Below are 54477 nucleotides of genomic sequence, written 5' to 3'. Positions count from 1 at the left end.
TTGCCTGAAATTCACTCCTTTAATCAACATCTATAAAAATGGATAGGCAAAAGCTTACAAGATGCAGTACATGCATTATTGTTGACCAATGGATAGCTGTGTTTCAGAGCATTATCACTGCGTAGCATTATCATGGGTGGCATTATCATGGGTGGCATAGTAATTTTTTATCACAGCGGAAAATTATCATGGGTGGCATAATAATTTATCGATAGGCAAAGGCTTACAAGATGCAGTACATGCCTTGTTGTTGACCAATGGATAGCTGTGTTTCAGAACATTATCACTGCGTAGCATTATCATGGGTGGCATAGTAATTTTTAGCATTTTAGAATTAATACTGAAAATTTTTGTATGTTTTGATCTACAGCGGACATGGTTGTATTACATGACTTCTTGCAGCTCGTCCACTTTGTGTAAAGCAGACTATAATGTCAGGTTTTTTTACAGCATATAATACATTGCACTGCAAATATGTTCATTCAGACTATAAATATGTATATTTCCAAATCTAACATTAGATTTTTCTCTGTATTTTGAGTCTTTCATTAGCCAGTGTCCATTTTTTTTACACTTATTATTTCAAAATTAATATCATTTTAAGTTACACATTTTAATTGCCTTTTATTCATACCATTAGGCTTTACCAATTATGAATGGCGCAAAAAATGCCTATAACCGTGCGGATGAGGATGTGTTAAATAGCTTCCTATCTCCCGTTAACTATTCGTGAGTTTTAGTTAAGTTGTATCGGGTACTTGCAACTATAAAGGAGTTAATTATGAAAATTTTAACATTGGCAGTAGTGTTCGTATTATTAGCTTTCAATTCTAATGCTACCAAGTACAAGTTCATTGCAACAGATAGTAGTATTGAGACAGAAATGTGTGTGATTGCTGGCAATAATAATAAAGATGGATTAAAAAAAGCACTGAGATTGGGTATGAAGGGTTCTGCGATTAATTCAAAACGCTTTACTGTTAATTCTGTTACTTGTAATGATATGGTAATGGCGCATTTTGCCCATAAATATGATGCGTTAGATACCTTTTCGTATTTAAACCATTTCACCTCCAAAAAAGATAAAATACCTACCACAAGTGTTGAAATAAAAGATATCGCAGCCGTTTTCAATCAAAAAAATGAAGAGACTAAGATCATTTATGTCGGCTCGGCTAAATAAATTGCATACTGAAATTCAGAGCTAAACTTTTATAACTTACTATAAAGTTTAGCTCTTCATTCAATAAGTTAATGTGACGTTTAGCATACAAATGTCTGCTTCTTACCATTGGATATAAAATACTGAAATATCTAACTGTCAGTTTTCTTCCCCCAAAGCTGACCAGTAATTAGAAGCTATTTAATAATCCAGAATGACTATTTTGTAGCAGAAGTTAGCGTCTATATATGGAATGCCAACTAAAACTATCAACTTGCAGCCGCCATAAGTTTTGTTTTCATTATATAATTTCATTTTGTTTTTTATACCCTGAGATCAGTCTCAAAAATGATTTTAGGCACGTCCACTATACCAATGATTATTTAATTAACTATTTGCCTGCTTAAGACAACTAGCGGGTGTTAAGGTAACCTCAACAAACATTAAAATTTCAAAAATTTACTTCTTCTTTGCGCACGCAGAAGACGTTAACACCGTCATTTCAGGATCTGTTTCGAATGATTATTAAGGTTCACTTATGCCAGTTGAGGTCAGCTTCCAACTTTATTTGGAGTGTTTCTAGTACTTGATAAATAAAAACTTACTGCCTCATTTTTTTCTATCTTTATTCACCAAAGCCCATTTTTGCTCAATGATATAAGTAAACTTGCATGGGATTTTTTTTCGATCTTTATTTACCTTCTTCAGATACTAATAAAATTAAATCGTTGCAGACCAAATACCACTTATTAATGATAAAAAAGCAACGTCATTAGCATGGACTTATACCTAAATCATTAAGATAGAATTAAAATGTTATGAGTATATTCATTTAAATCGTAATTATTTATTGACAGATAGAGCAAAACATCTTAAAAATAGAAGCATAAATAATTTTTCTTCGGATTCAATTTACAATGAATTTTACATTTTTACTCATTACACTCCTCTCTGTCGTCGTGGTCATTAAACCATTGCGGAGTTGGTGTTGTGTGTAAGAAAAGTTATTAAATAACAAATACAATAAACCCTCGCTCTGCACAAGACCGAGGGTTTTTTTATTGTTGAAACTTAGTTTAACCATACTTTATAGAAGGCAAGCTCATGACAAAGAAGCAATTCACTGGTGCACAGATGGTAGTAAAAGCATTAGCGGCACTCGACGTGAAGTACATTTTCGGCTATCCCGGTGGTACTGTTTTAGATATTTACGATGCCTTATTTCAGCAAACAGACGTTGAGCATATCTTAGTACGTCATGAACAAGCCGCAACTCATATGGCGGATGGGTTTGCTCGGGCCACCGGCGAGGTAGGTGTCGTGCTTGCCACATCAGGTCCTGGGGCGACAAACTGTATAACGGGTATTGCTACCGCTTACATGGATTCAATTCCTATGGTGGTGCTCTCAGGACAAGTACCGACCACACTTATTGGCGATGATGCCTTCCAAGAAACTGATATTGTTGGCTGCTCTCGTCCCATCGTTAAGCACAGTTTTAACTGTCGGGTGGTTGAAGACATCCCTAATATTATCGCTAAAGCTTTTTATATTGCCAGCACTGGAAGACCGGGGCCAGTGGTTATTGAGCTGCCCAAAGACTTATTAATGCCAACCAGCATGGGCGAATTTCATATTGAAACTGATGTTAAGATGCGTTCGTACAACCCAAGCGTTAAGGGTCACCCTAAACAAATAAGAAAAGCCGTTAAAGCAATGGCCGCGGCTAAAAAGCTGGTTGTTTATTCGGGGGGTGGTGTCATTATCGCCAATGCATCAGACTTGTTAACAAAACTTGTTGAAAAATTAGATGCCCCAATTACTAATACCTTAATGGGTTTAGGTGGCATTTCAGGCACTCATAAAAACTATATTGGTATGTTAGGCATGCATGGTTCAGTTGAAGCCAACAAAACGATGGCAAATGCTGATGTCATTCTTGCACTTGGTGCTCGCTTTGATGATCGTGTCACAAATAATGTTAAGAAATTTTGTCCCGATGCCAAGATAATTCATGTTGATATTGACCCAACTTCTATTTCGAAAACGATTAATGCTCATATCCCGGTTGTTGGCCAACTTGAGTTCGTGTTACAACAGTTATTAGATGAATTAGCGGCAACAGACTTCGAACCTAATAAAGAAGAAAGAATGCAGTGGTGGCAAGAAGTTAATAACTGGCGCGAGATTAACCGCGTAGCTTATGTCCAAGAAGGTGACCAAATAAAACCCCAGCGTGTTATCGAAGCTATGTATGAAATTACCCAAGGTGAAGCATATGTTTGCTCTGATGTCGGTCAACATCAGATGTTTGCTGCACAATACTACCCGTTTGCTAAACCTCGCCAATGGATAAACTCTGGTGGTCTAGGCACAATGGGCTTTGGCTTACCTGCTGCTATGGGGGTTAAATTAGCCTTCCCTGAAAGTCATGTTATTTGCATAACGGGTGATGGCTCTATTCAAATGAATATTCAAGAGCTTTCAACGTGCTTACAGTACAACTTACCTGTGGTTATTATTTCATTAAACAACCGCTCATTAGGCATGGTTCGCCAGTGGCAGGATATGGTTTATGGCGGCCGGCATTCATCTTCCTATATGGATTCGCTTCCTGACTTTGTAAAACTTGCTGAATCATATGGTCATGTCGGTATGCAGATAAACCATTTAGATGAATTAGAAGATAAGCTAACAGAAGCCTTTGCGATTAAAAATCGTTTAGTTTTTGTAGATGTATTAGTTGACGAAAACGAACATGTTTACCCAATGCAGATAAGATTGGGCGCAATTGATGATATGTGGATAAAAAAAGGAGTAAAAGCATAATGCGCAGAATTTTAGCTGTTTTATTAGAAAACGAACCGGGCTCTTTATCACGTATTGTTGGTTTATTTTCTCAACGCGCCTTTAATATTGAAAGTTTGACCGTAGCTCCCACTGAAGATCCAAGTTTGTCGCGTATTACTATAGCAACACGAGGCGACGATAGAGTACTAGAGCAGATCGTCAAACAAGTAAATAAACTCATTGATGTCATCAAAATTACCGACTTAACCGAGCGTAGCCATGTTGAACGGGAACTACTGCTGATCAAAGTTTTGGCGATGAATGATAAATCACGCACTGAGGTTAAGCGTATTACCGATATTTTCAGGGGCTCAATTATCGATATTGGTAAGCAAGTTTATACCATTCAATTAACTGGCGATGCTGAAAAGCTTAATGCTTTTATCACGACACTCGCCAATGAAACAGAGATAATTGAATCGGTGCGCTCCGGCTGTGTCGGTATTGCCCGTGGTGAGAAAGCGCTTAGGATATAACGAACACTGAAGTTAAAAAACCAAGCAACCTGCTTGGTTTTTTGTTTTATAATAAGCAACCAATCATCAAAAGACAGATAATGAAAACGAAAACGACTTTTTCTCTCGCAACTAAAAGTGATAAAAAATCACTGATGCGTTTTTATAAACAGCAAAGTTATAGGGCAGGCCTACTGGGTTTAGACAACGCTTACTTGCTTAAGTACTCATCAGATATTATTGGCACAGTTATAATTTCAACGCTGTTGGAAAATAGCCAACAATCGTTTTTACATGCTTTGGTTATCGAACGGGCCTTTCGACAACAAACGTTAGCCTCACAGCTATTAACCTTTGCTTGCACTCAACATCAACACCAAGAAATCTTCTGTTTTGCTGATGAAACGCTAAATCACTTTTATCTGCAAAATGGCTTTGAAAAAATATCTGAACAACAATTACCTGAGCCGCTGTTAGAAAGGTTTCTAAGAGTAAAGAAAGCTAAAAGAAATTTATTAGCTTTCACTTGTAAGCCGCTTATTTTATAGAAAATTAGCCATTAGTGCTTGCGGCTATAAGGGTATTTTTCAATAAGCAGGCAATAGTCATTGGGCCAACACCACCCGGTACCGGTGTTATCGCACCACAAACCGGTGCAACATTCGCAAAGTCGACGTCACCAACGAGTTTAGCTTTGCCGCTCTCATTTTCTATATGGTTAATACCGACATCAATAACAGTTGCGCCTGGTTTCACCCAACTGGCTTGAACAAAATTAGCTCGTCCAACCGCTGCAATTAAAATATCGGCTTGCTGACAAATACCTGCTAGGTTTTTAGTGCGGGAATGAGCAATGGTTACTGTGCAATTTTCTTGTAGAAGTAACAAAGCAACAGGCTTACCAACGATATTAGAGCGACCAATGACAACCGCATGCAATCCTGATAAGTCTTCGCCTAAATGTTGTTTAGCCAATATAATGCAGCCTTGCGGCGTACAGGGTACTAATGCGCCTGGCTCGCCATTTAACAAGCGACCCGAGTTCATCGCATGAAAACCATCAACATCTTTATGCGGAGCAATAGCCGCAATAATAACGCTTTCATCAATGTGATTTGGCAAGGGTAATTGTACTAAAATACCGTGCACCGCATCATCACTATTTAATTGTTGCAGCTCAGCTAATAATTGTATTTGGCTAGTGTCATGAGGCAATTTAATTTCGTTAGAAATCATGCCGACATCACGTGTCTGCTTTATTTTATTACGCACGTAAACTTCACTTGCTGGGTCTTCCCCAACGAGTACCACCGTTAAGCCAGGAACAGTTCCCTTGTCTTTTTTAAGCTGAGCGACTTGAAGCGTTAGTGTTTTTCGTAAATCAGCAGCTGCCTGCTTACCATCAATGATCATCTATATTTCACTTTATTAGAATTAGCGTTAGAAATTTAGGAAACGAGTCACGACTGAATTGAACGTTAGCCGTCAACCCTTGTTGCTATCACTCTTTGCACTTACCTTTTACATAGAGGAAAGCAAAGCATAAAATTAATCGATATCATTTAGCGGCCATGAAACAATGAAATCTTCAAAATATTCTATCGCAACATCGTTATCTTTAACTATTTTTCCTCGAACCGACATCCCCGCTTTATGCATAGCTGTCTTTTTTCCGTTGTTAAGCAGTGGATGCCAAGAAGGCATGCCACGTCCCTCTTTTAGACGACGATAGGTACAACTAGGCGGCATGAAAAAAACACCGTCTAAATTTTCTTGTGTTAAGCGCACACAATCAGGCACTAAAGTGGTACGTTGTTCGTATTTTGAACATTGACAACTTTTTTCATTCAGTAAATGGCAAGCAATATTAGTGTAATGAATCTGCTCACCTTCGTTAATATAAGTGGTTGGCAGTAACTCAGTTTCCTGGGTTGTTTCATCATCATCAATAAATTTGTTTAGACAGCATTTAGCACAACCATCGCAAAGAGACTCCCACTCAGGTCGACTCATTTCTTCTAATTTTTTGGTTTGCCAAAAAGGAGCTTGTTCGCTCATAAATATCTTCTCTTTTATTTTCTCTGGTGAATCGAATGAATTTTACTGAATAGGTGGAAATTTTATTCTGTCTGATAAATGACCGACCGAGCTAACAAAATAATAAGATAGATTCCAATGCATTAGACTCTTGTAATTATTATAAGCTAAATAAACACGGCCATTTTCGTCATCAGGAAATACTAGTGCAGCCTTAATGTCGACTTTAGGTAAGTGAGTACCATCAGCGCGCCTAACACCTAAAGCTTGCCACTGTGCTAAGGTTTTTTCTGTTTTTTCCCAAGCTTTTAACCAGTTTGCTCGACTACCCGTATTTTTAGGAATAGCCAACGACTTATCGAAATTTGCTGGTAATTTAACCTGTCTACCCCAAGTTAATTCGTCGCTCCAACCTTCTTTTTTAAGATAGTTAGCCATAGACGAAAACACATCGTCTAAATTACCCCAGATATCTTTCTTGCCATCGCCATCTCCGTCGACCGCAAAAGCAACAAACGAGGTTGGCATAAACTGATTTTGCCCCATAGCACCCGCCCAAGAGCCTTTCATCTGTTCAACACTGATATGTCCTTGCTGAACAATAGTTAACGCAGCCCAAAGTTGTTTCTTAAAAAACACTTCACGGCGACCTTCATACGCAAGCGTGGTTAATGACGAAATAACATTATAATTACCCATGATTTTACCGAAGTTTGTTTCTAACCCCCATAACGCCACGATAAAACGGGGTTGAACGTTATATTCTTTACCAATTTTTGTCAGTAAGGGTAAATTTTCTTTATACAATGCACGCGCTTTATTAACTTTCCAGTCAGGAACACGTTTTGGTAAATAAGTATCTAAAGTTTCAACAGTTTCTGGCTGAGAACGATCGGCTTTTACCGCACGCTTATGAAATTTGACCTTTGAAAAGGCGTTATTAACAAGTGCAGTGTCATAGCCCTTGCCCAACGCTTCTACTTTGAGTGCTGTAACATATATTTCAAAACCCACTGCACTTAGATTTTTTTTTGCCGCTTGAGCAGAGCTAGTTAAACAAAGCAAAATACAACAACTCAGTAGTACACTATATTTTTTAATATCAAAGCAAAACGACATGCAACACTCCTTAATCATCATTGTTATTTTTTATTTTCATATCCGTTTTATGTTGGTCAAGTAAGTTTTCTACGGGGGGTGGAAGTTGTAAGTAAAAGCCTTGCTCATTTAAATTTGCTTTTACTTTTTCAATGTCTGCTAGTGCCAGCTTTTCTTTTTTTGCTAGATTCATCACAGTAACAAGTGTTGGCGTACCAAAAATCGACATCAAGGGTGCCGGTACTGATGAGAAATCATTACGTTGTTTAACAAAAAGATATGTTTGCGCTTTTTTAGTACTTTTATAAATGGTACACAGCATTAAGAAGACCTATGTTTTTAGTTGTAGTGTTTTAAAATGCCTAATAGACAGTTTATTTAAAATCATTTTTGGCGAATAAATTTAATTGCTCACCGAACAAGGTTTTACGCCAGCCCGACAATATATCAATTGATTCACTATACTCGGGCGCATTATGTAATTTAAAATGCCATGACAAAAATTGATTAATTTGTTTTTTCGAGGCTAAATTTTCAGCGGTAAGTTCAGCGTTTAACGCTTGTTCAGCAACAAAGTTTTTCACTTTCTTAAAGATTTGCTTATAACCTGGGTATTCATCAAGACGAAAAATTTTCTCGGGGTATTGACCACAATCTTCTTGCTCAGCCTTTTTTAAGACCATCAACATTGTTTTGCCCTTGTGGCGAACATCAAGCATTTCGACGCCTTCAAGGTTGGCCATAACCGCAACGTTATCAGGGTTATGAACCGCTAAAGCAAATAAGGTGTGATCTTTTGCAATAAAGCCTATCGGCATATCACGACTCTTTGCTTGCTGAAAACGCCAACTGGCTAAGTGTTGCAAGATGTACAGTTGCTTGGCGCTGAGTTTCCAGCTTAACTTGATATTACGATATAATTTACTTTCATCGATAGGCGTAAATTTTTTATCTATCAGTAAATCACTTTCTTCCTGCGCAGCATCGAGCCAGCCTTTTTGCTCAAGTTCATCGCGAATACGCGGATAAAGTTGAAATAGATACTCGACGTCTGCTTGCGCATAATCAAGCTGTTTAGCACTTAAAGGACGCTTCATCCAATCGGTTCTAGACTCTGACTTATCAACTTCTATCTCAAGATAATGGTTGACCATTGCGGCATAGCCCATTGATAAACCATGGCCGAGAAACGACATCATTATTTGACTGTCAATTAAGTTAACCGGACGACAATTTGCCGCAGTCAAAAAAACTTCTAAGTCTTCTGAGCAAGCATGTAGTACCTTACAAATTTTTTCATCGGTTAGTAGCTGCCAAAAGGGTGATAAATCATCTATCGCAACGGGGTCAATTAACGCTAAGTTTTCCCCGTCGTTCACTTGAATAAGACCTAATTTAGGATACAAGGTACGAGTGCGAACAAATTCGGTATCTATTGCCAAAAAGTCTGCTTGCGCAAGTTTCTGACAAAGCACAACCAATGAGGCATGATCTTCTACGTAAGTTTTATTCAAGTTTATCCCTTAAAAAATTAATGACAGCTTATGCAACAATATCAACAAAAGACTAACGGCGGCGACGAGTTGCTTGTTGGCTTCTTTGTTGATGTTTTTTCACTGAGCGGCGAATACGACGGCTTTTGGCATTATCCATTACTTTTTCGTCCACTTTTACTTTGCTTTGTGTTTCAACTGGCAAGCCCACTAATTTACGGTAGTAATTGACTTCAGGTAAAGCTAACTCAGTCCAACCACCATTAGGTAGTTGTCGTTTCATTTCCATATCGCCATAGCGCACACGAATTAAACGGCTAACTTGAACTTCTTGGCTTTCCCATAAACGGCGAACTTCACGGTTACGCCCTTCAGAAAGTACCACATGGAACCAATGATTACGTCCTTCACCACCTTTGTAAGTGATCTTTTGAAATTTCGCCGGTCCATCTTCCAATTTAACACCCGCACGCAATGTTTGCAGCATGGCTTCATTAACTTCGCCAAAAACACGTACGGCATATTCACGTTCAACTTTTTGTGAAGGATGCATTAAGCGATTAGCAAGCTCGCCATCAGTAGTAAATAACAACATACCCGAAGTGTTAATATCTAATCGACCAACAGCAACCCAGCGACTATTCTCTAGTGGCGGTAAACGATCAAAAACCGTTGGACGCCCTTCAGGATCTTTCCGGGTACACATTTCGCCTTCGGGCTTGTTGTACATAATGACACGACATAAATCATCTTCTTTAGGTTTTAACTTAACGATGTGACCATCAAGACGAATTTGCTCACTTCCTTCGATGCGGTCCCCTAAAAAAGCGGTTTTTCCATCAACACTGATACGACCAGCACTAATGAAAGTTTCCATTTCACGGCGTGAACCTTTACCGGCACGGGCAAGGACTTTTTGTAATTTTTCAGACATGGCTTTAACTCTCTTTACGTCAGTAACTTCACGGTATTTTCCGCTACGTTGCTGTCTCTAAAATAAATAGTGTTTGTATATTTTTATTAATACGGGTGCTGTTGCTATAACTAAACCGATGCTTGCAAAGGTATATCTATAGCGCCTAAATCAGCCATAGGCAATAATTCGGGTAACTGGCTTAATGAAGTTAATGAAAAATAATCTAAAAATGCTTTTGTGGTCGCATATAACGATGGCCGCCCAGGCACTTCTTTATTACCAACCACTTTCACCCAGTTTCTTTCTAATAATGTTTTCATTATATAACTACTTACTGCTACTCCGCGAATCTCTTCAATTTCGCCGCGGGTTATTGGCTGTTTATAAGCAATAAGGGCAAGCGTTTCTAAAAGTGCTCGCGAATACTTAGGCGCTTTTTCTTTGGTGAGCTTAGCAACAAAAATAGCTAAGTCTTCATTAAGCTCACTAATCGTTTCAAATCGGTAACCTGAAGCAACCTGCACCAAATTAACCCCTGAATTTTTATATTTTATCACCAATTCACCAATGACATCACGAATTTGCTGGTGATTTAGCTGATAATTAACTAATAATTCTGTTTTTATTTGCTTAACACTCAAAGGTCCATCGCTGACAAAAAAAGCCGCTTCAATAAGTTTAGCTATTTTTATTTTTTCAACCGTTGTCATACTGGTAAACGCACTCTTAATTGACCAAAAATGGTGGTTTGTACACATTCTATCAAACTTTCTTTGATCAACTCTAAAATAGCTAAAAAAGTTACCACAACACCTTGTCTGCCCTCAACGACTGCAAACAAAGCGCTAAATTCAACAAAAGCTGAGCTATTTTCAGCAGCACACTTTAACTGCGCTAATATTGATGACATCCGCTCTCTGGTTGATAAAGATTCTTTTTCGATATGATGATGTTCGAGTGCTTTGGTACGTTTAAGTACTCCTTGTAAAGCACTGACAAGTTCACTTAAGTCGACATCAGCCTGAAAAACGGCGGCTTGAAAATCTTCAGATAATTCAACATTCCCTTGAAAAAAATCACGTTCAAGACGAGGAATTTGATCAAGTTGTTGCGCGGCACTTTTGATCACTTCATATTCTTGTAAACGCCGTACTAATTCGGCACGTGGGTCTTCGTCCTCATCAGCTACCGCTTGTTTTGGTAATAATAAACGTGACTTTATTTCCATTAAAATGGCAGCCATTACTAGGTATTCGGCCGCTAATTCCATTTTAATTTCTTTCATTAATTCAATGTATTGCATATATTGTGTAGTGATCGGCGCAATAGGCATATCAAGAATATCAAATTTTTGCTTACGAATAAGGTAAAGCAATAAATCAAGTGGTCCTTCAAATGACTCTAAAATAACCTCTAAGGCATCAGGCGGAATAAATAAATCTTTTGGCTTATTAACCACCACTTCACCACGGATCAATGCCAGCGGTAATACTTGCTGAACCATCTCTCGCGGCATAGTTTTTTCTTTTGAATTAGCGGGCTGACTCACTCGTTATTAATCCATAATAAGTTGTAGTTATTCAAAAGGGCTTGGGTCGCCTTCACCGACTCGAATAACTTTCACTTCATCATCAGAAAAATCAATGACGGTGGTTGGGTGCTCACCCAAGTGCCCGCCATTAATGATTAAATCAACTTGGTGCTCTAAAATATCGCGAATGTGCTCAGGGTCATACTCTGCTCGTTCTTCACCGGGCATGATTAGCGTTGTCGACATAATAGGTTCTTGCAGTTCAGCCAATAAGGCTTGCACTATGGCATTATCAGGCACCCGAATACCTATGGTTTTTCTTTTCGGATTTAATAACCGTTTAGGTACTTCTTTTGACCCTTTAAAGATAAAGGTATAAGGACCTGGGGTATTACTTTTTAATAACCGATAGGCGCTGTTATCAACACGGGTATACTCGGATAATTCAGATAAATCACGACACACTAAAGTGAAATTATGATCTTTATCGATATTTCGGATATTACAAATACGTTCAAGCGCTTTTTTGTCGCCGATATGACAACCTAAAGCATAACCTGAATCGGTAGGGTAAACGATAACACCACCTTGTTGGATAATGGCCGACGCTTGCTTCATCAAACGACCTTGCGGATTATCTGGGTGTACATAAAAAAACTGACTCATAAATTTTCTCCACTAAGATGTTGATGTTAATTTCGGTATTACTTTAGGTACGACTTTAAGTATTAATACAGTTGTTAAGCTTACTACTCACTTACGTATACCTCAGGTATACCTCTGTTGCTCACTTAATAACTCACTTAACGGCCTTAGGCCAAAGGTCCCAAATGGGTTTCACCTGATCGGGCATACGTAAATTACGACCTAAATCACTCCATCGCGTTGGATAATGAAAGTCTGAGCCCATAGATGCATGTAAATCATATTCTAAACAAAAGCTTAGCATTAATTTTCGTTGTTCGTTAGCCATTTGCGGTAATACTATTTCTAAACCATCACCTTTTGCCGCTTTAAATTGCACCACTAAGCGGCGTAACCATTTGGTTGATAAGTCATATCTAACCGGATGAGCAATCACCGCATTACCGCCAGCGTGATGAATAGCGGCAATCGCTTCTTCAATAGAACACCAGTTGGGCTTTACAAACGCGCGTTGGCCTTTGCCAATGTATTTATCAAAGGCTTTTTGCATATGATCAACATGGCCTTCTTGCAATAATATTTTAGCAAAGTGTGCCCGCGTTATAGAGCCTTGCCCTGCAAGTTCTTTCGCTTGCTCGTAGATGCCAGGGAAGCCACATTTGGTGAGTTTTTCACCCATGGTGGTGGCACGTAATTCTCTTGCTGCTTGCTGGCTGGCAATTAACGTTTGCAATTGTTCATTATTTTCATCGATGTTTAAGCCAACAATATGAATTTCAAAACCATGCCAGCTGGTTGATATTTCGATGCCATTGATGATAGTTAATGGATGATTTTTTTCTAGAATATAATCTTTAGCTATAGATAAACCTTTAACAGTGTCGTGATCGGTAATGGCTAAAACATTCAATTGGAAGTTAACCGCCCGTTCAACAAGCTCTTGCGGCGTCAGTGTTCCATCAGAACATTTGGTATGACTGTGCAAATCGACCCGTAGGCTATAATAATCAGCTAAATCAGAGGTTGACAATACAGTCATAATCGGTTCTTCTATAGGGGAATTAATTGCTAAGGCAATTTTACTGAGATGAAGACAATAATGATACAAGTAAAACAAACTATTTCGATGAATTGTTGGTGGCATAAATCTACATAAGTGGGTTGTGATGTTTACTTGTACGTAAAAATTCAAAAAGCCTGCTTATTTCATAATAAGTGGGCTTTTTCCTTTTTAGCTCAAAGCTAAAGTACTATGGCGAGAAAAACATGATTATTACGCGCGTTAAAAGTTGGTTTATATGGTGGCTATTGCCTATTTATGCAGGTTGACCATTAATTTAAATTAGACGTTAAAAGCTAGGAAAGAATATGAATCATCAGAATACGCTTACCATAGATAAGCAAACTGGCAGTGTTACCACACTATCAGAAACCGTTAAATATCAGACCGATCCCCTGGCGATATTTCACCAGTTAAGCCAAAACAGCGACAATAACTTATTATTAGAATCGGCTGAAATTGATAAAAAGCATCAATTAAAAAGCTTATTACTTACCGATGCGGCATTAAAAATAACCTGTCATGGCAATCTTGTTACGTTTGAAGCGTTAACGAACAATGGCCAATCGGCCCTTGAGTTTGCGCAACAGCATTTAGCTGAACACGCCTCATTAAGTGTTAAAGATAAAACACTTGGCGCAATTTTCCCCGAACTGACTCAACAACTGGATGAAAAATCGCGCTTACTCGCTATTAATCCTTTTCAAAGTTTGCGCTTATTCAACAAGCTTAAAAATAGCAATAATCACCCTTTTGCGATATTTTTAGGTGGTGTCTTCGCTTTTGACATGATGTCGATGACCGAGCAATTACCGACAGTAAGCCAAGGAGATAATACCTGCCCAGACTTCGTCTATTATTTGGCTGAAACCGTTGTGGTTATCGATCATGAAGCGCAATCAACTGAAGTTATTGGTAATATTTTTTCAGGAGAAGCGGCCAATAATAATCTTGTGACTATTCGCCAACGGTTAGCCGATATAAAAAGTATTTTGGCTCAACAATATATTGCTCAAGAAAGACCTGATGACAAGCCGATTGAAAAAAATGAAGTTATTAGCGACATCTCAGATCAACAGTTCTGTGACACGGTTAATCAGTTAAAAGAAAATATTCGCGCCGGTGATATTTTTCAAGTGGTACCTTCTCGTACCTTTTCGCTAAAGTGCTCAAATACCTTAAATGCTTATAAAGCGTTAAAGCAAAGCAACCCTAGCCCTTATATGTTTTACCTAAAAGACAGCGAATTTTGTATTTTTGGTGCTTCCCCAGAATCTGCATTAAAATATCAACATAAAAATCGTCAAGTAGAAATTTATCCCATTGCCGGAACTCGTCCGCGCGGACTTAATAAAGATGGTTCAATTTCGCTTGATTTAGACAGCCGCATTGAACTTGAATTACGTTTAGATAAAAAAGAATTAGCCGAGCACACTATGCTGGTTGATTTAGCTCGCAACGATATTGCCCGCGTTAGCCAAGCAGGTACTCGCTATGTTGCTGATTTATTAAAAGTTGACCGTTACTCTCATGTTATGCATTTGGTCTCTAGAGTTTGTGGCACCTTAGCGCTTGACCTTGATGCTCTACACGCTTATCAGGCTTGTATGAATATGGGCACTTTATCGGGAGCCCCAAAAGTAAAAGCGACACAATTAATTCGAGAAGTAGAAGGCAAACGTCGGGGAAGTTATGGCGGCGCGGTTGGCTATTTAACTGGTGACGGTGAAATGGATACCTGTATTGTTATCCGCTCAGCTTTTGTTAAACACGGTATAGCGCATGTTCAAGCGGGTGCCGGTGTTGTTTACGACTCAGACCCCCAGTCAGAGGCCAATGAAACCAAGCAAAAAGCACAAGCGGTCATTAATGCCATTCAACATGCAGAACTGTTCACTGTTGAGATCACTGCCGCCCCGAGTAGCGACAGCACTAAGCTAAATAACCTGTGCAAGGAGAGTAATCATGCATAGTCATCAAGAAGCCCCTGTTAATGGCAACGTAAAGATCTTCATGCTCGACAACTTAGATTCTTTTACTTACAACTTGGTCGATGAATTTCAATGTTTAGGGTTTGAACCGACCATATATAGAAACACCCTATCGGCAGATTTTATCTTTGAACAAATGCAAAAATCCACCAAACGAGTTTTACTCGTATTATCGCCCGGCCCAGGAGAACCCAGTAAAGCCGGCTGTTTAATGGCATTAATAGCCAAATGTGCCGGTAAATATCCAATTTTAGGCATTTGTTTAGGCCATCAAGCCTTAGTTGAACACTATGGCGGTAAAGTTATCCGTGCACCTGAAATTGTCCATGGTAAAGCCTCGAGTATTACCCATCGTCAAACTGGTGTTTTTGACCAGATAAATCACCCGTTACCTGTGGCTCGCTACCATTCACTGGTAGCAAGTGAAGTCCCTAATACCATTGATATTATTGCTGAATATATCACATCTGAACAAATCAGTTTACCGATGGCCATTGAGCATAAAACAGACGTAGCCTTAGGATTTCAATTTCATCCAGAGTCAATCCTAACGACTTATGGCGGCACGTTATTAGCGCAAACTATTGATTATTTACTGGCTTCACCACACAAAGTAGCGGAAGGTTCTTATGAGTAAAATTTTACAACAACTCGTTGATGGAAATGATATTAGTCAGACTGAAGCTGAAGATTTTTTTAAAAATATGATCAAAGGTGAGGTTGAGCCCGTACTGTTAGCAAGTGTATTAACTGCCTTAAAAATAAAGGGCGAAACAGCTAACGAAATTTCAGGTGCTGCTCTAGCCGTAAGAGGATCAGCAACTCCATTTCCGCAGCAAGAGCATAACGTTGCTGACTGTGTAGGCACCGGTGGTGATGGCGCAAATACCATTAACATATCAACTACTGCGGCAATTTTAGCCGCGGCGTGTGGCTTAAAAATGGCGAAACACGGTAACCGAAGTGTTTCTAGCATGTCTGGCTCCGCGGATTTACTGGAGGCCTTTGGCGTCAATTTAATGATGTCGCCAACGACAGCAAGTGCGTGTTTAGCACAAACAAATTTATGTTTCTTATATGCTCCGGCTTATCACCCGGGTTTTAAGCATGCTGCTCCGGTTAGAAAATCTATGGGGGTGCGCACTTTATTTAATATTTTAGGGCCATTAGTAAATCCTGCTTCACCGAGCACAATGTTACTCGGTGTTTATACACCAGGGCTTATCGATGTAATGGCAAAAAGTTTACTGTTAACTGGGGTCAAGCGTGGTTGGGTCGTTCACGGTAGCGGCTTAGATGAAATTGCTTTACACGGCGAAACGCAAATTAGCGAGATAGCCAATGGTCTATGTACAAGCCGAACCCTTTCTCCCGCTGATTTTGGTTTACCCAGTTATACATTAGAAGATATTAAGGGCGGTACGCCACAAGAAAATGCCGATTATATTCGCGCTATTCTCAGTGGTAATGGCAAGCCTGCTCATAATGCCGCCGTCATTATTAATTGTGCTGCCTTATTGTACCTACATGATAAAGCAACTGATTTAAAAATAGCCGCTAACATGGCAAGAGAAGTATTAGCTTCAGGTAAAGCATTAACGACTTTAGAAAATATGGTCGTGATTTCAAACTCAAATTCAGACTCAAAGGCAATGGCATAACATGGCAAATGTACTAGAAAAAATTGTTGCTGATAAACGTATCGAAATAGCGCAACGTAAAATTGATTTTCCATTAAGTGAATTTATTGACACTTTAGTACCCACTCAAAAAGATATGTATGGTGCACTTGATAGAAAAAAAGGTCACACGCATGCTAGTTTTATTTTAGAGTGTAAAAAGGCTTCGCCGTCAAAAGGTTTAATTCGTGAAAATTTTGACCCTAAGGCTATTTGTCAGATTTACGATAAATATGCTGCTGCTATTTCTGTTTTAACAGACGAAAAATACTTTCAAGGCACTTTTGAATATTTAAAAATAGTGACTGACTCGGTAAATTGTCCAGTACTTAATAAAGATTTCTTTGTTGATGCCTATCAAGTTTATTTGGCGCGATATTATGGCGCTGATGCGATTTTATTGATGTTAAGCGTTTTATCAGACCAAGAATATAAAGACTTATCTGCTATCGCTGAGCAATATAACTTAGCGGTCTTGACTGAAATATCTAACGATGAGGAGCGCGATCGAGCCATAGATTTAGGCGCTAAACTTATTGGTATTAACAACCGAGATTTACGCGACTTATCCACTGATATCGCTCGAACCTTTGACTATGCGCCGACACTACCGGCTGATCGCATCGTTATATCTGAATCGGGTATTTATACCAACGAACAAGTTCGCGAGTTAGCGCCAGCAGTTGATGGTTTTCTAGTGGGTAGTTCAATTATGGCAGAAGATGATATTGATTTAGCTTGTCGTAAACTCATTTATGGTAATAACAAAGTCTGCGGCTTAACACAAGTTGACTATGCCCAAAGTGCTGTTGATGCCGGCGCACAATTTGGTGGCTTAATTTTCGCTGAAAAGTCGCAAAGATATGTTAACGAACAACAAGCAACAATGATTGTCGAACAGGTTCCCTCTTTACGTTACGTCGGCGTGTTTGTTAATCATGCCATTGAAGAAGTGGCGAAACTTGCCCACAAGCTAAACTTATTTGCAGTGCAACTTCATGGTAATGAAACTTCACAATATATCACTTCATTGCAGCCATTACTTCCAAAAGGCTGCCAAAGCTGGAAAGCTTTACCGGTCGAAGACGAAGTACCTGAGTTAATCAGAAATGCGCAGTTTTATGTCTTAGATGGCAAAAATGCCGGCAGTGGTGAAACCTTTAATTGGCGAGCGTTAGCCGATTCTAGGCAAGACTTAAGCCATTGTTTTCTAGCAGGTGGGCTGTCTATCGATAATATTACACAGGCGGTTAGCCAGAAAACAGCACTAGATTTATTCGGTTTGGATCTCAACTCAGGCGTTGAAACAAGCCCAGGCGTTAAAAGCCGCGAAAAACTTCAACAAGTTTTCGCCGCCATTAGACACTATTAATAAGACCGAACACACAAATTAAGTAAATATTTATACGCTATAAATAAGTCACTTAGTTCATGTAACTCGTATAAAGCATTAGGAATAAAGAAAATGACAGAGCAAACAATTAAACAAGAGACGACCCAAGCAAAAGCAACGTTACCAGCCTATTTTGGCGAATTTGGTGGCATGTTTGTTGGTGAATTATTAGTCCCTGCCCTTGAGCAGTTAGAGCAAGCATTTATTGACTCACAACTAGACGAGAGCTTTTTAACTGAGTTTAATGACCTACTAACAAATTACGCGGGACGTCCAACCCCCCTGACCTTAACCCGCAATTTATGTAAAAATCCATTAGCTAAAATATATTTAAAGCGCGAAGACTTATTACACGGTGGCGCCCATAAAACCAATCAAGTCCTTGGTCAAGCACTACTAGCTAAACGTATGGGTAAAACAGAAGTTATAGCTGAAACAGGTGCTGGACAGCACGGCGTGGCTTCAGCCATTGCTTGCTCGTTGCTAGGTTTAAAATGTCGAGTATATATGGGCGCACTAGATTGTGAACGTCAACAACCCAATGTATTTCGCATGAAATTAATGGGGGCAGAAGTTATCCCTGTTACTGCAGGCTCCGGCACCTTAAAAGATGCCGTTAATGAAGCTTTGCGTGACTGGTCTGCAAACTATGAAAACGCTCATTACTTGTTAGGCACAGCCGCAGGTCCTCACCCGTTTCCAACTATTGTTCGTGAATTTCAAAAAATGATTGGTGAGGAAGCTAAACAACAAATCCTTAAACAAGAAGGTCGCTTACCTGACTATGTCATTGCTTGTGTGGGTGGTGGTTCAAACGCCATTGGTATATTCCATGATTTTATTAAAGAGAGCAGTGTAAAATTAATTGGTGTTGAAGCAGGTGGCAAAGGTGTTAATACCAACCAACATGGGGCAACCTTAGTTGCCGGTACAAAAGGCATGTTACACGGTAACTACACTTATATTATGCAAGATAAATCAGGACAAATAGAGGAGTCGTACTCGGTTTCAGCCGGTCTAGACTACCCAGCTGTTGGTCCACAACATGCCTTTTTAAAAGATACGGGTCGCGCTCAATATGTGCCCATTAATGACGATGAAGCGTTGTCAGCTTTTAAACTGTTAGCAATGAATGAAGGTATTATTCCAGCACTTGAACCATCGCATGCCCTTGCTCACACGATAAAAATGGCGGAAGCGGTTACTGAAGAAACCGTATTTCTTGTTAATTTATCAGGGCGCGGTGACAAAGATTTAGCGCATGTGCAAACAGTATTACAAGCTGAAAATGAAGTAAAAAGTCAAGGAGAAGCAAAATGAGCTTAGACACAACGTCAAATAAACAGATGACCACACGTTATCAGCAAACTTTTGCTCAATTAGCAAAAAAGAATCAAGGTGCTTTTATTCCGTTTGTGACCATGGGCGATCCAAATATTGAGCAATCATTTGAAATAATTAAAGCTTTAATCGATGCTGGTGCAGATGCATTAGAATTAGGTATTCCATTTTCAGACCCAAGTGCAGATGGTATTACTATTCAAATGGCGGCATTGCGTGCACTCAACGCTGGGGTAGACACTGATGTTTGCTTAACTATTTTAGCAAAAGTTCGTGCTTACGCGCCTGAAATCCCTATCGGTTTACTACTTTATGGAAATTTAGTTTTTGCTCGTGGTATTGATGTTTTTTATAAAGATATGGCTGCTGCTGGTGTTGATTCAGTGTTAATTGCTGATTTACCTTTGCGTGAAAGTGCCCCGTTCCGTGCTGCTGCACTAAAGTATGGTGTTGCGCCAATATTTATTGCTCCGCCTAACGGCAGCGAAGAAACATTAAAACAGGTTGCAAAATATAGCTACGGCTACACCTACGTATTAAGTCGTGCGGGTGTAACCGGGGTGGATACCCCTAAAAGTGCATCAGCAGAAACCACTAATCCTGCTATTCATTTAATTGAAAAGCTAAAAGCAAATAATGCCTCACCGGGCGTGATAGGGTTTGGTATTTCTAACCCAGAACAAGTTAAAGCAGCACTTGCAACAGGTGCCGCTGGCGCGATAAGTGGTTCTGCAGTGGTTAAAATCATTGAAAATAACCTTGAAGATAATGTCGCTATGCTAGCGGCATTAACACATTTTGTTCAAGAAATGAAAGCAGCGACTCGTTAATAATAAACGCCTGTTTGATATCTATAAAATTAAGTAAAGCCAGCTGAATTAACATCAGCTGCCTTTATTCTTATCATTATACTTTGTTAACTTGCTAAGAAAATTTTATTAATAATCACGTTTAAATAATAGATATAATGCTATTGCATTATTTATCACTAGCGGATTTTTTCAAACTACAGCGAATGCCTTCGACAGTAATTTGTACAGATTTTTTCTAGGTCTTTTAAACACGCCACAAATATGTGAATATTTATCGTAAACTGATTTAAAGTCATCTAAATCAAAAGTAATAATGGCATGTATCGTATTGTTTAGCGGACTTTTTAACTTCGTTAGTTTTTCAAAAATAGCTTATCTGTTATCTAAACTTTAAAATCACACACCTAAATATATTAATAATTACGATACCATTCAATACAAGCTATATGATGAAAAAATTAAAGTATAAATTTAGATAAAAAAAACCTTTATATACCGGTAAAACTCCAGTGAATAAAGGTTTTAAACGTAATAGCAGGGTAATTAGTTACCCATTTTAGCCCAAGTATCGCGCAAACCTACCGTACGGTTAAATACCAACTTATCACCTTGTGAGTCTTTATTATCACGACAAAAATAACCTTGGCGTTCAAATTGAAAGGCTTGTTCAGGTTTAGCATTGACCAATGACGGCTCTACTTTAGCGTGACTGATGGTAATTAACGAATCTTCATTCATCACACTCTGAAAATTTTCTGCAGCAGCAGGATTTGGTACATTAAATAAACGGTCATATAAACGAATTTCTGCATCAATAGATTGCTGAGCAGCAACCCAATGAATAACACCTTTTGGTTTAGTACCATCTTCAGGATTTTTACCTAAGGTATCGGCATTATAATGACAATAAACGGTCGTAACATTGCCTTCGCTGTCTTTGTCACAACGTGTGGCGGTAACAACATAAGCACCACGTAAACGCACGGCTTTACCAAGCACTAGACGTTTATATTTTTTATTAGCTTCTTCACGAAAGTCTTCCGCTTCAATATAAAGTTCTGCGGCGAAAGGAACAATGCGGGTACCTTGTTCATCATCACTTGGATGATTTTTTACTGTTAATTCTTCTACTTGATCTGCTGGGTAGTTTTCTATTACCAATTTAATCGGGTCAAGTACCGCCATAGCACGAGGTGCATTGTCATTGAGGTCTTCACGAATACAAGCTTCTAAAACACCAATTTCAACGGTATTGTCCATTTTAGTCACGCCAATACGTTTAGCAAACTCACGTAATGAGCTCGGAGTATAACCGCGACGACGAAAGGCAGCAATCGTTGGCATACGCGGATCGTCCCAACCATTTACAAGCTTTTCATCAACTAACGTATGAAGTTTACGTTTACTCATCACAGTATATTCAAGGTTTAAACGTGAAAACTCATATTGATGAGGTACAACATCAATCGATACATTTTCAAGTACCCAGTCATATAAACGACGGTTATCTTGAAATTCTAATGTACAAAGTGAATGGGTAATACCTTCAATAGCATCAGATAAACAATGGGTAAAATCGTACATCGGGTAAATGCACCATTTGTCGGCTGTTTGATGATGATGAGCAAAACGAACGCGATAAAGAATCGGGTCACGCAAACACATAAAGCTTGATGTCATATCAATTTTAGCGCGAAGAACACATTCGCCTTCTTTACATTTACCGTCTTTCATTTTGGCAAAAAGTGCTAAGTTATCTTCAGCACTCGTATCACGATACGGGCTATTTTTCCCTGGCGCTTTGAGCGAACCACGATGTTCGCGTGCTTCATCCGCATTTAAGAAACAAACGTATGCCAAGCCTTTCTCAATTAATTCAACAGCAAAACCATGCAATTGATCAAAGTAATCAGAGGAGTAATGAACCTTACCCGCCCAATCAAAGCCTAACCATTTTACGTCTTCTTGAATTGAGTTAACGTAATCAATGTCTTCTTTTTCAGGGTTGGTATCATCGAAACGTAAATTACATAAGCCTAGGTAATCTTGAGCGATGCCAAAATTTAAACAAATTGCTTTCGCATGGCCAATATGTAAAAAACCATTGGGCTCAGGTGGGAAACGAGTTTGTACACTCGAATGTTTACCACTTTCAAGATCCGCATCGATAATTTGACGAATAAAATTTGTTGGGCGTTTTTCAGCTTCCGACATCCACAAAACCTCTAAAAAGAATTTAAACTACGTTATTTTTCGGCATTATAACAACTGTTAATCAAAGGGAATAGCGCTTATCTCGGCAAATTATAAATTTTACGCATTAAGGGCAAAAGTTGCTTAAGAATTAAATAAATATCGGCTTATTCCTAGAAAAATCAATTAACGTCTGATTATCATCAATAGGTATTTACGTAATCTCCATAAAAAAGAGAAGTACCAAACGGCACTTCTCTTTTATAAAGATTTTTTACTGCAATAACACTTTAGCTTAAGCTTTTTTATTCGCTATTTTTTATTCACTATATAAGTATCAACTAATTGCGCTAAAACATTTAAGGGTACTGGCCCATTGCGAAGTACCACATCATGAAATTCACGAATATCGAATTTTTCACCAAGGTCAACTTTAGCTTTTTCTCGTAATTCAATAATTTTTAACATGCCAATTTTATATGCGGTTGCTTGTGACGGCATAACAACATGGCGCTCGACCATTTTTACCGCGTCAGACTTAGCATTTGGCGTATTTGCTACATAATATTCAATACCTTGTTCTCGCGTCCATTTTTGCGTGTGAATACCCGTATCAACCACTAAGCGACAAGCTCTCCATAACTCCATGGCTAAGCGGCCAAAATCAGAATATGGGTCTTGGTATAAACCAATTTCTTTAGGGATCATTTCTGCATATAACCCCCAACCTTCGGTGTGTGCCGTATAACCACCAAATTTACGAAATTTTGGAATATCAGTGAGCTCTTGCTTAATAGCTATTTGCATATGATGACCCGGTATTCCTTCATGATACGCCAGAGCCGCCATTTGATATGTTGGCATCGCTTGCATGTCGTAAAGGTTGGCATAATAAACACCTGGACGAGAGCCATCAGGTGCAGGTTGTTGATAGAATGCTTTACCTGCCGATTTTTCTCTAAAAGCCTCAACCGCTTTAACTTTTAGTTTAGCTTTAGGTTTAGTTAAAAATAAACTGTCTAAACGTCCTTCCATATCATCAATTAAAGCAACAGCTTCGTCTAAGTAACGTTGTTTACCCACTTCATCAGCAGCGTAATAAAATTGTTTATCATTACGCATGAATTCAAAAAACTCACCAAGTTCGCCTTCAAAGCCAACCTTTTCCATAATAGTGCGCATTTCACCGTGAATTCGAGCCACTTCACTTAAGCCAGTTTGGTGAATTTGGTTAGCGGTTAAATCTGTTGTGGTGGTACGTTGTAATGCGTTATTAAAGAATGCTTCACCTTCTGGAAATTTCCAAGCGCCATCTCTATTGTCTGCTTTTTTTTCTAGCGTTTCTAAATAACTGACTAATTGCTGATAGCCCGGTTTTATGTTGTTCATTAATGCGGTATTAAGCGTTGCTAACAGCGTGCTTTTTTCAGCGACATTGATCTCAAGTTTATTCACCTTTTTAGTGAAGTCAGCTAAAATCGTACTGTCTTTTCCATCTTCAAATGGCGCACCTGCAAGAATATTTTGAGAGTCTCGAATAACGTGAGGAAAAACAAACTTAGGGGCAATAATACCTAGCTCTTCACGCAATTTTAGTTGTGTCGTTAATTGTTCTAAAAGTACTTTAGCACCCTGCACTCGAGCAATATAATCTTGTGCTTCTTTCACATTACTAATGGAATGCTGATTAATTAAAAATGCCGGTAAACTTGAATGTAAACCACGCATTTGATTTACAGGATAGTTATGAAAACGCCACTTATGGTCAGTAATTTTATTTTCTAATTTTTGTACCAATAAGTGATAGCTGATCATTGTCTGCTCATCGAGTTTGCTACTATCGATGGCTTTAACACGCTGAAGGTTTTCATGAGTAATCGCTAATTCCTTTAGCGTGTTTTCTTCTGAAATATCATCCCATTTATCATAATCAGTTTTTATACCTAAATAAGTTTGCATCATCGGGCTTCGTGCAACACCTTCATCAAAAATAGCATCAAATATTTGATTAGCTTCTTCTGATTCAGACAGTGCTTTAATCGCACTTTTCTTCTCAGCGTCCTTTGAACTTGTTTGTGGTGTATCAATACCTTTTTGTTCTGTGCAAGCGCCAAGTAATGAGCTAGAAATAGCTACTACCAGCAATGTACTTTTTAAAGTCATAAGTATCTCTTTTTATAGGAATATATAGTTACATTTCAATAACTGTAAATGTTCTGAATTAAAAATGCTTTTATCTAGTCTTGATCAAAAATAATAGTGTTGGCAATAGCTGTTCGACGAATCGCTTTGTAATTACGATAAAAGGAACTTTACCTCTTCTATTTTTTATCAGACATAAAAAAGAGCTTATACCGAGGTAAAGCTCTTTTCAATTGAAGTAAAACTTGTACTTTTATGATTAACATAGGAAAATTTATTCTCAAGTGTTACTGAATATAAATAATCACACGTAAAACCTAAGTCTTATAAATATCAGATGGCTTAAGTTTTAACACTTTTCGTTTAGGTTTATCATCGTTCTCTGTTGCTTTAGTGGCATTGGGGTTTATGTATATTTTGCTCACTTTAGGCTTAGCGGCTTGATAGTCTTTTTTTGGTAACTCAGGTTTTTTTACCGTTTCAACTTCACGCTTTGGAGTAAATTTTTCAGGACGGTTAACATGATATTTGGTATCAATGGCTTGAATAAAGTTTCTCAAAAACTGATCTTTACACTCGCGGTAATGTTTGTGATCTGGCTTACGAAAAAATGCACTTAATTCAGGTTTAGTCATACGTATACCTGAGGTAGACATCATATCGAGAACATCTTCTGCGCGCAGCGCTAATGCTATTTTTAATTTGTTGAGCACAAGATTGTTATTCATTCGTTTTTCAGCTGGCGGTGTTTCACCATCACGGGCGCCACGTTTGTCAATAATTAAACCGTTCAAAAAAGTAGCAAGCTGAACATCGGTGCAGTTAACAACTTGTGGATCATCTTCTTTTTTCAACCAATAACTGATTTGTTCACGACTTACCGTTAACTTTGCTAAATTAAATAGGTCGATCATCTTTTGATCATTAAAATTAAAGGTATATCTTAAACGACGTAAAACATCATTATTGGTCACGAAACTCTCCAAAAAACACAGCAGGCTTTACCCAATGTAAAGCTGGGCCTTATTATATCACTATAGTTTTTTAAACAAAAAAGTATTTACTCGTTCTTAAAATTTAACGTTAACTCATGTTAAGATAATGCGCTGTTTTAGCGCGCCTTATTAACAATCATTATTTGATAGAGAAATCATGAGTAAAACTGCTAGCTTATTTGAACCTGTATTAACTAAACGTCGTGGCAAACATGCTGATAAAAAGCATTGGACTAATTTACTAGGTAGTAGTGACACGTTAGCTATATACCATGGCGCCATCAATGCCGACACTCCGATGTTGTTATTAACCAACGACACCCAGTCAGCATTGCGTTTCGAGCAAGAATTAAAAAGTTTAAATAAAAAGCGGCAACTGCCTATTTGCTTATTTCCTGATTGGGAAACATTGCCCTATGATACCTTTTCCCCGCATCAAGATATTATTTCCCAGCGACTAGCAACGCTTTACCAATTATCAAATATGAAAAGTGGCATTATTATTGTGCCGGTTTCAACATTATTACAACGCCTTGCGCCAACGCAGTATTTGCGTACGAATAGTTTGATCGTAAAAGTAGGTGATAAAAAAGACTTACATCAAATGCGACAAAATCTTGAAGCCAGTGGTTATCGCTGCGTAGAACAAGTGATGGAGCATGGTGAATTCTCTGCACGTGGTGCAATTCTCGACTTATTCCCTATGGGCTGTAAAACACCGTTTCGCTTAGATTTTTTTGATGATGAAATTGATGATATTCGCTTGTTCGATCCTGAAAACCAGCGTTCAAGTGATAAAATAGATGAAATAAATTTATTACCCGCACACGAATTTCCGACCGACGAAGCAGCAATAAGTTTATTTCGTCGTCAATACCGAGAAGAATTCCCCAACACCATCCATAAAGAGTCAATATATCATCAGGTCAGTGATGGTATTTTACCGGCAGGTATTGAATATTACCTCCCCTTGTTCTTTGAAGAAACGAGCACTTTGTGTGACTATTTAGGCGAAAACACACGGATAATGCTCAGTGGCGATATTGATAAGGCTATTGAACAGTACTGGCTTGATATTGATTACCGATTTGAAGAACGTCGTTATGATCTGACTCGGCCATTATTAGCCCCCAAGAAACTCTTTTTAAATAGTGAAGAGTTTTATCGTGCCTTAAAACCTTTTGACCGAATTTCAATAGAAAAAGTGCCGGTAATAAACGCGTTACAAGAAACTGACAGTGACGACATTGAAAAGTCAAAAGCCGGTCATATCCGTTTTGATGTCACACCCTTACCTGATGTTACGGTTAATCATCAACTGAAACAGCCTTTTGAATTAATCAATAATTTTATTCGCGACAAAGAAACCCCAGATAAAATTTTATTTGTTGCCGAAAGCCAAGGCCGTCGAGAAAGTGTTTTAGAGTTATTAGAGCGTAACCATATCAAGCCACAATATTTTGACGATATTGAAAGCTTTGTCGCAAGCCCGGACAAACTTGGCATCACAGTGAATACCCTCAACAGTGGTTTTATCTTTCAAAGTAAAGGCACCGCCAAGAAAAATGCGATAGCCCTAATCACCGAAGATGAACTCTTAGGAGAGCGGATAAAGCAAAGTCGCCGCCGTACCAAACAACAAACCATTCAAGCGGATGCTATTTTTAAAAACTTGGCCGAGCTTTCAATTGGACAACCTGTTGTCCATTTTGAGCATGGCATTGGTCGCTACATGGGCTTACAAACCATTGAAAACAGTGGCATAACCACTGAGTTTCTGGTTTTAATTTACGCAGGTGAATCAAAGCTTTATGTACCGGTTGGCTCATTGCATTTAATTAGCCGTTATTCGGGCGCCGACGCAGAAAGTGCGCCGTTACATAAATTAGGTAACGATACTTGGAGTAAAGCAAAACAAAAGGCCGCTGAAAAAGTGCGTGACGTGGCGGCTGAACTACTCGATATATACGCCAGCAGAGCCAGTAATAAAGGTTATCAATTCAAACGTGACAAAGCTGAGTATCAAGCTTTTTCAGACAGTTTCCCGTTTGAAGAAACCTTTGATCAAGAGCAAGCCATTAAAGCCGTAGTGTCTGATATGCTCAGCGATAAGGCCATGGACAGGCTCGTTTGTGGTGATGTCGGTTTTGGTAAAACTGAGGTTGCGATGCGTGCCGCCTTTGTTGCCGTTAACGACGGTAAGCAAGTTGCTATCTTAGTGCCAACAACCTTACTTGCCCAACAACATTATGAAAACTTTCGCGACCGCTTTGCTAATCTACCGGTTGCTATAGAAGTATTATCACGCTTTAAAACAGCCAAAGAGCAAAACGTTGTTATTGCTGATGTTGAATCAGGCCAAATAGACATTCTTATTGGCACCCATAAATTATTGCAAAATAGCATTAAATATAAAGACCTAGGTTTATTAGTGGTCGATGAAGAACATAGATTTGGTGTAAAACAAAAAGAAAAAATCAAACAACTACGCAGTAATGTTGATATTTTAACATTGACCGCAACCCCTATTCCACGGACATTAAATATGGCGATGGGCGGCATGCGCGACTTATCGATTATTGCCACACCGCCAGCAAAACGCTTAGCGGTAAAAACCTTTGTTCGCGAGCGTGACGACGCCCTTATTCGTGAGTCTATTTTACGTGAGATCCTTCGTGGTGGTCAGGTTTACTTTTTACATAACAACGTTGATACCATAGATAAAACCGCCGCAGATATTCAAAAACTGCTGCCAGAAGCAAAAGTAACCACCGCCCACGGGCAGATGCGTGAACGTGAACTTGAACGCATTATGGGCGACTTTTATCACCAACGTTACAATGTATTAGTTTGTACAACGATTATCGAAACAGGTATCGATGTGCCAACAGCTAATACCATTATTATGGACAGAGCCGACTATTTAGGTCTAGCGCAACTCCATCAATTACGAGGCCGAGTGGGTCGTTCACATCATCAAGCTTATGCTTATTTATTAACACCACATGTTAAACGTATTACTAAAGATGCAAAGAAACGTCTTGAAGCTATTGCGTCCCTTGAAGATTTAGGCGCTGGTTTTACCTTGGCCACACACGATCTCGAAATTCGTGGCGCAGGTGAATTATTAGGTGAGGGACAAAGTGGCTCGATGAGCCAAATCGGCTTTACTCTTTATATGGAAATGCTCGATCAAGCCGTTTCAGCGTTGAAACAAGGCAAACAACTATCGCTTGAAAATATGACCGCTAAGCAAACTGAAATTGAATTACGGGTGCCGGCATTACTACCAGACGATTATATTTTTGATGTCAGCTTACGATTAAGTATTTATAAACGTATCGCCAGTTGCGGCAATAAAAATGAACTTGACGAAATTCAGGTAGAATTAATTGACCGTTTTGGCTTATTACCGCAAGCGGCTAAAAATCTAGTCCATATTGCGAAGTTACGTTTAAAGGCGCAAAAAATAGGGGTTTCTCGCATCGAAGCAGGTCCAGCAGGTGGCTCTATTGAGTTTAGCGATGAGACAAAGGTTGATCCTACGCTTATTATTGGTCTTATTCAGCAACAGCCCAAAGTTTATAAATTAATTGGCGCTAATAAACTCCAATTTAAAATTGCCACTGAAGACAGTAAATCACGCTTTATTTTAGTGACATCTATGTTAAATGATTTAGTAAAAACAAAAAAATAACCGTAAGATAACAGAGCAGACTCAATGCCTTAGTTTACAATAACAAGGCAGGTTATAACTCTTTGGATGATTAATGAATTTAAAAAATTTAGCGCTGCTCTGTGCAGCCTTAATATTTTCACAACAAACCAGTGCCACAGATAAAGATAATGACGATCGCTGGTTTGAAGTGGAAGTGATCCTGTTTAGTCAACTGAGCGATAAAGCGCAATTAAAAGAGAAGTTTCCAAATAATACGGCTTTACCCAAATATCGAAATATTATCGACTTATTAGTTCCTTACCTTAACCCTGATATCGCCAGCTTAAAACAGCAATTACCCCGTTGTGATAATCCTACTTATGCTCAATCATTTCTTGAGCAAGCTATAGCGGCGATAAAAGAGCAGCCTTACTATGTTGCTAAAAGCTTAGCTGAATTACAAACACTTTCAGCCCAAACGATAGACGAGTCGTTAACAGAGATATCAGTATCAAAATTTAGCGATAGCACACATAGCCCAGTGGTGTTGGACAATATCGATGATAGCCCAGCACCGATAAATAGTTCATTAAGGATGGATGACGACAGCAGTTTAGCTATGCCATTACCAAAACAAGTGATGAGCGAAAAAGAATTAACGCAACGCTTAATGTTACTTGAGCAAGCAGCGGCTGAATTTTCAACCTTGCCCTTAACTTATGCCAACGAAACCGCCTCATTTACCGAGGGTCTTTGTACTATTTCTGTAGAGGAATTTAAGCACTTTACTCAATCAACCGATGCTTATGCTTATCAAAGTTATAACGCTTTTAATATTGAGCAAGTACCACCTACTATTAATAATATTGAAGATATCTATAGTGATGAAGACTACTTACTTAATAAAGAATCATTACAACTTGACGATATTGTTAAAGAAATAGCCCGCAGTCGAAATTTCAAACCCTTACTGCATTTTGGCTGGCGTCAAAAAACAAAAACTAAACAATTAGCTGTGCCACTGAAAGTTATTGCCGGTGAAAATTTTGCCGAACAATACCAAAAAGAATTGCAACAATTTCAACAGCAACGCAAACAAGCACAAAGCCAAGAAGAGGCCCTGCATAGCGCCTTATACAAGGATAGTTCGGCCCAAATAGAAGGGTCAGATGAAACAGTAAAAGAAAAAATAATGGCAGAACGTTTACAAGCGCTGCTGATAAAGCTACCCAGTTTACCTACTGAGACAAAAAGTTTACTCGCTGAAATAGAGCAAGATATAACCGACACAGCGCTAATATTGAATACTAGCACCATGCAAGCAGCCCCAATAAAGCCTCCTCAAAATTGGACACTAGAGGGTTTTATCAAGGTAGAAGTTGACTTTTATTTACATATTACTGCTGATCTCAACGTAATGAATATGTCGTTAGCCGAACAAGCAACACAGAAGTTAGTACCTGGTGATAAACAAAAACCATCGGCAATTTTAAAAACGATAAACTTTAAACAAGACCGACGAGTCAGAAGCACGGAAATACACTATTTTGATCATCCTTATATAGGTATGATCATTCGTATTCTGCCTTATGACAAACCCACTAAGGAAGTTGAACAGTCAACTCCACTTAACTAAATAAAGAGATGAATATGGATAAAGAAATAGAAATACAAGCCGCTGTTTTTCGTCGTTTACTGGCTCACTTAGACAGTAGAAAAGATGTACAAAATATTGAGTTAATGAATTTAGCGAGTTTTTGTCGTAATTGTTTTTCTAAATGGACCGTTGCAGAGGCTGAGAAGTTAGGTGTTGAAGTAGATATCGAGACCGCTCGTCAGCAAGTTTATGGTATGCCCTATAGCGAATGGAAAGAAAAACACCAATTGCCAGCAACAGCAGAGCAAATGGAAAAATTTAATCAGTTACAAAAGAAGTAAACCACGTAGCGGCAATTAAATTTTCACTGATATTGCATATTGAGTCGTTCGGCGATCATTTCTGTCGCGTGACTCTAACCAACGTCCGCGTTTATTATTTAAATGACGTCGGTCAGCAGATGAGCGGCGCTCCGGCCCTCTCCAAAGCACTTTTTTTATTCCCACACCATTTTTAACATCATCTGCTACATCGGGCAGACTTGCTGCTGAGTTCATTTGACGATTATATTTATTAGCTTGGCGCTTATCTTTTTTTGATTGGGCGATTTTTACTTGGTTGGCCGCAGGCAATAAATCTATCAGTACATCCACTATACTTGTCCGTTTATTAGTTATTGTCTTGTTGTACATTTAATCGGCAACTAAGAATAAAAGTTTAATTTTTTATATAAATAGTACTGTTAGACTAACTGACTATTATTAATGATGACCCCGCCAATGAAGCATTAGAGTATTTGCAAAACCATTTATGGGAGAATGATCCTTTATATACCTTAGGTGTGCTTAAAAATAAAAACTAATATTACAAAGTATTGAAAATCATCTCTCTGCACAAATACAAAAAAGCTTACTCATTGTTGGTAGAAAAGCAAAATGATTCATACATATCCGCAGTAACTGCACTTTTACTCAGCCTTTTCGTTATTGCACTTTTACTGGTTATTAGCCGTAATATTAATGACTCATATCAAGAAAGAATTGCTGCACTTAATAAAGCGGAAGAAGGCACGAAATTAAAATCAGAGTTTTAACAAATATGAGCCATGAAATACGCACCCCCATGAACGGTGTATTAGGCATGCTAGGTTTATTACTTAATAGTAAACTTGATGAAGAACAAAAACACCGTGTTAATATTGCAAAATCTAGTGCTGACTCTTTATTAACTTTAATTAATGACATTTTAGATTTTTCAAAAGTTGATGTGGGTAAACTCGAACTTTAATACTTAGATTTTAATTTAAGAAACTTTTTAGGTGACTTTACTGAAGCTATGGCCATACCTGCTCAAGATAAAGGTTTAGAAATAATCCTAGATCTTACAGATATAGAAGACTCGATGATCAAATCAGATCTGGGCAAAATTAGACAAATATTGACGAATCTTGTCGGCAATGCAATAAAATTTACAAATCATGGAGAGATAGTTATTACCGTAAAACTCATCACTAAAAAAAGTAATTATGGTGATGAATTAATATTACACTGTCAAATATCTGATACAGGAACTGGTATTCCGGCAGATAAAAAAGAAGTGCTTTTCTAAGCATTTAGTCAAGTAGACTCATCGACGACACGTAAATATGGTGGTACAGGACTTGGGTTAACAATAACGAAAAAACTGTGTGATTTAATGCATGGCGATATTAAAGTAGTTGATAAGATAGGTGAAGGTAGTTGTTTTGAATTTACCTTGTTAGTTGAGAAAAGTAAAAAATAGACCCTAGTTATACCCGAAATAGATATTTCGGCATTACGCATTTTAATTGTTGATGACAATAAGACTAATCGAGATGTCCTTCGCTCGCAGTTACAACTTTGGGGGGCAAATATTGAAGAAGCTGATAGCGGTGATGCCACATTGGTCCTATGTAAAAAGCGACATGAAGATACAGGTGCACCCTTTTTTGATATTGCCATACTTGATATGCAAATGCCTAATATGTCAGGAGAAACCTTAGCGAAAAAATTTAAAAGCCAACAAGAATTTGAAGCAATAAAACTGGTTATGATGACCTCTATGGGTGAAAGAGGAGACGCAAAACATTTTGCAGATATTGGTTTTAGTGCTTATTTTCCTAAACCAACAACAACATCAAATCTATTTAAAGCCTTATCTGTTGTTGCTCATGGTGGAGAAATACTAAAGCAAGCATCACCATTAGTTATTCATGATTATGTTAATGCTATGAAAATAGTAACAACCGAAGATAAAAAACCATTATTAGTTTCACCTGCCAAAAATATAAGAATATTAATTGTTGAGGACAATCGCATAAACCAAATGGTCGCTTGGGGGGGTAGAAGAATTAGGATTAACAGCTGACGCGGTAGCAAACGGCTTAGAAGCACTAACAAGCTTAAAGAAGTCATTAAAAAGCCAACCTTACTCTTTGGTTATAATGGATTGCCAAATGCCGGAAATGGATGGCTATGAAGCAACACAACTTATTCGCAAAGGAGAAGCAGGCCAAAAGAATAAAGTTATTCCTATTATTGCGATGACAGCAAATGCAATGCAATGCAAGGAGATAAAGAGAAATTTTTAACAGCAGGCATGGATGACTACTTAACAAAACCTATAGAAATAAATAAAGTTAAAGCTAAATTAAACTTATGGCTTGGCGTAACAGCGGATAAAGAAGAGCGTTTCGATACTGACACCCTAAGTTCAGACCATCTCACCTTAAGTAGTCAATCCATTGAAAAATCTGCAAGTAAGCATATTAGCGCTTGGCAAAAAGCTTCTTTATTAAAAAGGCTGGGGGGGAAATCCTAAAAAAATGACATTATTGGTAAAATGTTACCTAGATGATAGCGAAGAAAAAACACTCGAACTGCAAGAGTCAATAAAGGCAGAAAATTGGCAAAAAATAAATTATAACCTGCATTCAATTAAAGGGGCAGCGGGTAACTTAGGTGGAGCTCAAGTACAAAACTTAGTCACTAAGATAGAAATACTATCAAAAAAGAAAAATATAACAGCATTGAATGAGCGCATAATTGAATTATATACCGCCATGGAGGTGTTTAATTCATTACTTGCTGATCGTTTAAAAGCGCATTAAATTTTCATTTCTTAACTTGGTGAGTAACACCATGAAAATTTTATAAGCTTGGCTATTAATCAGTACAATTGATTGATGAGTTTGCGTATCACTAGTGGCTAAATCATTTTTTATCTTTCAACAAACATGAAAACAAGGAAAGCCCTTGTTTTTATTAGAGATAAAACTAAATGAGTTGCAACCCTAATAGGTAATTAAGTATCAAGGAACGGTCAAAAGCGCCTATATATTTTATGGCATTCTTATACCGTAAAACTTTCAATGATGACTATTTTTCTGACGTGTTCTTCATCCGCGATAGCTTTGTTACTCGAGGTAAAAACAAAGTAAAAACTCAAGATTAAGTGATTCAATTGACCAAATTTTAGTAGCATCAATAATAGGCATTAGCTTAAAAGTACTAACCAATAACAACCATTAACATCACTAAGAAAGTAAAGTTTATCGAAGCTACGTGACAAGTCTTGGCGTTGCCGCTATTCATTGCTACTTTTTACTAGGAGGTTAAGCAAATTATGTCATTTATACTGACTTATCAATTAATAAAGGTGCTAGTCAGTGAGGGTTACAACACAAAAAGTAGCCGACTAAAAGCTATTTACCTCGGCATCCGTTAAGTAGCGCCACATGCCTAATTCAACATCTAAGTTAATTTTGCCGATTTGCTGACGATGTAAACCAATCACTTTGTTGCCAACAGCGGCAAACATTCGCTTAACTTGATGGTATTTACCTTCGGTTATGGTCAGTAATACTTCTTTTTCATTGAGTATTTCTAGTTTAGCCTGCAGAGTCAGTTGATCTTCTCCTTGTAACTGTAACCCAGCGCTAAAGCGCTCAATTAGCTCAGCTGACTTTTCAGGTAATATTGCATTACGTAAATTAACGCGATAAACCTTGGCGCAGTTTTTTTTGGGTGAAATGATATTATGCGACCAACGGCCATCATCGGTAACTAAGACTAAACCTGTGGTATCAGCATCTAAACGTCCCGCAATGTGAAGATCAAACACTTTGTCCACTTCAATATAATTGAGTAAAGACGGATAAACTTCATCAATATTACTGCAAATAGTATCTAAGGGTTTATGCATCATAATGTAGCGAGAAGTGCGCGCTGTGAGCGCTTCACCGTTAACGGTAACGCTGTTATTTTCATGCACTTGTGTTGCTGCATTCTTAATCACCTTACCATTAACTAAAACATCCCCCATTTTTAGCAGTTTCTTCGCTTCACTTCGGGTCAGTTCAGTGCTTTTACATATAAATTTATCAATACGCATGGTTAATTAGATCAGTGTTAAGTCATTATAAGTATCGCTATTATCCTTCATAGCCAGTAAGAATCAACTAAGAAAAATAAAAAGCGCTGTAAATATTAAAGCCAACGTGAAGTGTTGTACTTTATTGACTTCAAAAAAATTTATTGTTGACCGCACTGCAATCTGTGTTTAAAGAAAACTTAGCCGGCAATGACTTCGCATTTTTAGAAGATAAATGGCTACATATTTCAATAACCGACTTGGCATTAAATGAGTTACTCATCTAAAACAATGGTCAATTAATTATGGCCGAAGATAACCAAAAATAAGCAGCTGATGTAAGATTTTCAGCCAGTAGTGATGACTTACTATTACTTCCAGGTATAAGGAGGCTCACGATACCCTATTCTTTCAACGACGATTAAAAATTGTTGGTGATATTAAGCTAGGGCTTGAAACAAAGCATTTGATTGATGCGCTTTAGCTTAAATATTTACCTCATATCGTTCATAACGTGCTTAACTGCCTTGCTATTATTCTCCAGCAGACCAAGCAAGAAAAGGGGTTAATATAAAGACAAAAACATCACACCAATATCGAATAATTAAATACCGATCCAAGATTAACTTTAAAGATAACCGGTAAATTTTTCAAAAACTAAAAAAACCTTAGTTGCTCAGCAATTCATTACTTGCTGAACACGTCAAAGAATATTAAAGTTTCACTAGTCATATCAATGAGAAACACTATGGAACTTTTACAAGGTTTACTGTTAATTAGTTCAATTCATTTATTAGCTGCCGCTTCACCTGGGCCTGATTTTGTTTTGGTGTCTCAACAAACACTAAGCCATGGCAAAAAAGCCGGTTTTATGTGCAGTATTGGCATTGCACTCGGTTTATCAATACACATCATTTATTCTGCTTTAGGCTTAGCTGCCGTTATCGCTAACTCGGCAGCAACACTATGGGTAATTAAGATATTGGGTGGTTGCTACTTATTATATTTAGGCATTCAGGGGCTCCGTGCAAAAGCCTCGACACAAGTCAGTAACAAAGCGGATTCACAACCGTCGATTAAAGGTTCATCTGTGAAAAATATCGGTGTTGGTTTTTTATGTAATGCCTTAAACCCAAAAGCACCGATTTATTTTGTCGCGCTTTTTACCGTGGTACTTTCTCCTGATTTACCCTTATTTCACTTAGTTATTTATGGACTTTGGATGATGGCTATTCAACTCGCTTGGTTTTCATCTGTAGTCGTTTTGCTATCTCAGCCAATGATAAACGAAAAATTTCAACGTTTGGGTCATTGGATAGACCGAATTTTAGGCGGAGCAATGATACTTATTGGCTTAAAAATATTGACCAGTAAAATTAATTAACATCACTGACGAGAGGAATAACTGATGGCGGTAAAAAAATACCAGACCTTTAGCGAGTTTTATCCATTTTATTTAAGCCAACACCAAAATATTATCTGTCGACGTTTACATTTTATCGGTTCGTCGTTAATAATATTACTGATTATATATTGTATTAACTATGCGCTATGGCAAGGCTTATGGTTCATTCCTGTGATAGGTTATGGCTTTGCTTGGCTGGGACATGTTTTCTTTGAAAAAAACAAACCCGCCACATTTACCTATCCTTTCTATAGTTTATTCGGCGACTGGGTGATGTTTAAGGATATGTTAACAAGAAAAATTAAATTTTAACTTTGATATAAGCCCCATATTAACCAAGAGTGAAATAGCCGATAACACTCATAATCTGCCTTTTATCGATATAGAACGAGAAGGCAGTAAATCTTTTGAATGCCCTTTATTTTATCGCTAACTACCCGATATAATTACCAATAAATTAAATTAAGATCCGCTAAGACCGCTGCTACCCTTCTCTGTAAATAGCAAAAGGTAAAGTAAACCAATCATAATATAAAATAAACCCCTATGATGTAAAACATATTTGACATCGAATGTGTTAAGTCTTATGCTATCTCATGTCAAATATAGTATACACGGTGTCAAATTTATCAACCTAGGAAAGATTATGTCTTACAGAGAAAGCAATATTTTAGTATCACTTTTAATTACCCTTGGTATTTGGGGCAATTATGCCTTGGGTGTCGTCAATTTATATCAGCGGCAATTATTCTCGGTAGAGGCTATGTATGGCTTATTGTTTACTGCAGTAATTTATACTATTTTTTTAGAAGTAGTCTTACAAACTATCCTAGCTATTTTCAAGTATAGAGAAACAAATGATAAAAGTGATGAGCGTGATAAAATAATTTCAAGGCGGGCAAACTCATATGCTTATAATATATTGTCCTTGGGTGTTTTTTGTGTGACCTTCTATATTCTGTTCCCCGTACTATCAAAATTTACTTTTTCAATGCCTGGTTTAGCTAAAGAGTATGAAATTATGCATTTAATTATTGCCATTGCTTTGCTTGCCGAAATTGTTTGTTCGTCAGTTAAATTAGTCTCTTATCGTCGAGGCTATTAATATGGCTAAAGTCATTACCAATAACATTAGAAAATTGCGTTTTGAGCATCAAGAAATGACACAACAAAAGCTTGCTGATAGCATTTCAGTTTCTAGGCAAACCATAGTAGCCATTGAAAAAGGAAAATATTCTCCCTCTTTGGAAGTTGCTTTTAAAATTGCAGATATATTTGAACAACCGATAAACCAAGTGTTTATATATCAAGAGCAGCCTTAGCGGATGAAGACTCAGGGGAATAATCCTACCAAAGTACTTGGTCTATTTCATTAAGTAGGCTTTGTGCCGCTTCACTGATCAGCTCAGAAGAGCCATTTTTTATATGTTTTTCTAATTTTATCGCTCTCACTGAAACGAGTGAAAAGCCAAACATTTGTGCGGCACCAGCAATACGATGAGCCAATTCAGCAAGCTTATCTAATTCATTATTTTTAATATGAAGAATGATATCTTGCTGTTCTAACACTAAGTTCGATTTAAACTCTGTCACTAAATCGGACATATCTACGCTTGAAATGGCTTGTTCTGCTGCGCTTTCATCGATCTGTTCACCAAAATATTTAGCTATGGTCGCAATAAATAATTTTCGCTCAATAGGTTTTTTTAAATGTCCATCGAAACCAAGCGCTAAATATCTGTCAACTTCATGGGACATCGCATTGGCAGTCAATGCGACTATTGGGCTAGAGCATCCTTTTTGTCGCAATACTTTAAAAGCCTCAATACCATCCATTTCTGGCATTTGTATATCCATAAGAATGAGTTTAGGTTTGTTTTTTAAACAAAGCTCAACGGCTTCTCGACCATTTTTGGCTGACAATACCTCTAAGCCTAGTGATATTAATAAACGAGCAATTAACCGGCGATTATCATCATGGTCATCGGCCAGTAAGACTTGCCCTTCAAATTTAATATCACTGGCATCTGCAGTAAATGCAGAGGCGACAATATTAGTGGGAGGAATGTCGGCTAATTGAATCCATTCAAGTTGCTTGCAAGGTAAGACTAAAGTAAAAATACTGCCCTTATTTAGCGTACTGATAACGGTGATTTTTCCTGACATTAATTTGGCTAATTGCTCTGATAGGCATAGTCCTAAACCTGATCCACCAAATCGTCGGCTAATACTGCTGTCTCCTTGAGTAAAGCTGCTAAAGACTTCCTGCAATTGTGTTTCACTCATGCCAATACCGGTATCACTAACCGCAATAGTTAACGCGGCGTCTTTGACCGATATATCAAGAGTAACTGAGCCTTTACTGGTAAATTTAATGGCATTGGAACATAAGTTAATTAAGATTTGTTTTAAGCGAAAGCCATCAATGGCCAGCATAAACTTATTTGGCAAGGTGTGTACTATTTGAAATTGTAATCCTTTGACTGTCGCTGATTTAATAAAAATATTAGCAATGTCATGCAAAATAACGTGTAAGTCTTGCTCGACAAGTTCTAATTCTAACTTATTGGCCTCAACGCGACTTAAATCTAAAATATTATTAATAAGCTCTAATAAATGTAAACTATTACCGTGAATTATTTTAACTTCTTTTTGCAGGTAACTTTCATCAACATCACCATTTATTATTGCCTCTGCTTGACCAATAATTGACGTTAAAGGGGTCCTTATTTCATGGCTCATATTGGCAAGAAATTGACTTTTAATGGCATTAGCTTTGACCAATTCGCTGGTCAGAAGTTCTAACTCTTGAGTACGGTTTTTAACTCGCTCAGATAATTTAAATTTAGCGCGTTTTTCAACATTTCGGTTGAAAATAAATAACGCCAAAACAATGATAAAACAAGCGGCCACTAAGCTAAAATTACGTTGTTGATCGGCTCGCTCTGTCTCTAATGCCTGAAGTTGCTCATTTTGCTTGAGCTGGCTAACTTCTTGTCTTAATTTTTTAGATTCAAAGTCTGATAATTGACTATTGAGCTGATTGTTCGCTATTTTTCTTGTTCTTTTATTATATTTTTGATGTGTTTCGAAGGCTGCACTTTGCTTGTTTTGTGCCGCATAAATTAACGCCAGCAGCGCCATATTATTCGTTATTTGTTCTTCATGACCGGATTTTTTAGCTATTTCATTAGAGAGCTGTAAGCTTTCATAGGCTTTTTCAACATAGCCCAACGAAAACTCTGCTTGCGCTAGACTATACAAACCACCCGCATAAGCGTTGTTATGATTTGAAGCTTTAGCCAAATTTATCGCTTGTGTTGCATACTTAATTGCATTTATTGGCTGATTCATCATATTATAAAGACCGGCAATATTATGACTAAAAGCCGCTAAATAATAGTCGTTATTAGATTGTTCAAAATACGCTATTGCCTGTAACAGCAATTTAAGAGATTGCTGATACTCTCCTGAATATTTATAAACAGTGCCCAATTCTCCTTTGGCTTTAGCTAAGGTGAGCTTATCATCGACAAAAGCAAGCTGTGCAATAACATCGAGATAGAGTTCAATCGCGATATCGTATCTTTTTAAAATTAAATATAGACCGGCAATGTTATAACGCACATCTATTTTATCTTGCTCACTACCCAATTTATTGTATATGCTTTCGGCTAGTTGAAAATTGACTAAGGTTTTACTGGTATTACCCAGATTAATATAAACCAAGGCAATATTATTGTATAGCCCAGCCAATGTAAGCGGCTCAGGTGAGTTTATATAATAACTTAATGCGGCTTGAGAAGCGGCTACAGACTCTGGATAATCACCAATTAAATAGTGATATATACCGATCATTTTATTAGCATCTGCCGCTATTTTTTTAAAGTTATTTTCACTGGCAATTAATTGTATTCGTTGAGCGCTAGCTAATCCTAATCCAAGCTCGGTTAACTGATAGTAACGTTTTTGTTGAATATCTAAGATATCAATAATTTGCTGGGGAATTAAAGCTGGGTGCGTTAATAATGATATTGAGTAATCAACCGCTTGCTGGTCATCTTCAATTTTTTTAAGAATTTCAATTTCTTGTGATATCTTTTGCTCATCACTGAGCAGGGTATTTTGATCAGCGGCTAGCGCCGCAGACGAAAAAAATGAAGCTTGAACAATAATAACGATAAAAAAATAGAAAATTCGCTTGAAAGCAATCATTAAGAACAACCAAAACACTTGAATTAAATATGATTTTTATTTTATACCATCTTATTTAATTAAATCCCACAAGTGTTCGGTTATCTATAAAAATTAATCTCAGCGATGGTTGAGTTTTTCTTTGAGTAAAGTCTTAATTTCGGCAAGCTCACACTCAAGATTTTCAATTTGTGCGCGGCTAGCCGGCTCTCCTCCTTCACCTGATTCGCCATGTTGTTCGGCGCGATAATTTTCATTTTCTTTGCCCATAACTTCTAGAATAGTACCAACCATCATGTTTAAAAAGATAAAAGCCGTTAAGAAAATGAAGGTCAGGTAAAAAATCCAGCTAAGTGGATAAATCGCCATCGTTTCATACATCACATGGTCATTATCTGGGTCTTTTTTTGTTGACATGGGTGAGTGAGTGGGTGGAAACCCAATCAGAATATACATGTGTATCAATTTATTGCTTCAAATACCCTTCGTCAACATTTAGAAATAACTTTCTAAAGAAAACTATATCTTAATTAAGTATAATGCCTATCTTATTTACAGCCCTAAATTTAAATGTTGACATAAAAAGCTATGTATAAAGCCATTAAAATAAATATGAACGCCCTCAAAAACAATAAGATCTTTGAGCTACTTGTTGTCTCTGTAATAATTATTTCAGCATTGGAAATCGGTGCAAAAACGTTTGAATTACCCGATAGCGCTGTTTCACTTACAGATATTCTAGATGTTTTTATCACAATATTCTTTCTTATTGAATTAACAATACGCTTTATTGCTGACGATGATAAACGATCCTTTTTAAAGAAAGGTTGGAATGTATTTGACACTTTAGTTGTGGCGATAAGCCTGATCCCTATCGATAATAGCGAAATGGCGCTCTTAGCTCGTCTAGTTCGGATATTTCGTGTATTGAGAATGGTATCTGTGGTGCCAGAACTTCGAATACTAATAAACTCCCTAATTAAAGCCTTGCCGCAACTCGGCTATGTTGTTCTTTTGATGTTTATAATTTTTTATATATATGCAGCCATAGGCAGCTTTATGTTTAGCCAGATAAACCCTAAGCTTTGGGGCGATATAGCGATATCAATGCTTACGTTATTCCGGGTTATGACATTTGAAGATTGGACTGATATTCAATATGAGACTATGGAAGTCTATCCTTACTCTTGGATATTTTATCTGACATTTATCTTCTTCACAGCCTTTGCATTTTTAAATATGGTTATAGGTATAGTAGTCAATGTTATGGAAGAAGAGCATCAAGCAGCCAGAGCTGAGAAAGCTGAAAAGCAACCAAGTCTTCTTGAGCTTCAACAAGAATTAAAAGAAATAAAGGCTCTACTATTAACTCAGAAGAAGTAATAATATGTAGCCCCTAAGTGGCTACATATACTACCCTATTTAATAGTAATCCTTTGTTGGTGGTTACAGGTTAAGTTAACTCTGTAACCACCAACAAATGCTTGGCCCTTGAACATGCCACATAATAATCTGCTTGTTTGAATATTGACGCTTCATTCACTGGAGGAATATCTATCAATAAAATGGCATCTGCTTCCAGCCCTTTAAATCCTTTAACCGTTGAAAATAAAACCCCTTTATTTTCTTTCCAGTGGTCAATATCATCTGTAATTTCAATCCCTCTAACCTTATTGATACTCGATAGAGAGGAGTTACTTAACTTGTATGGGCATAAAATAGCTACTTGATTTGGTTTTAGCTTCCCTTGATTGATCCAGTCATCTACATAACGCTCAACTCGTTTCTGTACCTCATACCGGTTATCTAATTGGATGACTTCCGGGGCATCCCCTATTGGAGCATCAGGTTTGGTTGGTATATCCTTATCAATAATATTGCTACATAAACCAGCTATTAACTGCGTATTTCGACAATTAACAGGTAAAGTTAAAGGTGTACCTAAAGCAGGTAAAGACGAGTCTTGGTCAATATATAAATTTTGGTTTGGATCAAAAAATACATACATAGCCCCTTCATCACCATTTGAATTAATTAGCTCTAAAGGCATCCACCAATCGGAATGAAAGTCCTGCCCCTCATCGACAATAACAGCATCAAATCTATCATCTATAAGGTCGATTGCTTCTATCAAAAGCTCAGGGGCTTCCTCTTGCCAAAACTCATTTTCATTATTAAAAGGTGGATTAAATGAAATTCCAGCTTTTCTACACAAATCATGACACAACCCATGAAAGTGGGTAACTGTAATACTTTCGGCGTAGTCAGATGAAATATTGTCTCGTAACCATTTAGCTAGAGTTTTGTTATAGCAAACTAAGAGTGTTTTCATCCCGGCATCTGCAAACTTTTCAGCTTGAGCCTGTGCAAGCATGGTTTTCCCTGAACCAGCCACACCATTGATGCAAGCTCTTTGTGTCTGACCTAAAAATTCGATCAACATTTTTTGATCATTAGTGAGGCGAAAGAGCTTTTCCTCTTGGTCTTCAATCTTACGAAATAATATTGGCAGCAAATTGAAGCTAGGAGAAATTGATCTTTGTATTTTTATTTTATCCTCTCTAGATAAAGGGATTGGTTGGTCACGTCTAACCCATTGAGTTAAAGCTGATTTAATTCTTTTATCAATATACGGAAGATCACTAGCGGATAGTACTATTGATGGGCTTCCTCCTGCGGGAGTATCACCAGAGTATTCACAATCAGGGAATACAGCAGCATAACCATAGCCAAAAGGTAAGTTACTTGCTCCTTTGTATCCTTTTTTCTTTATTTCATTTTCTAAAAAATGAGTATTACGACGAGCTTGCTCAAATGGGTCTTGAATCTCTTTTAACCTTCCACCGCTTAAAACTCTATTCCATTGGCGATTTTCGTTATCATATTGAATTTCACCGCCTTTTACTTCAAGTATTAACATACCGTGTGAAGGAATAATTACTACAAAATCAGTTTCACCTTCTTTTAAAGTCGTATTACCTTTGTCATTACGGTCTGCTCTAAGCCAAGGGTAACTATGATAAATAATGCAATCATTAGGTAATAGATCTACTAAGTACTTCGCAACATCCCTTTCTGATTTAACACTGATATCCTGAATCTCAATTTTCGGTATTAGTCTAGCCAAAATCCATCTCCTAAATAGTAACTTCCATTGCAAACGGTTTGAATTTCAACCAATCACTTTCATCCACTTTTATTTTTTGTCTTTGTCCAAAGCCATTAACTGTTACAGCGTAGAACGCCTGCCCACTATCCGTACTTTGTTGTTTGCTCCATCGATATTTACCTATAAGGCTTCTGTTTTCATGCCTGATAATAACTACTGTACCTGCCTTAGGCCTTTCTTCAGTCTCATCACATATAATAAAGTCACGTTGTGCTTTGAAACCTGTTTTTTCATTATCAAATTCAATCTTAAAATTTGTACCAGCCTTTGCTGACAAAGGTAGGTTTTCAAGACTTATGACACTGTTAGATTGAGACTTTGAGCTAGCTGTTAATAAACTTGATTTATAACGAACTATTTCTTTGGAGTTGATCATTGAGGAAAGCTGACTAAAAATATTTTCAGGTATACTTCCACCATCAATATTAATCCCCATTTCAATGTTTTTATCTAATGCAGCAGATGTAAGGTTCGCACTAGTAATGAAAGCTCGCCGTTTATCAGCAACAGCACACTTTGCATGTACTCGGGCAAAACCACCTTGTGTACTTTCTCTATTCTCACGAGGCCAAATATAAAGCTTAATTTTAGGGATACTCTTGTTAAGCCTCTTAATAGTACTAAGGAAGTTATTTGAGGCTTCTCTGTCCTCAGACTCTAGCAGCATACAAACATCCACCCCGCGCTCTACTGCTTTTGCAATTGCATCTTCAACGGCTGGTATATTTACTAATACAAACGAAACAATGAATAATGTTTCTTGTGCGGAGTTAATAATGTCTAACAACACTTGTTCTGATCTTCTTACAGGAAATAGATTTGCGTCAGGTCCTGTCCAAACAAGCTCTGTTAATTCATTTTTACTTTTACTTGTGCACCCATAAGATGCACCAAGCAACATACTAGCGAGTTCAGTACTCGAACAATCAGAGCTCCCCCATAAATCTAATAAGGCATTTAAAGCATTATTAGAGCTATCTGTATTGAAAAACCCCTTCAAAGTTGTACGATTGTCTTTACTCGTGATTTTCACTTTTTTAAATAATGATCTAATTTTACTAAGGTGTTGATCCTTAACTACGTCGTAAATTCCTTTTAATAAATCATCCATCAAATATCAGTTCCAAAAAATGCTGCGCCATCATTGTCTAGTGTTGGAACAACTAGCGCCCTATCTAGATACCGGTTATTTTTCTCACATGAAGTTTCTGCTGCAAAAGTACAAGCATGACAAGCTGCTGCATGCAGTGTCACGTCTTTTTCAGGGTTATGCTCAGAACAAAGCGGATCAGAGGAGCAAATCCTTGCTCTGTTTAAAGCTTGATGAAGTAACCTTTCTAAATTCTCAGGTTTACCTAACTCGACCAAACCACCTAAAGTTCCATCTGAATCTGCGGCTGCTGTATAAATTAATATACCTGCTTGTTTCTTTTCGTTGCTTGTATCGCCATATATCCTTTCTCTTATACTTGAGGCGTTATAGCCACACTCAAGCGCAAGTTCTCTAATAAGTAAGTGAGAAATAGTGTGAAGTAAAACATAACGAATACCAGGGTAACCATCTTCAGGTGAAAGCTTGCGTTTAAGCCTCCAGCCTTTGTGACCATGAAACAAAGATTCATTAATTGCCTGAACAGCGGGTATTTTTTCCCATTGATTAAGTGCATCTTCATCAAAGCGAATAAATATACCCTCACCGTGTACTTGGCTTGCAGGTACCCAATTAGGTTTATCATTACACAATGATGCCATTGGTGGCTGCTCTTCTGGGTTATTACTTTCTTCAGGAGCTTCCACTCGAGTAAACCCTATCAATGCATTCACTTCTCTTAATCGCTTTAACAGCAATACGTTTGATATCTGTTTTTTATATTTAATCGGAACGCTTGTTGCTTCACTTAAAAAATGAGGCCAATCTGTAGGTGGGTTTGGTTCAATAAACACTTCCCATTCAGGACCTTTAATATCTTCTTGAGTAACCGTATCTCCAATTTCACCGTTGTTAATGGCATCAATCACAGTCCAAACTTCATCGGCTGAATATTGATCAATACCAGGTAAAATCGCATTTTTAACTAATACTTTTAAAATAGCTTTGACTTCAAAAACAGACTCCACGTCGGAGAAGTTATCCCATCCGTCTTGAACGAGCTGAATAATAGGATCTCTTGAGAGCGGTATTGCCAAAGCAGATAATGTTATTGGAAACCAACTATTAGTGGCACCTAGAAGAACAGCTTTGACATCATCGTCACAACTGGGGTCATATTTATCTAAATGGGGGTGACGACCTCTACAAGCAGGTAAGTTTTCTTTACCTGCTTTACCAAACGCTTGCGCTAAATTACGTTTTGCATCACAAGCATCACATTTAACCCAAAGGTTTTCGGTTTGCAATGAAGCGCCGCTTTCGAAGAATCGCAACCCTCCTTGACAACTATTCGTACCGCCATGCACATAATATTGCCATGGAAAATCATCCAAATGACCATTTCGGCAAGCCAATAGAAAACGAGCAGGAACCGCGTCAGCATCTTTAGCCTTTTTATCCCCCTTAGACCCTCTACACATCTTGTGAACAAAGCGGGTATTTTCTGGCCTGTATCGACTTTCCCTTACTTCAAAAAGTCCAGCATCATACTCTGCTAACATGCCACATTTCACACATCTTAACCATCGAGGAAATGGTCTTACAGGTACACCTATTCTTGCTTCAGCTGAAAAAGGATCGCTAGATTCTTTCTTAGGAAATGGTGGCATCCTCATACTTTCTACCTGGGGACCAAGTACTTTTTTAACCGCTGTTAGTAATCTTGCTTCCAAAATAGGTGGGCAACGATCTTTATCCCATCTATCTATCCCTGAAGTAACAACAGATAGACTTGGCATATCGATTAATGCTCCTGGACCATATGTCCACAATAATTGGCTGGGGCGTACATCCCCCACAGGAGTTATATTTGAAACGTATTTTTTACCTCCACTCATTATGAATTCCCTTCAGTAGTATTTTTCTTTTTAATAGGTGCCTTCCAAGATGGGCCATCATCAAGTTTTTGAGTATTCATTTGTAACTTAACGCCAGGTTCAACTTCACGCATAGACATAGGCACTGTAAACCTATCCCATTCACTCAATCCCGGTTTTTTAATCAAAGCAACTTTGGAATCAACATTTTCACCTTTTTTCTCGTAGGCTACCGTTCTACCTGCTGTATTTGTTTCTTTAACCCAGCCATCTATTCTTTGTTTAATTGATGCTTCTGCAAGTTTCTGTGACTGAGCATTTTCTTCAACTAAATGTACTCGGTCAGATATTGAAGCAATAGTACTTTTCACAATACCAGTTGATGTATGCTTTAAATGGGCTGCACCATCATTAGGGTTTAATTCATCATCACTTAAACGCATTAAACTGAGCATTGAGCCGGTTAACCCCCGATCCATGGCTCTAGGCGAGAATGGCGTAACGGATTGAGCTTCAACATGTTTATAAAAGGTTGCATGATAATGCTCAAACGTTTCGTAATGAGATAAATCACGAGGCCTTGACCACGTTAATACGGTGCAAACTAAACCAGGAAAACTACGCCCAACTCGACTTGTTGCTTGAATATATTCAGCAGTACTCTTGGGTTGTCCGTTTACAGCCATAACGCCTAATCGGTTAACATCAACACCAACTGACAACATATTGGTTGCTAATACAACATCAATAGCACGGCTTTCACCTTCATCCCACTTAGTAACAAATTTACCTTCAGCCGGATCGTATTCAGCTTTAAATTTCACTTCTAACTGGTCTAAGTATTTTGGAATATCTTGGCTAGATACTCGAGACGTTAACTCTCTTATATTATTAACGCTCCGTTGTCCTAAGCCGGGTCGTTCAACCAAACTCATTTGCACTCGATAAGAACGAGTTTGAACATCATCTTCTGCTAATCGTTTCATCCCCCCCAACTCACGTAGGGAATTGAAGTAGCCAACACTAGTCATGTAAGGGTCTGCAACTTGACCAAAACGGTCAAACAATGCTTGTGATGCTGTTAAAAAAGCAGTGTATACACGAATTAAAACAGCAGGTCTTGCACTCCCAGGAGAGCAAACGCCCATGTAACGACGACCATAATGTTCTTTAATGGGTCGTTGAACTGAAAAGAAGTTATCTTCAATATCTAGTCCATGAGGTGGAAATACAGCTACTTGGCGATTAAAAACACCACTCACTTGTTGTTTGGCCTTTCGCACGGTTGCTGTAGACGCAATAATTTTTGGTCTGACTTTTTTACCGTTTAAACCCCAAGAGCAAAGTTCATCTACGGCTGTTTCATATAAACCAACCATAGTACCCAACGGTCCACTAATTAAGTGAAACTCATCTTGAATAATTAAGTCGGGCGGACGGAGTTTTGAAATCACTTTTGCTTTGGTCGTTGGACCAAATTTAGATTTAGGATGATTACCATTACAAGAATTAGCGTCTGACCATATCAACCCATGCCGTTCACATTCTATGGTTGCTTTACCAAATAAATTTCGGATTTCACCACGCCAAGCCATCATGGCAAATTTATCAACCGTGGCTATCATCATTGACGGCGGACGGTGATAAATTTCTTCATCAACTACTAATGCAGGGATACCTGGATGCGCCAGTTTTGCTGATTTACCTTTAGAAAACTCACAACGTGATTTTTTATCACCACAATAAATCGCGGTTTGTAATTTATTGGTATTAACTTCAATATGCTTACCGGGGTCTATATCTTCACCACACCAAGGACAACTAGTCAGCTGTGCAGGTGATGAACCACCGGCATTAAATTTGTCTGGATTTCTGATATCTTTTATTGCTTGGTCACTAGTCGCGGTTGTTCCCGGCGAAACTTTATTACCCACCCATAAACCTATAGTAAATGGTGTTTCACCTAATTTCATCTTTCCTTTTTTTATCGCATCGCGCCGAATCACTTCCATTGCACAAATCAGTGCTGTTGCACGTTGAAATTGCTGGAGAGTTAATAATCTGAGGGTATAACGCATGATCACAGCTAAACCACGGCTTGAATCGTAACCACCAAGGTTCCCTTGAAAGCGACGAATTGACATCGTAAAAGCTGCAACACCAAGGTAGGCTTCTGTTTTACCACCACCTGTTGGAAACCATAATAAATCGGCAAACGACTCAGATGACTCTGTTCTGTCTTGATGTTCAGGGTCTGCTATAGCCGGAATAGATAATAATAAAAATGCTAACTGAAATGAACGCCAAGAGTAATTTTTAGAGTCTTTATTTAACTTTTCTACCGTAATGCTTTTGTCACTTCTGCGTTTATGTGCATAAATACTTTGTACACGCTGTTTAGCCATTGCTAAATTGGCAAAGCGAAAGGCTTGCAGTGCATTATCATTTTCAGGATCGGCTAATACGGCAATACCTTCATTAAGCCTCAAGTTAATTTCGTTACAGCTAGTAATAGCTCTTAGCGCTGCATCGCCATGATTGATAACATCATCACCCACTCTTTGTTTTTGCTCTTCTATCCAAGCGGTGTAATCGGCTGTCATCTGAGTTAACGCAATAACTAACTTTTCTCTTGTCATTGCAGCAAGCTTCATCATGTCTAAATAACCATCAGACATCATCTTTTTAAGAGCTGGCCTATCTCCATCGCGAAGGCCAGGTACTTCAGTAACCGGCACTTCATACTCAGGCATCACAACAGTTGTTACTTTAGTCGCTCGCTCAACATCATCTATAGAAGTATTTGCGTGAACAGCAATGCCATGACCTGATGCAAATTCGACTTGCTTACGATAAATCATTTCTAATGATTCTCGTTCTAAGTCTTCACCATCAGGTTTTAATACCGGGCGTTTACGAAATACATCTTTATTCACCGATTCACTAACAGCGGTGGCTGAAATTTCAGGTTGAAATACCCAAGCTATATCTCGATTAGATTCTGGCTCAGTTTGTGTATTAACTATGAAAATAGTAACTAACCTATCACCATTTTCATTTGGTTTTCTTACCGTGCCTTGAACAACAACAGCTGGGTTTTCTTTATCAATTGAAATAGGTTTAATAGCGCCCGTTTCTAACTGTAAGTTGAAAGCACCACCACAAGGAATACGCTGCCATATTTTAACTTTTGCACCTTGTGATTTTTCACCTGTTTCAGGATCTGTATATTCTTTATATTGGTCATGGTCATAAAAACGCTCGTAGCGACCCCAACTTGCTTGAAGCTCTATATTTTTTTCATCTCCAGATACACAAAAAGTAAACCCCATACTGGAAGGAATTAACGATTGGTTACTCGCAGCGTCGACTTCTTCACTAGAGTCAGGTTCAGGCTTCACATTACTTATAGGTGAATCATCTTTACCCGCTTGAGCCTTAACAACAAGATCATCAGGAACCTCATCTTCATCGCCTGAACCATCAATACCAAACTCACCACCTCTTTCAGTAGCATCAAGCGGCGCTAAACGCCCCACTAAATAACGATCTCGCACGCTCATATCAAGAATCTGTTCATAAGGTCCGTTCGCAGGACCTAATAAATCATCTTTTACAGCAAGTTGGAGTAATTCACGTACGTAGACATCATTTTTGATTAGCGGGATGTCAGCTAAGGTTTTGCCAAATAACTTAGGCAATTCTTCCGCAAATCGAGTCCATTCAACACGAGAAATTTGCCCTGAACGTGGTAAAGAAACGAGTACAGTTGAATCAGCTTTGAGATACTTATCGAAAAATAGGGTCGTTGACTCTAAATCACTTCTTTGACGATAAACTCGACCAACACCTAACAGCACATTAGTAGCATCAACAACTAGGACCCAACAGCCATCTTCTACGCTTGAAAAAAGGACTTTTTTACCTTTAAGATGTAGACAATATTCTGCGTAAGGGATGTTATTTAAATTTTCATTTCTTGCTGCAATAAATGCGCTATTTATTTTTGTTTTTACGTCGGCCATAATATTCCCTATTCTTGCTCAGCTTCGTGTCTAGTTTTGTTTAACATAGCTAATCGATATAAAACTTCTTCTCTTGCTGTTTCGCTAATAGTAAATCGAGTATTTTTTCCTTCAGGTAAATACCCTACTTGATGAAAGTCATATTCCGGCTTTAAATCATCAAAACCATATGCGGCTAACACAGAATTATTCAATGCTATTTGTTTTTCTCTTAACGCTTTAATTTCCATTGTATTTATTGCTGAGTCATGTAGGTCGTTATAATATTTAGTCATTCCAATATTATGCTGCTGCATGTATGCAAGCCTTAGACATACAAAATCTTCTCCTAAATTCTCCATCAATTGGTAAGAGCCACTCATTAAACCTATTGGGAGTGGAAATGTGTCAAAAACATCATCTTGAATGTAACGAAGATCATGAGTTTTTCTTCCCCCAAATTCCCAAGCCCATACAGTATGAAAATCAGAAGAGAGCATAGCAAGAAGTGAATATGAGTCACTTGTAATAACACAAAGTGAATCACCAAATATTTGATTGTTATTTACATAACTAAATGATAAGAATTTTGTTGCGCCTCTAGCAAAAACAATTACCTTTTCAATTGGTAAATCATCCTTCCAATTGCTCGGTTGATAATCAAAGTCAGCACCTCTTCCTATCTTATGATAAAGCTCAGGCCTTGTTCGCTTTAGAAGCCACCAATTTTCAGCTAAAGACTTACCTAAGACATATTCTCCTTTGATGTTTTTCTTTTGTCTTATATGTTTCATTTCCCTTTCTACGATGGAAAAAATAGAATCGTATGCCCTAGATTTAATTTCATTCCAATCCCAAAAGTTAATTATCCATCGATTTGATGATTGTGAAGAGTTCTGATTGACCTCTCTAGCAATTAAATATGGAAATAACACGTTTGAGTTGGCTTCGTTGGATTGTATAATAGCTTTAGCTAGATTTTCTTCGATTAAGAAACCTTCTCCATTCGGCTCTGTTCCTTTAAAGACGAGTCCTTTATTGGCTTTCAATGAAACAGGCACCCACCTTTGACCAGAAGTCAGATTATCTGAAATGAAACTTACATTGAGTTCAGATAGAGTTATTTTACCTTCCCATTTGCCTTTTTTAAGATGTACAACACTTACAATTATTGATGCTGAACCAACCCACTTAAGCATCGGAGTAGCACTATAAATAGAACCCTCATTGTTCAATATGTGCCTAAGCCCTACCTCTTTTGATTCTCCTTCTGAAATAGAACTTGTTGCAATAAGCCCCATAAACTTCAAGTCACGAATTAACAAAAAAGATCTAAGAAAAAAGAAAACTACCAAATCAGCTTTTCCTTTTCGTCCATTAGCTGTGACATTAGTCAAAAAGTCACGATAAGACTTGCCATTAGTTCCTCGTATACTTGTATTCCCTAAAAATGGTGGATTACCAATAATGGCATCAAATCCCACTTTCTCACCGCAAAATACTTCTGGAAACTGTAATACCCAATGAAACGCGACTCTTGTTTTTTTATTTACTGGTAAGTCCGAGCTTAGACCTCTGTAAGCGATTTTTCTTAACATCTCTAAGCTTTCTTCTTTACCTTCAGTTGCTTCCTGAGCATAAGAAGATAAAACCGTTATATCCGTTAATTTTCCACTAGACTCTAATGTTATACCTATCAACGCATCAGCGATTAAGGTAGGTAACAATAATTTATCTCTTGTTTTCGTCTCCAAATGAGCCATTTCGTCAATATCGGTAACAGTATGGATATCATGTGACCTTATTTGCTTTCTTAGCTCTAAAGCATCAGCAACATGCATTTTTATTTGCTTAGCAAATGGTTGTTCTACCAATTTCGATTTTTTAATTTGAGATGGGTTTAGATTTAAGTAACTGAGCTGATCTAAATTATGAATGCCAAGTAAACTGTCACCTGACTTTAAGTTATGATCTAAGAAACCAAATGGACGGTCTTTCGATAATGTAACCAACCAGATAGACAGTTTCGCAAGTTCAACCGCTAAAGGATTAATATCTACACCGTATAAACAGCGTTCTGAAATTAAGCGTTTGGCAATGATTAATCGTTCTTCTGCATCAATAGGTATTAACTCTTGAGAGTCATCTGTTGTTGTGATTCCTTGAGCCGTAACAAAACTTCCACTTTGCTCGACAATGAGCCAAGACTCACAAACACGCTCAGCTAGCCATCGACACACTTGTACCAAAAATGCACCAGACCCCATAGCAGGATCACAGATTTTAAGTTCGAGCAATTCTTTTGGAGACTTTAATTGCCACTCTTCTCTTGGCTTTCCTTCGCTAGGACCTATGTACACAACCGGCTCAAGCGTCTCAGTTACAATCGATTCTGTTAATGATTTAGGTGTGTAATGAGAACCGGTTTCACGCCTGTCTGACCCCGAAGTGAGCATGTATGAATATTTAGGATAGACTAATGGATTATCCCAAGCGTCTGTTCTTATAAAATGGTAGTAAGGTTTTATTCGTTGACATAATTCAGCATCGTTATGACACGCTTCCATGAGCTTATCTATATCACCATCAGTAACCTCTTTCGCCAAATCATTAATGATTCGTGATGCTGAACTGCCGGTACGCTCTTTAAGTAGTGTTTTTAATACTGCATCACCATCCAACGATGATGATGCCAATTCCCCTAAATACACCCAAGGCTTTTTACAACTCTTAGTTGCCTTTAGTTCTAATGTGACATCTGTCGCACGTTTTACTGTTTGCTCTAGTAAACCTTCGTAAACATAACCAATTTGCTCTACATCTAAGGCACGATAAGAAAGAGTACGCCCTTTATATAGCTGAATAGCATCTAAAAATAGTAGGACTGTTCTGTTATCAATGGGAAGTGGCTTAGCTTCATCTTCACGCCAGTTACTATCTTTTGCTCTGCCTTCTAAGAATGGGAATCGGTCGGGATCGAATAATGAACCACCTAATGCAGGCATTCGCATATTTTCATGTTCAACACCTGCATAAACAGATCTAAAAATAGCTAATAAACGTGCCCAAGCATTTTTACGATAAGAAAGAACTTCATCACCATGTAAACTGGCTTCTTCCCTCAACTTGGCCCGAAGGGTCGACAAAGCATAATTAGCTTCATAAGCTTGATCGCCTAATAACAGCAAACCGCGTTCTTCTGCACAAAGTAAAAAGACTAAACGCATCATTAGCGTTAGACCAGCTTCATATAGCTCTTCTGGCTCAATTTCTTTTAATAGCTCACCCTTATCATCAT

45 protein-coding genes and 3 pseudogenes (1 of these 48 only partly in view) are annotated in these 54477 nt (G+C 37.9%); 26 read left to right on the top strand and 22 right to left on the bottom strand.

Annotation, left to right across the window (positions count from 1 at the left end; translation table 11 throughout):
• The first annotated feature begins 781 nt into the window (after positions 1 to 781).
• From H4J66_RS11995 to H4J66_RS11980, 4 genes are all read left to right on the top strand, one after another.
• Positions 782 to 1183 carry a DUF3718 domain-containing protein gene (locus H4J66_RS11995; RefSeq protein WP_182174895.1) on the top strand — a complete coding sequence of 134 codons (402 nt, stop codon included), beginning with the start codon at positions 782 to 784 and terminating at the stop codon, positions 1181 to 1183.
• A 1083-nt stretch (positions 1184 to 2266) separates the two neighbouring features.
• Entirely contained in the window at positions 2267 to 3991 is a 1725-nt protein-coding gene (locus H4J66_RS11990; protein WP_182174893.1) for an acetolactate synthase 3 large subunit, read from the top strand.
• Entirely contained in the window at positions 3991 to 4488 is a 498-nt protein-coding gene (gene ilvN, locus H4J66_RS11985) for an acetolactate synthase small subunit (RefSeq protein ID WP_070373995.1), read from the top strand. The genes H4J66_RS11990 and ilvN overlap by 1 nt, the downstream gene beginning before the upstream one ends.
• A gap of 80 nt (positions 4489 to 4568) precedes the next feature.
• Positions 4569 to 5015 (top strand): GNAT family N-acetyltransferase, encoded by a 447-nt coding sequence (locus tag H4J66_RS11980; protein ID WP_182174891.1) that lies wholly within the window; start codon positions 4569 to 4571, stop codon positions 5013 to 5015.
• A 4-nt stretch (positions 5016 to 5019) separates the two neighbouring features.
• Here H4J66_RS11980 and folD read toward each other — a convergent pair whose 3' ends face one another.
• The 10 genes from folD to rnm all read right to left on the bottom strand — a co-directional run bounded on the left by folD (position 5020) and on the right by rnm (position 13226).
• Entirely contained in the window at positions 5020 to 5880 is an 861-nt protein-coding gene (gene folD / locus H4J66_RS11975) for a bifunctional methylenetetrahydrofolate dehydrogenase/methenyltetrahydrofolate cyclohydrolase FolD (protein WP_182174889.1), read from the bottom strand.
• 135 nt (positions 5881 to 6015) lie between these two features.
• Positions 6016 to 6525: a YcgN family cysteine cluster protein gene (locus tag H4J66_RS11970; protein WP_146798446.1), complete on the bottom strand. Its 510-nt coding sequence runs from the start codon at positions 6523 to 6525 to the stop codon at positions 6016 to 6018.
• Positions 6526 to 6567: 42 nt separating this feature from the next.
• Positions 6568 to 7623 (bottom strand): lytic transglycosylase domain-containing protein, encoded by a 1056-nt coding sequence (locus H4J66_RS11965; protein WP_182174887.1) that lies wholly within the window; start codon positions 7621 to 7623, stop codon positions 6568 to 6570.
• A gap of 10 nt (positions 7624 to 7633) precedes the next feature.
• A complete protein-coding gene (locus H4J66_RS11960) occupies positions 7634 to 7924 on the bottom strand; it encodes a YcgL domain-containing protein (RefSeq protein ID WP_182174885.1) in 291 nt (96 codons plus the stop codon).
• A 52-nt stretch (positions 7925 to 7976) separates the two neighbouring features.
• Positions 7977 to 9116, bottom strand: coding sequence for a ribonuclease D (gene rnd / locus H4J66_RS11955; protein ID WP_182174883.1), 1140 nt, complete (start codon positions 9114 to 9116; stop codon positions 7977 to 7979).
• A gap of 52 nt (positions 9117 to 9168) precedes the next feature.
• The gene (gene rluB / locus H4J66_RS11950) at positions 9169 to 10029 is read right to left on the bottom strand and encodes a 23S rRNA pseudouridine(2605) synthase RluB (protein ID WP_070374002.1); all 861 of its coding nucleotides are present in this window, start codon (positions 10027 to 10029) and stop codon (positions 9169 to 9171) included.
• A gap of 110 nt (positions 10030 to 10139) precedes the next feature.
• Positions 10140 to 10721: an SMC-Scp complex subunit ScpB gene (gene scpB / locus H4J66_RS11945; protein ID WP_182174881.1), complete on the bottom strand. Its 582-nt coding sequence runs from the start codon at positions 10719 to 10721 to the stop codon at positions 10140 to 10142.
• On the bottom strand, positions 10718 to 11527 hold the full coding sequence (locus H4J66_RS11940; RefSeq protein WP_182174866.1) for a ScpA family protein: 810 nt from the start codon (positions 11525 to 11527) through the stop codon (positions 10718 to 10720). The genes scpB and H4J66_RS11940 overlap by 4 nt, the downstream gene beginning before the upstream one ends.
• A 60-nt stretch (positions 11528 to 11587) precedes the next feature.
• On the bottom strand, positions 11588 to 12208 hold the full coding sequence (locus H4J66_RS11935) for an L-threonylcarbamoyladenylate synthase (RefSeq protein ID WP_182174842.1): 621 nt from the start codon (positions 12206 to 12208) through the stop codon (positions 11588 to 11590).
• Between the two features lie 133 nt (positions 12209 to 12341).
• Positions 12342 to 13226, bottom strand: coding sequence for an RNase RNM (gene rnm / locus H4J66_RS11930; protein WP_182174839.1), 885 nt, complete (start codon positions 13224 to 13226; stop codon positions 12342 to 12344).
• Positions 13227 to 13555: 329 nt separating this feature from the next.
• On the opposite strand from rnm, the gene H4J66_RS11925 reads away from it, so the two are divergent.
• The 6 genes from H4J66_RS11925 to trpA all read left to right on the top strand — a co-directional run bounded on the left by H4J66_RS11925 (position 13556) and on the right by trpA (position 20481).
• Positions 13556 to 15220, top strand: a complete 1665-nt coding sequence (locus H4J66_RS11925; RefSeq protein ID WP_182174836.1) for an anthranilate synthase component 1 — start codon at positions 13556 to 13558, stop codon at positions 15218 to 15220.
• Complete coding sequence (locus H4J66_RS11920) at positions 15213 to 15875, top strand: aminodeoxychorismate/anthranilate synthase component II (protein WP_182174807.1); 663 nt, start codon at positions 15213 to 15215, stop codon at positions 15873 to 15875. Before H4J66_RS11925 ends, H4J66_RS11920 begins: the two co-directional genes overlap by 8 nt.
• Positions 15868 to 16899 (top strand): anthranilate phosphoribosyltransferase, encoded by a 1032-nt coding sequence (gene trpD, locus H4J66_RS11915; protein WP_182174804.1) that lies wholly within the window; start codon positions 15868 to 15870, stop codon positions 16897 to 16899. Before H4J66_RS11920 ends, trpD begins: the two co-directional genes overlap by 8 nt.
• 1 nt (position 16900) lies before the next feature.
• Positions 16901 to 18289, top strand: a complete 1389-nt coding sequence (gene trpCF, locus H4J66_RS11910) for a bifunctional indole-3-glycerol-phosphate synthase TrpC/phosphoribosylanthranilate isomerase TrpF (RefSeq protein WP_182174801.1) — start codon at positions 16901 to 16903, stop codon at positions 18287 to 18289.
• Positions 18290 to 18382: 93 nt separating this feature from the next.
• Positions 18383 to 19630, top strand: a complete 1248-nt coding sequence (trpB, locus tag H4J66_RS11905) for a tryptophan synthase subunit beta (RefSeq protein ID WP_182174798.1) — start codon at positions 18383 to 18385, stop codon at positions 19628 to 19630.
• Complete coding sequence (trpA, locus tag H4J66_RS11900) at positions 19627 to 20481, top strand: tryptophan synthase subunit alpha (RefSeq protein WP_404842773.1); 855 nt, start codon at positions 19627 to 19629, stop codon at positions 20479 to 20481. The genes trpB and trpA overlap by 4 nt, the downstream gene beginning before the upstream one ends.
• A gap of 525 nt (positions 20482 to 21006) precedes the next feature.
• On the opposite strand, the gene glnS is transcribed toward trpA, so the two are convergent.
• From glnS to H4J66_RS11885, 3 genes are all read right to left on the bottom strand, one after another.
• Entirely contained in the window at positions 21007 to 22677 is a 1671-nt protein-coding gene (glnS, locus tag H4J66_RS11895; RefSeq protein ID WP_182174795.1) for a glutamine--tRNA ligase, read from the bottom strand.
• A gap of 291 nt (positions 22678 to 22968) precedes the next feature.
• Entirely contained in the window at positions 22969 to 24819 is a 1851-nt protein-coding gene (locus H4J66_RS11890) for a DUF885 family protein (protein WP_182174793.1), read from the bottom strand.
• 296 nt (positions 24820 to 25115) lie between these two features.
• Complete coding sequence (locus tag H4J66_RS11885; protein ID WP_182174790.1) at positions 25116 to 25772, bottom strand: DUF1456 family protein; 657 nt, start codon at positions 25770 to 25772, stop codon at positions 25116 to 25118.
• Between the two features lie 178 nt (positions 25773 to 25950).
• Here H4J66_RS11885 and mfd point away from each other — a divergent pair, with 178 nt between their 5' ends.
• From mfd to H4J66_RS11870, 3 genes are all read left to right on the top strand, one after another.
• Positions 25951 to 29490: a transcription-repair coupling factor gene (gene mfd / locus H4J66_RS11880; RefSeq protein WP_182174787.1), complete on the top strand. Its 3540-nt coding sequence runs from the start codon at positions 25951 to 25953 to the stop codon at positions 29488 to 29490.
• 73 nt (positions 29491 to 29563) lie between these two features.
• Entirely contained in the window at positions 29564 to 31087 is a 1524-nt protein-coding gene (locus H4J66_RS11875) for a CsiV family protein (RefSeq protein WP_182174784.1), read from the top strand.
• Positions 31088 to 31095: 8 nt separating this feature from the next.
• The gene (locus H4J66_RS11870) at positions 31096 to 31389 is read left to right on the top strand and encodes a DUF1244 domain-containing protein (RefSeq protein WP_070374015.1); all 294 of its coding nucleotides are present in this window, start codon (positions 31096 to 31098) and stop codon (positions 31387 to 31389) included.
• A gap of 15 nt (positions 31390 to 31404) precedes the next feature.
• On the opposite strand, the gene H4J66_RS11865 is transcribed toward H4J66_RS11870, so the two are convergent.
• A complete protein-coding gene (locus tag H4J66_RS11865) occupies positions 31405 to 31701 on the bottom strand; it encodes a hypothetical protein (protein ID WP_182174781.1) in 297 nt (98 codons plus the stop codon).
• A gap of 263 nt (positions 31702 to 31964) precedes the next feature.
• Here H4J66_RS11865 and H4J66_RS11860 point away from each other — a divergent pair, with 263 nt between their 5' ends.
• The 7 genes and pseudogenes from H4J66_RS11860 to H4J66_RS11825 all read left to right on the top strand — a co-directional run bounded on the left by H4J66_RS11860 (position 31965) and on the right by H4J66_RS11825 (position 34178).
• Positions 31965 to 32141 (top strand): hypothetical protein, encoded by a 177-nt coding sequence (locus tag H4J66_RS11860; RefSeq protein ID WP_182174776.1) that lies wholly within the window; start codon positions 31965 to 31967, stop codon positions 32139 to 32141.
• Between the two features lie 5 nt (positions 32142 to 32146).
• Entirely contained in the window at positions 32147 to 32335 is a 189-nt protein-coding gene (locus H4J66_RS11855) for a histidine kinase dimerization/phospho-acceptor domain-containing protein (protein ID WP_182174773.1), read from the top strand.
• A gap of 48 nt (positions 32336 to 32383) precedes the next feature.
• Positions 32384 to 32830 (top strand): annotated as a pseudogene (locus tag H4J66_RS20395) (ATP-binding protein).
• Between the two features lie 9 nt (positions 32831 to 32839).
• Entirely contained in the window at positions 32840 to 33436 is a 597-nt protein-coding gene (locus tag H4J66_RS11840) for a response regulator (RefSeq protein WP_182174943.1), read from the top strand.
• 37 nt (positions 33437 to 33473) lie between these two features.
• A pseudogene (locus H4J66_RS11835) lies at positions 33474 to 33659 on the top strand (response regulator); the annotation flags it as partial.
• Positions 33632 to 33889 carry a hypothetical protein gene (locus tag H4J66_RS11830; protein ID WP_182174767.1) on the top strand — a complete coding sequence of 86 codons (258 nt, stop codon included), beginning with the start codon at positions 33632 to 33634 and terminating at the stop codon, positions 33887 to 33889. The pseudogene H4J66_RS11835 and the gene H4J66_RS11830, both read left to right, overlap by 28 nt.
• Positions 33890 to 33893: 4 nt before the next feature.
• Positions 33894 to 34178, top strand: a complete 285-nt coding sequence (locus H4J66_RS11825) for an Hpt domain-containing protein (protein ID WP_182174764.1) — start codon at positions 33894 to 33896, stop codon at positions 34176 to 34178.
• Between the two features lie 587 nt (positions 34179 to 34765).
• Here the strand turns inward: H4J66_RS11825 and H4J66_RS11820 are convergent.
• Entirely contained in the window at positions 34766 to 35461 is a 696-nt protein-coding gene (locus H4J66_RS11820; protein WP_182174761.1) for a pseudouridine synthase, read from the bottom strand.
• Positions 35462 to 35810: 349 nt separating this feature from the next.
• On the opposite strand from H4J66_RS11820, the gene H4J66_RS20805 reads away from it, so the two are divergent.
• From H4J66_RS20805 to H4J66_RS11800, 5 genes are all read left to right on the top strand, one after another.
• A complete protein-coding gene (locus tag H4J66_RS20805) occupies positions 35811 to 35924 on the top strand; it encodes an SCP2 sterol-binding domain-containing protein (protein WP_404842776.1) in 114 nt (37 codons plus the stop codon).
• Positions 35925 to 36188: 264 nt separating this feature from the next.
• On the top strand, positions 36189 to 36824 hold the full coding sequence (locus tag H4J66_RS11815; RefSeq protein WP_182174758.1) for a LysE family translocator: 636 nt from the start codon (positions 36189 to 36191) through the stop codon (positions 36822 to 36824).
• A gap of 24 nt (positions 36825 to 36848) precedes the next feature.
• A complete protein-coding gene (locus H4J66_RS11810) occupies positions 36849 to 37157 on the top strand; it encodes a DUF962 domain-containing protein (RefSeq protein ID WP_182174755.1) in 309 nt (102 codons plus the stop codon).
• 334 nt (positions 37158 to 37491) lie between these two features.
• Complete coding sequence (locus H4J66_RS11805) at positions 37492 to 37950, top strand: hypothetical protein (RefSeq protein WP_182174752.1); 459 nt, start codon at positions 37492 to 37494, stop codon at positions 37948 to 37950.
• A 1-nt stretch (position 37951) separates the two neighbouring features.
• Positions 37952 to 38167, top strand: a complete 216-nt coding sequence (locus H4J66_RS11800) for a helix-turn-helix transcriptional regulator (RefSeq protein ID WP_182174749.1) — start codon at positions 37952 to 37954, stop codon at positions 38165 to 38167.
• Between the two features lie 25 nt (positions 38168 to 38192).
• Here the strand turns inward: H4J66_RS11800 and H4J66_RS11795 are convergent, their stop codons facing one another.
• Positions 38193 to 41060, bottom strand: coding sequence for an ATP-binding protein (locus H4J66_RS11795; protein WP_182174746.1), 2868 nt, complete (start codon positions 41058 to 41060; stop codon positions 38193 to 38195).
• A gap of 99 nt (positions 41061 to 41159) precedes the next feature.
• Positions 41160 to 41423: pseudogene (locus tag H4J66_RS11790) on the bottom strand (ion transporter); the annotation flags it as partial.
• Positions 41424 to 41627: 204 nt separating this feature from the next.
• Here H4J66_RS11790 and H4J66_RS11785 point away from each other — a divergent pair.
• Positions 41628 to 42422, top strand: a complete 795-nt coding sequence (locus H4J66_RS11785; RefSeq protein ID WP_182174743.1) for an ion transporter — start codon at positions 41628 to 41630, stop codon at positions 42420 to 42422.
• A 70-nt stretch (positions 42423 to 42492) separates the two neighbouring features.
• On the opposite strand, the gene H4J66_RS11780 is transcribed toward H4J66_RS11785, so the two are convergent.
• The 5 genes in view from H4J66_RS11780 to H4J66_RS11760 are tightly spaced (at most 10 nt apart) and all read right to left on the bottom strand, a layout consistent with a single transcriptional unit that may run on beyond the window.
• Complete coding sequence (locus H4J66_RS11780; RefSeq protein WP_182174740.1) at positions 42493 to 44166, bottom strand: nuclease-related domain-containing DEAD/DEAH box helicase; 1674 nt, start codon at positions 44164 to 44166, stop codon at positions 42493 to 42495.
• 10 nt (positions 44167 to 44176) lie between these two features.
• Positions 44177 to 45319 (bottom strand): DISARM system phospholipase D-like protein DrmC, encoded by a 1143-nt coding sequence (gene drmC / locus H4J66_RS11775; RefSeq protein ID WP_182174737.1) that lies wholly within the window; start codon positions 45317 to 45319, stop codon positions 44177 to 44179.
• Positions 45319 to 47196 carry a DUF1998 domain-containing protein gene (gene drmB / locus H4J66_RS11770; protein WP_182174734.1) on the bottom strand — a complete coding sequence of 626 codons (1878 nt, stop codon included), beginning with the start codon at positions 47194 to 47196 and terminating at the stop codon, positions 45319 to 45321. Before drmB ends, drmC begins: the two co-directional genes overlap by 1 nt.
• Positions 47196 to 51200, bottom strand: coding sequence for a DISARM system helicase DrmA (gene drmA, locus H4J66_RS11765; protein ID WP_182174731.1), 4005 nt, complete (start codon positions 51198 to 51200; stop codon positions 47196 to 47198). Before drmA ends, drmB begins: the two co-directional genes overlap by 1 nt.
• A gap of 8 nt (positions 51201 to 51208) precedes the next feature.
• On the bottom strand, positions 51209 to 54477 hold the 3' portion of the coding sequence (locus tag H4J66_RS11760; RefSeq protein ID WP_182174728.1) for an Eco57I restriction-modification methylase domain-containing protein. 802 nt of this gene lie beyond the right edge of the window; the window shows 3269 of its 4071 coding nt (coding positions 803-4071); its start codon lies beyond the right edge, outside the window; it ends in the stop codon at positions 51209 to 51211.

Source organism: Colwellia sp. MB3u-55 (assembly GCF_014076785.1).
Classification (GTDB): Bacteria; Pseudomonadota; Gammaproteobacteria; order Enterobacterales; family Alteromonadaceae; genus Colwellia_A.
Note: the sequence above shows the minus strand (reverse complement) of the source record. Positions and strands in the feature narration are given on the sequence as shown.

Coding starts and splice junctions, on each gene's coding strand:
- H4J66_RS11980 (WP_182174891.1), top strand. CDS start 4,569: ATGAAAACGAAAACGACTTTTTCTCTCGCAACTAAAAGTGATAAAAAA.
- H4J66_RS11810 (WP_182174755.1), top strand. CDS start 36,849: ATGGCGGTAAAAAAATACCAGACCTTTAGCGAGTTTTATCCATTTTAT.
- H4J66_RS11820 (WP_182174761.1), bottom strand. CDS start 35,461: ATGCGTATTGATAAATTTATATGTAAAAGCACTGAACTGACCCGAAGT.
- H4J66_RS11830 (WP_182174767.1), top strand. CDS start 33,632: ATGCAAGGAGATAAAGAGAAATTTTTAACAGCAGGCATGGATGACTAC.
- H4J66_RS11890 (WP_182174793.1), bottom strand. CDS start 24,819: ATGACTTTAAAAAGTACATTGCTGGTAGTAGCTATTTCTAGCTCATTA.
- trpD (WP_182174804.1), top strand. CDS start 15,868: ATGAGTAAAATTTTACAACAACTCGTTGATGGAAATGATATTAGTCAG.
- H4J66_RS11855 (WP_182174773.1), top strand. CDS start 32,147: ATGAGCCATGAAATACGCACCCCCATGAACGGTGTATTAGGCATGCTA.
- trpCF (WP_182174801.1), top strand. CDS start 16,901: ATGGCAAATGTACTAGAAAAAATTGTTGCTGATAAACGTATCGAAATA.
- H4J66_RS11935 (WP_182174842.1), bottom strand. CDS start 12,208: ATGAGTCAGTTTTTTTATGTACACCCAGATAATCCGCAAGGTCGTTTG.
- H4J66_RS11795 (WP_182174746.1), bottom strand. CDS start 41,060: ATGATTGCTTTCAAGCGAATTTTCTATTTTTTTATCGTTATTATTGTT.
- glnS (WP_182174795.1), bottom strand. CDS start 22,677: ATGTCGGAAGCTGAAAAACGCCCAACAAATTTTATTCGTCAAATTATC.
- rluB (WP_070374002.1), bottom strand. CDS start 10,029: ATGTCTGAAAAATTACAAAAAGTCCTTGCCCGTGCCGGTAAAGGTTCA.
- scpB (WP_182174881.1), bottom strand. CDS start 10,721: ATGACAACGGTTGAAAAAATAAAAATAGCTAAACTTATTGAAGCGGCT.
- H4J66_RS11805 (WP_182174752.1), top strand. CDS start 37,492: ATGTCTTACAGAGAAAGCAATATTTTAGTATCACTTTTAATTACCCTT.
- drmA (WP_182174731.1), bottom strand. CDS start 51,200: ATGGCCGACGTAAAAACAAAAATAAATAGCGCATTTATTGCAGCAAGA.
- H4J66_RS11965 (WP_182174887.1), bottom strand. CDS start 7,623: ATGTCGTTTTGCTTTGATATTAAAAAATATAGTGTACTACTGAGTTGT.
- H4J66_RS11995 (WP_182174895.1), top strand. CDS start 782: ATGAAAATTTTAACATTGGCAGTAGTGTTCGTATTATTAGCTTTCAAT.
- trpB (WP_182174798.1), top strand. CDS start 18,383: ATGACAGAGCAAACAATTAAACAAGAGACGACCCAAGCAAAAGCAACG.
- H4J66_RS11920 (WP_182174807.1), top strand. CDS start 15,213: ATGCATAGTCATCAAGAAGCCCCTGTTAATGGCAACGTAAAGATCTTC.
- drmB (WP_182174734.1), bottom strand. CDS start 47,196: ATGAGTGGAGGTAAAAAATACGTTTCAAATATAACTCCTGTGGGGGAT.
- H4J66_RS11800 (WP_182174749.1), top strand. CDS start 37,952: ATGGCTAAAGTCATTACCAATAACATTAGAAAATTGCGTTTTGAGCAT.
- drmC (WP_182174737.1), bottom strand. CDS start 45,319: ATGGATGATTTATTAAAAGGAATTTACGACGTAGTTAAGGATCAACAC.
- H4J66_RS11970 (WP_146798446.1), bottom strand. CDS start 6,525: ATGAGCGAACAAGCTCCTTTTTGGCAAACCAAAAAATTAGAAGAAATG.
- rnm (WP_182174839.1), bottom strand. CDS start 13,226: ATGACTGTATTGTCAACCTCTGATTTAGCTGATTATTATAGCCTACGG.
- H4J66_RS11815 (WP_182174758.1), top strand. CDS start 36,189: ATGGAACTTTTACAAGGTTTACTGTTAATTAGTTCAATTCATTTATTA.
- folD (WP_182174889.1), bottom strand. CDS start 5,880: ATGATCATTGATGGTAAGCAGGCAGCTGCTGATTTACGAAAAACACTA.
- H4J66_RS11870 (WP_070374015.1), top strand. CDS start 31,096: ATGAATATGGATAAAGAAATAGAAATACAAGCCGCTGTTTTTCGTCGT.
- H4J66_RS11940 (WP_182174866.1), bottom strand. CDS start 11,527: ATGCCGCGAGAGATGGTTCAGCAAGTATTACCGCTGGCATTGATCCGT.
- trpA (WP_404842773.1), top strand. CDS start 19,627: ATGAGCTTAGACACAACGTCAAATAAACAGATGACCACACGTTATCAG.
- H4J66_RS11990 (WP_182174893.1), top strand. CDS start 2,267: ATGACAAAGAAGCAATTCACTGGTGCACAGATGGTAGTAAAAGCATTA.
- H4J66_RS11785 (WP_182174743.1), top strand. CDS start 41,628: ATGTATAAAGCCATTAAAATAAATATGAACGCCCTCAAAAACAATAAG.
- H4J66_RS11825 (WP_182174764.1), top strand. CDS start 33,894: ATGACATTATTGGTAAAATGTTACCTAGATGATAGCGAAGAAAAAACA.
- ilvN (WP_070373995.1), top strand. CDS start 3,991: ATGCGCAGAATTTTAGCTGTTTTATTAGAAAACGAACCGGGCTCTTTA.
- H4J66_RS11925 (WP_182174836.1), top strand. CDS start 13,556: ATGAATCATCAGAATACGCTTACCATAGATAAGCAAACTGGCAGTGTT.
- mfd (WP_182174787.1), top strand. CDS start 25,951: ATGAGTAAAACTGCTAGCTTATTTGAACCTGTATTAACTAAACGTCGT.
- H4J66_RS11875 (WP_182174784.1), top strand. CDS start 29,564: ATGAATTTAAAAAATTTAGCGCTGCTCTGTGCAGCCTTAATATTTTCA.
- H4J66_RS11960 (WP_182174885.1), bottom strand. CDS start 7,924: ATGCTGTGTACCATTTATAAAAGTACTAAAAAAGCGCAAACATATCTT.